The 57,671-nt window shown below is 33.1% G+C and carries 47 protein-coding genes (2 of these 47 only partly in view); 19 read left to right on the top strand and 28 right to left on the bottom strand.

What is annotated here, in order from left to right:
- On the top strand, nucleotides 1–1,287 hold the 3' portion of the coding sequence (locus EV143_RS06485) for a GLUG motif-containing protein (RefSeq protein WP_133507155.1). Its footprint begins 294 nt before the window's first position; the window shows 1,287 of its 1,581 coding nt (coding positions 295–1,581); its start codon lies beyond the left edge, outside the window; the stop codon is at nucleotides 1,285–1,287.
- 305 nt (nucleotides 1,288–1,592) lie between these two features.
- On the opposite strand, the gene EV143_RS06480 is transcribed toward EV143_RS06485, so the two are convergent.
- The 4 genes from EV143_RS06480 to EV143_RS06465 all read right to left on the bottom strand — a co-directional run bounded on the left by EV143_RS06480 (nucleotide 1,593) and on the right by EV143_RS06465 (nucleotide 6,351).
- On the bottom strand, nucleotides 1,593–2,333 hold the full coding sequence (locus tag EV143_RS06480; protein ID WP_133507154.1) for a DUF6882 domain-containing protein: 741 nt from the start codon (nucleotides 2,331–2,333) through the stop codon (nucleotides 1,593–1,595).
- Nucleotides 2,334–2,656: 323 nt separating this feature from the next.
- A complete protein-coding gene (locus EV143_RS06475) occupies nucleotides 2,657–4,090 on the bottom strand; it encodes a hypothetical protein (RefSeq protein ID WP_133507153.1) in 1,434 nt (477 codons plus the stop codon).
- 37 nt (nucleotides 4,091–4,127) lie between these two features.
- Nucleotides 4,128–4,475, bottom strand: a complete 348-nt coding sequence (locus tag EV143_RS06470) for a cyclic-phosphate processing receiver domain-containing protein (protein WP_133507152.1) — start codon at nucleotides 4,473–4,475, stop codon at nucleotides 4,128–4,130.
- A gap of 148 nt (nucleotides 4,476–4,623) precedes the next feature.
- The gene (locus EV143_RS06465) at nucleotides 4,624–6,351 is read right to left on the bottom strand and encodes a M14 family metallopeptidase (RefSeq protein ID WP_133507151.1); all 1,728 of its coding nucleotides are present in this window, start codon (nucleotides 6,349–6,351) and stop codon (nucleotides 4,624–4,626) included.
- 247 nt (nucleotides 6,352–6,598) lie between these two features.
- Between EV143_RS06465 and EV143_RS06460 the strand changes: the two genes are divergently transcribed.
- Nucleotides 6,599–7,948 carry a DEAD/DEAH box helicase gene (locus EV143_RS06460; RefSeq protein ID WP_133507149.1) on the top strand — a complete coding sequence of 450 codons (1,350 nt, stop codon included), beginning with the start codon at nucleotides 6,599–6,601 and terminating at the stop codon, nucleotides 7,946–7,948.
- Nucleotides 7,949–8,298: 350 nt separating this feature from the next.
- Nucleotides 8,299–8,745, top strand: coding sequence for a hypothetical protein (locus EV143_RS06455; RefSeq protein WP_133507147.1), 447 nt, complete (start codon nucleotides 8,299–8,301; stop codon nucleotides 8,743–8,745).
- 204 nt (nucleotides 8,746–8,949) lie between these two features.
- On the opposite strand, the gene EV143_RS06450 is transcribed toward EV143_RS06455, so the two are convergent.
- From EV143_RS06450 to EV143_RS06435, 4 genes are all read right to left on the bottom strand, one after another.
- Nucleotides 8,950–9,528, bottom strand: coding sequence for a PhnA domain-containing protein (locus tag EV143_RS06450; RefSeq protein WP_133507146.1), 579 nt, complete (start codon nucleotides 9,526–9,528; stop codon nucleotides 8,950–8,952).
- 172 nt (nucleotides 9,529–9,700) lie between these two features.
- On the bottom strand, nucleotides 9,701–10,162 hold the full coding sequence (gene coaD / locus EV143_RS06445) for a pantetheine-phosphate adenylyltransferase (RefSeq protein ID WP_133507145.1): 462 nt from the start codon (nucleotides 10,160–10,162) through the stop codon (nucleotides 9,701–9,703).
- Nucleotides 10,163–10,247: 85 nt separating this feature from the next.
- Nucleotides 10,248–10,940, bottom strand: coding sequence for a DUF421 domain-containing protein (locus EV143_RS06440; RefSeq protein ID WP_133507144.1), 693 nt, complete (start codon nucleotides 10,938–10,940; stop codon nucleotides 10,248–10,250).
- A gap of 134 nt (nucleotides 10,941–11,074) precedes the next feature.
- On the bottom strand, nucleotides 11,075–12,046 hold the full coding sequence (locus EV143_RS06435) for a D-alanine--D-alanine ligase (protein ID WP_133507143.1): 972 nt from the start codon (nucleotides 12,044–12,046) through the stop codon (nucleotides 11,075–11,077).
- A 358-nt stretch (nucleotides 12,047–12,404) separates the two neighbouring features.
- Between EV143_RS06435 and EV143_RS06430 the strand changes: the two genes are divergently transcribed.
- A complete protein-coding gene (locus EV143_RS06430) occupies nucleotides 12,405–13,028 on the top strand; it encodes a PASTA domain-containing protein (RefSeq protein WP_133507142.1) in 624 nt (207 codons plus the stop codon).
- The gene (locus tag EV143_RS06425; protein ID WP_133507141.1) at nucleotides 13,018–14,061 is read left to right on the top strand and encodes an RluA family pseudouridine synthase; all 1,044 of its coding nucleotides are present in this window, start codon (nucleotides 13,018–13,020) and stop codon (nucleotides 14,059–14,061) included. Before EV143_RS06430 ends, EV143_RS06425 begins: the two co-directional genes overlap by 11 nt.
- 221 nt (nucleotides 14,062–14,282) lie before the next feature.
- On the opposite strand, the gene EV143_RS06420 is transcribed toward EV143_RS06425, so the two are convergent.
- From EV143_RS06420 to EV143_RS06400, 5 genes are all read right to left on the bottom strand, one after another.
- Nucleotides 14,283–15,524 (bottom strand): ATP-binding cassette domain-containing protein, encoded by a 1,242-nt coding sequence (locus EV143_RS06420; RefSeq protein ID WP_133507140.1) that lies wholly within the window; start codon nucleotides 15,522–15,524, stop codon nucleotides 14,283–14,285.
- A gap of 23 nt (nucleotides 15,525–15,547) precedes the next feature.
- Nucleotides 15,548–16,405 carry a sulfurtransferase gene (locus EV143_RS06415; RefSeq protein ID WP_133507139.1) on the bottom strand — a complete coding sequence of 286 codons (858 nt, stop codon included), beginning with the start codon at nucleotides 16,403–16,405 and terminating at the stop codon, nucleotides 15,548–15,550.
- Nucleotides 16,406–16,433: 28 nt separating this feature from the next.
- Nucleotides 16,434–16,823 carry a DUF1398 domain-containing protein gene (locus EV143_RS06410; protein ID WP_133507138.1) on the bottom strand — a complete coding sequence of 130 codons (390 nt, stop codon included), beginning with the start codon at nucleotides 16,821–16,823 and terminating at the stop codon, nucleotides 16,434–16,436.
- Nucleotides 16,824–16,984: 161 nt separating this feature from the next.
- On the bottom strand, nucleotides 16,985–17,977 hold the full coding sequence (locus EV143_RS06405; protein ID WP_133507137.1) for an alpha/beta fold hydrolase: 993 nt from the start codon (nucleotides 17,975–17,977) through the stop codon (nucleotides 16,985–16,987).
- Nucleotides 17,978–18,073: 96 nt separating this feature from the next.
- Nucleotides 18,074–18,916: a DinB family protein gene (locus EV143_RS06400; protein WP_133507136.1), complete on the bottom strand. Its 843-nt coding sequence runs from the start codon at nucleotides 18,914–18,916 to the stop codon at nucleotides 18,074–18,076.
- A 595-nt stretch (nucleotides 18,917–19,511) separates the two neighbouring features.
- Here EV143_RS06400 and EV143_RS06390 point away from each other — a divergent pair.
- Nucleotides 19,512–22,508: a LamG-like jellyroll fold domain-containing protein gene (locus EV143_RS06390; RefSeq protein WP_243739803.1), complete on the top strand. Its 2,997-nt coding sequence runs from the start codon at nucleotides 19,512–19,514 to the stop codon at nucleotides 22,506–22,508.
- A gap of 73 nt (nucleotides 22,509–22,581) precedes the next feature.
- Here the strand turns inward: EV143_RS06390 and EV143_RS06385 are convergent, their stop codons facing one another.
- The 5 genes from EV143_RS06385 to EV143_RS06365 form a co-directional block, all read right to left on the bottom strand.
- Nucleotides 22,582–23,019 (bottom strand): acyl-CoA thioesterase, encoded by a 438-nt coding sequence (locus EV143_RS06385; RefSeq protein WP_133507135.1) that lies wholly within the window; start codon nucleotides 23,017–23,019, stop codon nucleotides 22,582–22,584.
- A gap of 84 nt (nucleotides 23,020–23,103) precedes the next feature.
- The gene (locus EV143_RS06380; RefSeq protein ID WP_133507134.1) at nucleotides 23,104–23,433 is read right to left on the bottom strand and encodes a saccharopine dehydrogenase family protein; all 330 of its coding nucleotides are present in this window, start codon (nucleotides 23,431–23,433) and stop codon (nucleotides 23,104–23,106) included.
- A gap of 17 nt (nucleotides 23,434–23,450) precedes the next feature.
- Nucleotides 23,451–24,125, bottom strand: coding sequence for a saccharopine dehydrogenase NADP-binding domain-containing protein (locus EV143_RS06375; protein ID WP_133507133.1), 675 nt, complete (start codon nucleotides 24,123–24,125; stop codon nucleotides 23,451–23,453).
- A gap of 11 nt (nucleotides 24,126–24,136) precedes the next feature.
- The gene (locus EV143_RS06370) at nucleotides 24,137–24,844 is read right to left on the bottom strand and encodes an outer membrane beta-barrel protein (protein WP_133507132.1); all 708 of its coding nucleotides are present in this window, start codon (nucleotides 24,842–24,844) and stop codon (nucleotides 24,137–24,139) included.
- A 70-nt stretch (nucleotides 24,845–24,914) separates the two neighbouring features.
- Nucleotides 24,915–26,210 carry a Na+/H+ antiporter gene (locus EV143_RS06365; protein ID WP_133507131.1) on the bottom strand — a complete coding sequence of 432 codons (1,296 nt, stop codon included), beginning with the start codon at nucleotides 26,208–26,210 and terminating at the stop codon, nucleotides 24,915–24,917.
- Nucleotides 26,211–26,582: 372 nt separating this feature from the next.
- Between EV143_RS06365 and dnaK the strand changes: the two genes are divergently transcribed.
- The 13 genes from dnaK (at nucleotide 26,583) to EV143_RS06300 (ending at nucleotide 50,189) form a co-directional block, all read left to right on the top strand.
- Complete coding sequence (gene dnaK, locus EV143_RS06360; RefSeq protein WP_133507130.1) at nucleotides 26,583–28,469, top strand: molecular chaperone DnaK; 1,887 nt, start codon at nucleotides 26,583–26,585, stop codon at nucleotides 28,467–28,469.
- Between the two features lie 256 nt (nucleotides 28,470–28,725).
- Nucleotides 28,726–29,796: a magnesium/cobalt transporter CorA gene (gene corA, locus EV143_RS06355; protein ID WP_133507129.1), complete on the top strand. Its 1,071-nt coding sequence runs from the start codon at nucleotides 28,726–28,728 to the stop codon at nucleotides 29,794–29,796.
- A 61-nt stretch (nucleotides 29,797–29,857) separates the two neighbouring features.
- Nucleotides 29,858–31,951, top strand: a complete 2,094-nt coding sequence (pta, locus tag EV143_RS06350) for a phosphate acetyltransferase (protein WP_133507128.1) — start codon at nucleotides 29,858–29,860, stop codon at nucleotides 31,949–31,951.
- 102 nt (nucleotides 31,952–32,053) lie between these two features.
- Nucleotides 32,054–33,238 carry an acetate/propionate family kinase gene (locus tag EV143_RS06345; protein ID WP_133507127.1) on the top strand — a complete coding sequence of 395 codons (1,185 nt, stop codon included), beginning with the start codon at nucleotides 32,054–32,056 and terminating at the stop codon, nucleotides 33,236–33,238.
- Between the two features lie 103 nt (nucleotides 33,239–33,341).
- A complete protein-coding gene (locus EV143_RS06340; RefSeq protein ID WP_133507126.1) occupies nucleotides 33,342–36,086 on the top strand; it encodes a helix-turn-helix and ligand-binding sensor domain-containing protein in 2,745 nt (914 codons plus the stop codon).
- Between the two features lie 244 nt (nucleotides 36,087–36,330).
- On the top strand, nucleotides 36,331–39,342 hold the full coding sequence (locus tag EV143_RS06335; RefSeq protein WP_133507125.1) for a SusC/RagA family TonB-linked outer membrane protein: 3,012 nt from the start codon (nucleotides 36,331–36,333) through the stop codon (nucleotides 39,340–39,342).
- 4 nt (nucleotides 39,343–39,346) lie between these two features.
- Nucleotides 39,347–40,828 (top strand): RagB/SusD family nutrient uptake outer membrane protein, encoded by a 1,482-nt coding sequence (locus EV143_RS06330; RefSeq protein WP_133507124.1) that lies wholly within the window; start codon nucleotides 39,347–39,349, stop codon nucleotides 40,826–40,828.
- Nucleotides 40,829–40,906: 78 nt separating this feature from the next.
- Nucleotides 40,907–42,211, top strand: a complete 1,305-nt coding sequence (locus EV143_RS06325) for a fibronectin type III domain-containing protein (RefSeq protein ID WP_133507123.1) — start codon at nucleotides 40,907–40,909, stop codon at nucleotides 42,209–42,211.
- 24 nt (nucleotides 42,212–42,235) lie between these two features.
- On the top strand, nucleotides 42,236–43,609 hold the full coding sequence (locus tag EV143_RS06320) for a glucoamylase family protein (protein WP_133507122.1): 1,374 nt from the start codon (nucleotides 42,236–42,238) through the stop codon (nucleotides 43,607–43,609).
- 11 nt (nucleotides 43,610–43,620) lie between these two features.
- Entirely contained in the window at nucleotides 43,621–44,334 is a 714-nt protein-coding gene (locus tag EV143_RS06315) for a carboxylesterase family protein (protein WP_133507121.1), read from the top strand.
- 10 nt (nucleotides 44,335–44,344) lie between these two features.
- Nucleotides 44,345–46,645 carry a beta-glucosidase BglX gene (bglX, locus tag EV143_RS06310; protein ID WP_133507120.1) on the top strand — a complete coding sequence of 767 codons (2,301 nt, stop codon included), beginning with the start codon at nucleotides 44,345–44,347 and terminating at the stop codon, nucleotides 46,643–46,645.
- A 115-nt stretch (nucleotides 46,646–46,760) separates the two neighbouring features.
- Nucleotides 46,761–48,683: a discoidin domain-containing protein gene (locus EV143_RS06305; protein ID WP_133507119.1), complete on the top strand. Its 1,923-nt coding sequence runs from the start codon at nucleotides 46,761–46,763 to the stop codon at nucleotides 48,681–48,683.
- Nucleotides 48,684–48,800: 117 nt separating this feature from the next.
- Nucleotides 48,801–50,189, top strand: coding sequence for a M28 family peptidase (locus tag EV143_RS06300; protein WP_133507118.1), 1,389 nt, complete (start codon nucleotides 48,801–48,803; stop codon nucleotides 50,187–50,189).
- 65 nt (nucleotides 50,190–50,254) lie between these two features.
- On the opposite strand, the gene EV143_RS06295 is transcribed toward EV143_RS06300, so the two are convergent.
- The 10 genes from EV143_RS06295 to EV143_RS06250 all read right to left on the bottom strand — a co-directional run.
- On the bottom strand, nucleotides 50,255–50,713 hold the full coding sequence (locus EV143_RS06295; protein WP_133507117.1) for a hypothetical protein: 459 nt from the start codon (nucleotides 50,711–50,713) through the stop codon (nucleotides 50,255–50,257).
- Between the two features lie 108 nt (nucleotides 50,714–50,821).
- Nucleotides 50,822–51,508, bottom strand: coding sequence for a YiiX family permuted papain-like enzyme (locus EV143_RS06290; RefSeq protein WP_133507116.1), 687 nt, complete (start codon nucleotides 51,506–51,508; stop codon nucleotides 50,822–50,824).
- Nucleotides 51,509–51,673: 165 nt separating this feature from the next.
- On the bottom strand, nucleotides 51,674–52,576 hold the full coding sequence (locus EV143_RS06285) for a hypothetical protein (RefSeq protein ID WP_133507115.1): 903 nt from the start codon (nucleotides 52,574–52,576) through the stop codon (nucleotides 51,674–51,676).
- Nucleotides 52,577–52,594: 18 nt separating this feature from the next.
- A complete protein-coding gene (gene kdsA, locus EV143_RS06280; RefSeq protein WP_133507114.1) occupies nucleotides 52,595–53,413 on the bottom strand; it encodes a 3-deoxy-8-phosphooctulonate synthase in 819 nt (272 codons plus the stop codon).
- A gap of 271 nt (nucleotides 53,414–53,684) precedes the next feature.
- Entirely contained in the window at nucleotides 53,685–54,473 is a 789-nt protein-coding gene (locus EV143_RS06275) for an arylamine N-acetyltransferase family protein (protein ID WP_133507113.1), read from the bottom strand.
- A gap of 226 nt (nucleotides 54,474–54,699) precedes the next feature.
- Nucleotides 54,700–55,023, bottom strand: coding sequence for a hypothetical protein (locus EV143_RS06270; protein ID WP_133507112.1), 324 nt, complete (start codon nucleotides 55,021–55,023; stop codon nucleotides 54,700–54,702).
- 34 nt (nucleotides 55,024–55,057) lie between these two features.
- Nucleotides 55,058–55,510: a 2-dehydro-3-deoxyphosphooctonate aldolase gene (locus tag EV143_RS06265; protein WP_133507111.1), complete on the bottom strand. Its 453-nt coding sequence runs from the start codon at nucleotides 55,508–55,510 to the stop codon at nucleotides 55,058–55,060.
- Nucleotides 55,511–55,630: 120 nt separating this feature from the next.
- Entirely contained in the window at nucleotides 55,631–56,317 is a 687-nt protein-coding gene (locus EV143_RS06260) for a lysoplasmalogenase (protein ID WP_133507110.1), read from the bottom strand.
- A gap of 6 nt (nucleotides 56,318–56,323) precedes the next feature.
- Nucleotides 56,324–57,595: a sterol desaturase family protein gene (locus EV143_RS06255; protein ID WP_133507109.1), complete on the bottom strand. Its 1,272-nt coding sequence runs from the start codon at nucleotides 57,593–57,595 to the stop codon at nucleotides 56,324–56,326.
- Between the two features lie 64 nt (nucleotides 57,596–57,659).
- On the bottom strand, nucleotides 57,660–57,671 hold the final stretch of the coding sequence (locus tag EV143_RS06250) for an ATP-dependent Clp protease adaptor ClpS (RefSeq protein ID WP_095381901.1). It continues 264 nt past the right edge of the window; the window shows 12 of its 276 coding nt (coding positions 265–276); its start codon lies beyond the right edge, outside the window — the gene reads right to left on this strand; the stop codon is at nucleotides 57,660–57,662.

The following is a 57,671-nucleotide window of genomic DNA, read 5'->3' as shown; positions in this document are numbered from 1 at the left end:
CAAGTAAGTGGTACAACTAAAAATGATTTTAGCAAAACTATTACTTACACAGTAACTGCAGAAGATGGCAGCACACAAAATTATACAATAGCACCACCTAATTCAGCAGATATACTAGGCTTTACTTTTGAAGCTTCTAATAATGAAACGTATTGGGAACTAACTTCGCTTAAAGAAGGAACAAATACATTTAACAACGCTCCGGCTGATATTGAGTTTGTTACAGGATATCCAATTTTACCTCCAGGGGCAGAAGTAACAGCTTTTGGAGACAACGAACAGAGTAATTATAATACAACAGGAGTTTCATTTACCGTAACTGCGGCTGATAAAAAGACTAAAAAAACATACGTTATTAAAGTACCAGCTTATAACAAAAGTACAAATCCTTATGGCGTATATACTCCAGAGCATCTCTGGTCAGCAAGTTACCATCTTGAAGATAATTTTAAGCTGATGAACGATATTATTATGCCTGCTGTAGATGGTACTGAATATGCACTTGGTTCTAATTATCAAACTCAGGGATGGAATCCTATTGGAGATTTTGATAGCTTTAACGGAACCATAGACGGAGATGGTCACGTAGTGAAGAATCTAACAATAAAAAGAACTAGTACTGACGATATTGCATTTGTTTCTACTCTTGGATCTAAAGGTGTAGTTAAGAATCTTGGACTTGTCTCAGTAAAAATTGAAGGTGGTGGTAATGTTGGAGCTCTTGTTGCCAATAATGTAGGAGGTACAATTTCTCGTTGTTATGCTACTGGAACTGTTAGCTCTACAGGAAGCCAGATTAATAGGCATGTAGGTGGTTTAGTTGGAATTAACAATGATGCCAACGGAATAGCTGGTAAACTTTTAAACAGCTACAGTACAGTGAATGTAACAGGACCCGCTAATTCCTTTGCAGGTGGTTTAATAGGCTATAATTACCTTTGTGATGTACAAAATTGTTACGCTACAGGTACTGTATCAGGAACATACAAAAATGGAGGAGCACTTATTGGAAAAAATGCTTGCGAAATCAATAATTGCTATGCCACAGGAAATATAAAAGTTGGTGGCGGATTGGTTGGTTTTAATTTCAACTGGAGTGCAGCTCCGGATTGTTTTTGGGATACCCAAACTACGGGACAAACTACTTCAGATGATGGTGGTGATGCAGTTGGAAAAACAACAGCACAGATGAAAACAGCAACTCCTTATAACAGCACCTGGACAGCTGCTAATTGGAAATTTACCGCTGGTCAATATCCTACTTTAGTGGGAGTTGGTGGTCAATAAAAAAGAGACATTTTTCTGCATAGTAAATATAAAACCTCGTAAGTCTAACTTACGAGGTTTTGTTTTAATTATACTTTCTACTTTCGAAATATTTAAACTTAACACTCTAGATTCTCAGAACCTTAGAAGCTTTTATGGCGTGCCACCATTTAAGAAAAGACCCAACAAATTTTGCGTTCATTGGGTCTTTTCTTAAATGCTGTCGGGCTATCCGCGCTACTTCGGTAGCTTGCTTCTATCCCTCACGCAGGCAATCGGCTTTAAAAGATCTTCGCAGGGTTTAGTTGTTTTTTTTAGCGGAAAGCTTAAGAATTAGCATTTAATTTTGTCAAAAGATTATCTTCATTAAAAGCAGCATTAATTACATTTTCATTTTTTTCTGCTTTAATTTCATTTCCATTTGATGTCAGCTCATAACCTTTTTGAGATAGATAATTGGTAAAAGCATTTTTATGATTTTGAATTTCAAATGTTGAAATTAGTTCTGGGAAAACAGTTAAAATTCGCGATAATTCTTCACTTTCAACTTTATCAATTGTATCAGATTTAATTGTAACAACCATTGTTCCCTGTCCATAATTTCCAAGATAATAACCACTTGCATTAAACATTTCAACAGCAATCATACCAATTAGGTGTAAATCATTCTCTACAGCATCAAATTTTCCAACAGTCAATAAATCAATATTATTTTCTTCTCCATATTGCTTTAATAGAAGAGCTTGTTTCATAACAGATTCAGCATAACCACCAGCTTTATTCTCCCAGACCCAAAGCCATGTTTCTGAAGAATGCGAAAAAGAACCCAAAACCTGCATTGGAAATGTAAGATGGTCTCCAAATGTTATTTCTTCTTTACCCATGTCAACATTCCATGAAAGACCACCAGTTACACCAAAAAGATTTCTTTGCTTCTCTAAAGCAACAGCTCCAAATTTTTCTAAAAAATCATTTTCAGATGTAAACTGTTTAGTACCATTTAGCTGATTGAAAGTTAATTTTGTTTTTTCTTCTTTCTTTTTAAAAAGATTATTGAATAGTCCCATTTATTTTTGACTTTTAGAATTATAAAATTAATATTTCAAATATATAACATTAAGATAAGTCACAGTCAAGTCATGATCATTTTTAATCCTCTTTATCGATCATTAAAGATGGTACGAAGTCGAGAGACTTCGCACAGCAGTGATATTTTTACAGAAATCCATAAAGTACTCTAAAATTGGTAATCTATCTTGTCAAAGTTCAAAAATTTGACTAAAATTTCCCCCGCTAGCGCGAGCGTCCCGCTTGTCACTATTTTTAATTTAGATATTTTGTGTTTATTTTGATTTTGTTCACGAGCGGGACGGTTTTCTATGGTTCTTAATTACTCTCTTATCTGTCCTTGCAATTGAAACATTCCTGTTAATTTCATTCCAATTGTTAAGTTTTCAAACCTCATATTTTCCTTATTCACAAACATTTTAATTGTAAAAAAATCTTTCAAATCTTCATTGGTAATTAATTTAACTTTTAGAATATATCCTTTTACACTTTTGTCTTCAGAGACGCTTATTTCTCTAAAAGATTCTAATTTTCCAACAAAATCGAAACAGCCAAATTCAGCCATTTCTTTATTTGGCATATACATTGTAAAATCATCACTAAACTTTGGTTCTTGTTCCGTTTTCGTCTGGTGTATTTCGCTGATATCTAGTACATAAATTATCCCGCTTAATTCAATATTTAGTTTTTTACTGGTTTTGTATATATCTTTATTAATTGCATAATCTGTAGCAAAATAGGTGATGCCAAACGTATCTCTTCCGCTTCCGGAAATTACTCCTTCAACGTTGTCAACATTCTCCCATTCATTTATTTGCTTATTTTCTACTTCAATAAAATAGTCTGTTTTTACCACAGGAAAAATAGTATGAGTATTATCATCAGCAGTTTTAACTCCTCTAAAAATTATAGAATCATAATTTATTTCAGAAATGGAAACCTCACTATTTGATTTTATTTCTTCTCTGCTCAGGGCATATGCAGAATTCTCTATTAATAATTGCTTTCCAGCTGGATTACTTAATTTTTCAAATCCAAAAATACCACCCCACATATCACCTACAGTTCCATCGTTTACTTTTTTTATTTTTAAACCAATTTCATTTTCAGTTATCTGCGCTTCTATCACCACTCTTTCTTGAAAATAATCTTTATCTTCTATTAATTGTGTATTTAAAATCAAATTATTTTGTTCTATTGAAAACCCAGAAATACCTTTAAATGTAATTTCATCCTCATTAAAAGAATAGGGCAAACCTAAAAAGCCACTAAAATCTGCAGCCTTATATTTAATAGAAATTGCATTAAATTCATCACTGTTTTTCGCAACAGAATGGTTATTGTCATTATTGAATTTAGAATGGTAAAAAATGGTATAAGATTTTATTAAGTTTTGGCTAAGTCTTTTTTCAAATTCAATTTCCATGTTTGAAATTACTTCTTCAATAGAAAGATTATAACTCATATCTTTCGCAATATACAAATAGCCTATTATTTCGCCATTTGCTTTTTCATAAGCCGCAATTGGAGAATAGTTATTCTGAATTTGCATTCCGATAAACCGAACGATATATTCATTATAAATTTTGATAAAATCAAATAGTTTATCCTGGTTTTCAGGCTTTGTAAAATTTTGTTTCTCAGCATATATTTCATTCAATGATTTTCCACTATGTTTAATCGTTGAAACTGAATTTTCTTCACTTCGAATTATTTCGTTTTTTTTATTTTTCTTCAAAAAGTCAAAAAGTCCCATTTTTTTATAATGTTATTTAGTTATTGTTTAATATAAATCAATTTTTATTTTCTCTTTTTAAATGCTTGATATAATTGTCAAGTAAACTTTGAATTTGTTGAGCAGCAACAGGATTAGCAGAATGAACATTAAATTTTAAATTGAGTAAATCAAGTCCAGATTCATAAACTAACCATTTGGCTGCAGCATAACCATCTTCGGCAATAATATCATTTTCATCTAATCCTAAATCATTGTCAAAACTAATTAATTCTGGAAGTCCTTTTTCAAGTATTACTTTTTTAAAGTCATTAAAGTTTCTTACAATAACAAAATCATCATCTGTTAAGTTCTTATAAACCATTTTTACATCTCTTATGTCGTCAAGAAAAAGTTTGTATTCCATTTTGTTAGTTTATTAAATAGTATTTGAATTCAATTCATCTTTGTCAAAATCAAAACTTTGACAAAGATTTTTACAAAAGCTTTGCGATCTTAGCGTTTTCAACTCGATCAAAATCAAAAAAAACTTTGCGAACTCTGCGGTTAAAAAATCAAAGCAATCGATAAACCGGATATTGCAAATGCGCTTTCTCATAATAAACAGAATGCTTGTAAATCCAGTCTAATTGCGCTTCAGAGCTTTTAGCAAATTCAGCATCAGTTTGTTTTTTAGATTCTAATTCAGCTTTTAGAGTTGGATTTTCTTTTAAAATTTTCGCGGTTGTATCTTCAAAAATATATTCAGAATAATGTTCTTTTTGCTGTAAAATTGGGTCGAAGAAATTCCAGTTAAAAAACGAATCAACACATTCAGGTTCAAAAGCTTCAACTACATATTTTACACCTTTTTGACTTGTCGGAACTAAGTAATCGCCTTTAGCAAAAGCCATTTTTACGGTTTTAGCATTTACAGTTGTGTTGTAGTGTAAATAGTGACCTTCATACGCATTCGGAACCGTTTTAAAATTGGCAATTTTATAACTTTCAACTTCTATAATCGTGTCGTTTTTAAGTTGAGAATAAGTGATATTATTATTTTTCAGCAGCTCAATTATATTCCAATAACCACGCGGAATAATATAAGCTGTTGGAATCACAACATCTTTAACTGATTTGAATTCTTTAATATACGGAACTTCTTTTTTATAAGGTTTGCTTCGGTCATAATACAAACGATTTCCGGTTGTAGCTTCGCTTTTTTTGTATCCCGCTTCATATCCTAAAAACGAAAATGTGGTAGCTTTTGTGCTGTCCAATTCCCATTTCAAAGTATATTGTTTTTTAGGTTTGTATTGCTCCAGATTTTTAACTCGAAGTTCCTTGATTTTTAGGTAATTTGCATCCGTAAAATCCAAAGTCGATTTGGTGTATTCGTACGTCATTTTTACACGTTCGGCATATTTTTTCAACATATGCGTTTCAACCACAAACCCAATTGTATTAAATAGGGAAGTATAACCAGTTGTATATCTCGGACTATCCACAAACTGCCCAAAACCTTTGTCCGGAGTATCTTTAAAAGAATCTACATAAGGCGTTGTTTCAATTTTCTTTTGTTGTAAATCTTTAACCAAAGCAGGCATCATTTCATTATTCATAAAATCGCCCAAAACAGTTCCTAATTTGTTATGCTGTGTCATAATATAAGTCAGTTTATATTGATAATCAGAGCCGTTACTTACGTGATTATCAATAAAAACATCGGCATTTATTTTTTGGAAAATCTCAACAAAACTTTTTGTGTTTCTGGTGTCAGATTTCATTAGATCCCGATTCAAATCGTAGTTTCTGGCATTTCCTCTAAAACCATAAATTTCAGGTCCATCCTGATTGGCGCGCGTAGTCGAATTTCTATTTAAAGCACCGCCAATATTATAAACCGGAATGGTAACCAAAACTGTATTTTTTGGCGCTTTCAGTTTTCCAATCGCTAAATCTCGATACAATTGCATTGTCGCATCGATTCCGTCAGGTTCGCCGGCGTGGATTCCGTTATTGATGAAAAGCACGGCTTTGTTTTTTTGGATTTTCTCAAAATCAAATTCCTTTTCAGGATTGTAAATCACCATATGCAAAGGTTCTCCAGAATCTGTTAATCCCATTTCTTTAATCTGAATTGTTGGAAAATCATTCGCTAAAAGTTTATAATAAGCAATAGTTTCGGAATAAGAAGCAGATTGATTTCCGTTTCCTTTCTCAAAAAAAGTATCGTATTTTTTATTATTTTGAGCGAAAATCGCGATTGTGAAAAGTAAAATGGGTAATGTGAAAAGTTTCATGATTTTGGTTTTAATAGAAAAGTCAAATATAAAGTTTTATTTGTTTCAGGTTTCATGTTTCAGTTTATTGGTTTCACGCAGATTTTGCAGATTTAAGCAGATTTTTATTTTAGATTAAAAAAATCTTTTTTAATCTGCTTAAATCTGCAAAATCTGCGTGAAACAAAATCTTTGTGAACTTTGCGCTATTCTTTGTGACTTTGAGGTTAATAAACCTGAAACAACTTTTTTTGACTACTTTTGCAAAATGAATAAAAATCACCATTCCAACAATATACTTTCGAACTTAGGAATTGAAAGCCTAAACGAAATGCAGGAAGTTGCTCAGGGCGCAATTTTAAATGATAACAATGTTTTGCTGCTTTCTCCAACAGGATCAGGAAAAACATTGGCTTTTTTGTTGCCTGTTTTAGAATTATTACAACCTGAAATTCTTTCGGTTCAATGTTTAATTTTAGTGCCTTCGCGTGAATTAGGTTTGCAAATTGAGCAGGTTTGGAAAAAAATGGGAACTCAGTACAAAGTAAACATTTGTTACGGAGGTCATTCAATTGATACGGAAATCAAAAATTTAAGCAATCCGCCAGCTGTTTTAATAGGAACTCCGGGAAGAATTGCAGATCATATTGACAGAGATACTTTTCGAACTGATAAAATTCAGACTTTAATTCTTGATGAATTTGACAAATCATTGCAATTGGGTTTTCATGAGCAAATGTCTTATATCATTGGGAAATTGACAAAACTAAACAAACGTGTTTTGGTTTCGGCAACATCAGATATTGAAATTCCGAGATATACCAGAGTTATAAATCCAACGGTTTTAGATTTTATTCCTGAGGAAGAAGAAAAAGCGAATCTTTCGATGAAAATGGTTGTTTCGCCAGCAAAAGATAAATTGACAAGTTTATTCAATTTGATTTGTTCTTTAAAGTCGGAGTCGGCTATTATATTTTGTAACCATCGTGATGCGGCAGAACGTATTAGTGACACGCTAAACGAAAAAGGAATTTACTCCACATATTATCATGGCGGGATGGATCAGGAAGAACGCGAACGTGCTTTGATTCAGTTTAGAAACGGAAGTATGAGCTATCTAATCACAACCGATTTAGCGGCACGTGGATTGGATATTCCTGAAATGAAACACGTAATTCATTATCATTTGCCATTAAAAGAAGATGAATTTACACATCGTAACGGTCGTACAGCGCGTATGCAGGCTTCAGGAACGGCTTATATTATCATCCACGAAAGTGAAAAGCAACTCGATTATATAGATTACAAAATGGATGTTTTGAATGTAGAGAACACGACAACTTTACCAAAACCACCAGAATATCAAACCATTTATATTAGTGGCGGAAAGAAAACAAAACTGAATAAAATTGATATTGTTGGTTTCTTTTCTCAAAAAGGGAAATTAGAAAAAGGTGATTTAGGTTTGATTGAGGTAAAGGATTTCATTTCGTTTGCAGCTGTAAAATACAACAAGGTAAAAGACTTGCTTCAGAATATAAAAGAAGAGAAAATGAAAGGCAAAAAATTCAAAATTGAAGTTGCCCGTAAGGTTGTTAAAAAAGAAGAAGAGAAATAAAATTTTCAGTTTCAGCTCTGTAGGTTTAATGTTTCTCGTTTTTACAAACCTTTGCCAAAGTTAATACGTTTAAAAAGATTATTTTTTTAAGTAAATTCTTAAAAATAACTATGATATGAGCATCGAAAACACTTTTGATTACCAATAAAATTGTTAAAAAATAATAGCATTAAATAGTTGTTATTAGATGTAATTTACTGATTTTTAAAAAGTTGCGATGCTTGTGTTGGTGATTGAAATAATTTTAAACAAAAATCACAATTTAATGTTAATAAAACAGTAGTTTTAGAAGTAATTTTTCATAATTTCGGCGTTTATATATTAGTAAAAAAATTAACCCCAAATCCTCTATGAAAAAGATTATTACCCTTGCCGCGTTGTTCTTTAGTTTTGCTTCGTTTGCACAAATTAAAGTTCTTGAAACTGTACCAGTTGAAAAATTAGGAAAAGTAAATAACAATTATATTCAAAAAATTGGAGATGAATATACTGTTTATTATACTAGTATTCAAAACGATGATGATTCTTCTACTTTAAGAAAATTTTCATTTAAAAATGTTAATAATGATTACGCAAGCCTTTACAATATTATTATGGGTGGTTTTGGTGCAAATCCTTTGTATGATATCAAATTAGAATTACCTAATAACTATATTTGGTTGCACTACACAGGAAGTGTTATTCCTGAAAAAGCTACAGTACAATTTATGGTTTCATCAAAAGAAGCTACTTCTGCAACAAGCAGCGTTTCTGAGCCATTCGTAAAAGAGCAAATCAACAGATTATTTCAAAAATAATCTTTGAGAGATATAAATAAAAAAAGGCTATTCAATTTGAATGGCCTTTTTTATTGTTTAATGTTTTTTTTTAGTTTCAGGTTTAAAGTTTTCTTTGTTTAAGTCAGCTTTCAAAAACTTTTAGACACAATTACTCAGTTACTCAGAACCTCAAAAGAAATCTTTGTGCCTTTGTGTCTCTGAACCTTTGCACCTCAAAAAAAACTATATCTTCTTAACGTATTGCGTAATAATTACAATTTGCTGACCATCAACTTTTCCTTCAATATATTCAGCATTTTCATGGTCTAATCGAATGTTACGCACAGCAGTTCCTTGTTTGGCAACCATGCTGGATCCTTTTACTTTTAAATCTTTGATTAAAACTACAGAATCTCCGTGTTCTAAAATTACGCCATTACTATCACGGTGAACAATTTTGTTTTCATCTTCTTCACCTTCTCCTGTTGCTTTTGCCCAAGCCAAAGTGTCTTCATCTAAATACATCATGTCGAGCAATTCCTGAGGCCATCCTGCACTACGCAATCGGCTTAACATTCTCCAGGCTACAACTTGTACAGCAACGTTTTCATTCCACATACTGTCATTAAGAGATCTCCAGTGATTTAAATCTACGTTATCAGGATTTTCAATTTGGTCAATACACGTATTACACGCCAGAATACTTTCATCAAGTCCACCTTTTTGAGTTGGTAATACCTGATAAACTTTTAAATTTTCTTCCGCGCCACAAAGCTCACATTTAGATCCGCTACGTTTGTTTAATTCTCTTTCGATGCTCATTATTGTTGTTTATTTAAAAATGCGAAATTACTTATAATTTGCTTCGCTTGCAAGTTTGTATTGTTGGTTTTTGTATGTCATTGCGAGGTACGAAGCAATCTCATTTGCTAAATTTTATCATAAAGAAAAGCGTCGTGTGTTTGCTTCGTTTCTCGCAATGACTTTGCGGGTGTTATATTTTTGCCGCTCTAACCGCATCCGGAACTAACATTTCATATTCACCGCCATTTCGCAATACATCACGAACAATGCTCGAACTTATATATGACGTTTTTGCTGCAGTTAATAAAAATACTGTTTCAATTTTAGAAAGGCGACGATTAGTATGTGCGATGGCTTTTTCAAATTCGAAATCGGCCGGATTACGCAGACCTCTTAAAATGAAATTTGCTTTTAATTTTTTGGCTAAATCAATTGTCAATCCTTCATAAGTAATAACCGAAATTTTTGGTTCATCTTTAAAAGTTTCTTCAATAAAACGTTTTCTTTCTTCGAGTGAAAACATGTATTTTTTTTCGGCATTAACACCAATCGCGATTACGATTTCATCAAAAAGTGAAATTCCTCTTTTGATAATATCTTCGTGACCCAATGTAATAGGATCAAATGATCCTGGAAATATGGCTTTTCTCATTTGTTTTAAGGTTCTGAGTTAATTAAAACTTGTTGAAGCTTTGTTGATTTTTATGGAATTTGGAATTAAAAAAAATCGAAAATTATTATGTAATTCTCTTTGTATTGATGGCTGGAACCCATTCTTCTTTTTGGCATACTTCGCATTTTGCGGTTCCTTTTTCAATTTCTTTGGTGTTACCGCAAAAAGAACATGAATATATACCGTTTTCAGGAATTGTTTTGTTTTTTTTATTGAATAAGGCTGGCAAAATAGGAAGTCCATATCCCACTTCTTCATCTTCATAAAAAAAGACACTTACTTCTCCGCTTGGTTCAATAAAAGCGTGTTTAATCTGGCCTAAATGTTCAATCGATTTTACACGAAGTTCAGAGAAAAATTCATCCTGAGCCAGAGTTTCTTTTCTAAAACTGGTTACAGAAAATTTCCCGTCATTTATAAGACATTCGGTTTTACCTTCTATAAATTCTTCAAATTTTTTGCTTTTTCCAGTAAGCCAGGTTACGGCACGATACAAAATTATAATGACCATAAAAACAATGATAGCAGGAACTATTCCCACATCTTCATAAAACATAGGATCCCCAGCCGCAGATCCTAACGCAATTACAATTACGGTTTCAAAAATCGATAATTGTTTTACGCCTCTTTTACCGGCTAGTTTTAGCGTTAATAGCAAAACTATAAACATTACTGTTGAACGAAATATTACTTCCAGAAGAAAAATCTCTGGTAATTCATTAAAAAACAGTCTATTCCATTCGAATATTTCTTTCATTTTTTTTGAGTTGCTAATGTTCTGAGGTACTAAGTTGCTAAGTTTTTTTTTTTCGTTAGACTTCGCTCAGTCTGACAATATTTTGTATAAAAAATTAAGGTTCTGAGATCTTAAAATCTCAGAACCTTAGTAGCTTAAACTAAAGCCAGCTCAATAGAATTGGTGAACAAATCTTCGAGAGAAATTCCAGCTGCTTTGGCTTGTTGCGGAATCAAACTTTCTGTTGTCAGACCCGGAATCGTGTTCATTTCTAACATGTATGGTTCGTTGTCTACGATAATGAATTCGCTTCTTGAAAAGCCTTTCATTTTTAAAACTTCGTAGGCGCGTTTTGCTGTTTCACCTACTTTTTGCGTTAACTCATCTGAGATTCTGGCAGGTGTTATTTCTTGTGATTTTCCTTCGTATTTGGCTTCATAATCGAAGAAATCATTATCAGAAACAATTTCTGTAATTGGCAAAACTTTGATTTCTCCTTTATAATTGATAACTCCAACAGAAACTTCAGTTCCGTCAAGGAAACTTTCGATGATGATTTCGTTGTCTTCTTTGTAAGCTACTTCAATAGCAATTGGCAATTCAGCCTCGGTTTTTACTTTTGAAATTCCGAAACTTGATCCGGCTTTGTTTGGTTTTACAAAACATGGCAGACCCACTTTTTTAACGATTTCTGCTGTGTCAATAACATCTCCTTTATTCAAATAATAAGAAATAGCTGTTTTAATTCCGTATGGTTTTAAAACAGACAATAAATCACGTTTGTTGAAGGTAAGTGCCGATTGGTAATAATCGCAAGATGATTGCGGAATTCCTAACAATTCAAAATAAGCCTGCATTAATCCGTCTTCTCCCGGAGTTCCGTGAATGGCATTGAAAACACAGTCAAATTTGATTTTTTCTCCGTTTACCGTTACAGAAAAATCATTTCTATCAATCGGAAATTCAGCATCATTTGCATCTACATAAACCCATTTTTCTTTAAAAATATGAATACGGAATCCGTTGTATTTTGTTTTATCTAAATATTGATGTACAACGTTTCCTGAGATGAGTGAGATTTTATATTCGCTAGAATATCCGCCCATGATAATGGCTATGTTTTTCATTGATTTGATGTTTATTTGTTTAATCGTTTGATGTGTTTAATCGTTTGTTTTCTTGTTTTAGTTTTTTGCAACTTATTTTTTCTCATTTTTTATCAGGCGGAGATTCCTAGTTCCTCGGAATGATAAATAATACCAAAAATAATCTTATGAAACCTAAAGTCCTAGCCCTGATGGAAACGGCATCCTTTTGTGGCGGGGTTCGCCATAAAAGATACAGTGTACAGCAGGAAACAGCTCCTTAAAATTATCCTTTGACTTCGCTAAGGATGACAATCGAGACACTTTCTTGTTTTAAACAAAATTATCATTTTTTTTGAAACGAAATAGCTTTATCTTTGCCACAACTAAAAATAAATTTATGAGTTTACGTAAGTATTTAACAAGCCGAGTATTTTTTATACAAATATTAATTGCCATTGGAATTGTTGTCGTTTTAGTATATTTATTTATGCATTGGTTGACGTTTACAACTGATCACGGACATGAAATTACAGTTCCGAATTTGTCTAAATTAACGGAGGAGCAAGTAGAGTCTAAATTAGACGAATTAGATCTTGATTATGTGCTTTTGGATAGTGTTGATTACCGAAGTGGATTTCCTAAATATAGTGTTGTTGAGCAAGATCCGTTGCCGGGAACTAAAGTAAAAGAAGGAAGAAAAATATATATTAAAATTAATGCATCAGGATTTTCATCTGTTAAAATCCCTGATTTAATTGAAAAAACATATCGCGAAGCAGTTCCAACATTGAAAGCTTTAGGGCTTGAAGAAGGAACGATTACTTATATCCCAAACTTAGGAAAAGATATGGTATTGGAAATGCGTTATAAAGGCAGAAACTTAAAAGTAGGTGACCGCGTGCTAAAAGCTTCTAAAATTGATTTGGTTTTAGGAGACGGAAAAGCAACTTATGTAGATGAAAGTCAGGCAAATGACAGTTTAGCTGCGCCAGCTACTGAAACCCCACAAGATGAACAATAATAATGAAAATTTAGATCTGGAAGACGAATTATTCGAACATTTTAGATTTGAAGTACCTAAAGGTCAGGCGCTTTTGCGTATTGACAAATATTTAATGAATTTGATTCAGAATGCGACGAGAAATAAAATTCAGAACGCAGCTACTGAAGGAAACATTTTTGTAAATGATATTCCTGTAAAGTCAAATTATAAAGTAAAACCGTTTGATGTAGTGACGGTTATGTTAACACATCCACCGTTTGAAAACCATATTCTTCCGGAAGATCTTCCGTTGAATATTGTTTATGAAGATGATGCACTTTTATTAATTAACAAAGAGCCGGGAATGGTTGTACATCCTGGTCACGGAAATTATACGGGAACGCTTGTGAATGCTTTGGCACATCATTTTGATAATTTGCCAATGAACAGCAGTGAACGCCCAGGTTTGGTTCATAGAATTGATAAAGATACGTCTGGACTTTTGGTTGTTGCCAAAACTGAAGCGGCTATGACGCATTTGGCAAAACAATTTGAAGCTAAAACTTCTGAACGTGAATATATTGCCCTTGTTTGGGGAAATGTTGCCGAAGAGGAAGGAACAATTGAAGGTAATCTTGCCCGACACTTGAAAGACCGTATGCAAATGGCCGTATTTGCAGATCCTGAAATAGGAAAACCTGCAATTACGCATTATAAGGTTTTGGAACGTTTTGGATATGTAACTTTGATTTCTTGCAAATTAGAAACCGGAAGAACACACCAAATTCGTGCACACATGAAACACATCGGACATCCGTTGTTTAATGACGAACGCTACGGTGGACATTTGATTTTGAAGGGAACTACTTTTACGAAATACAAACAGTTTATCGAAAACTGTTTTAAAGCGTTGCCACGTCAGGCGCTGCATGCTAAAACACTTGGTTTTGTTCACCCGACAACTGGCGAAATGATGCGTTTTGACACAGAATTGCCTCAGGATTTTCAGGATTGCATCGAAAAATGGCGCAATTATGGAAAGACACATGCTATGGAAGAAGAAGAAAATTAATTTTGACTTAAGATTTTAGATTCAGAAGAAAGAAAATAGAATAAAGAAAATAGATTTTCCGATTATTAAAAAAAGCTCCAAATTGGAGCTTTTTTTATTTCACCATTAAGATATTAAGTTAATTAAGTGCAGTCAGTTCTTAACAAACTTAATATTCTAAGAAAGAAAAATTAAGCGCACTTCTTAATTAACTTAATATCTTAATGGTAAAATATTATTTTTTAATTCAATTCTGAATGATATTTTATTTTACCGATTGAGCCTGTTTCAGTTGGTAATAATTCAAAAACCGAAGTAGGAGCAAGGCCTTGTTCTATGCGATGTGAAACGTACAAAATACTGACGTTAGTTTCTTGTTTAATGGTATTGATAAGCTGAATTACCAAATCGACATTTTCGTCGTCTAGACCTTCTACAGGTTCATCAAGAATTAATAATGGCGGATGTTTTAAAACCGCACGCACAATTAAAGCTACTCTTTGCTGACCGATTGAAAGATCAATAAAACGTTTTTTTCTTAAATGTGTCATTTCGATTACTTCAAGCCATTGCGAAACAATTTGTTTTTGATGCGTGGTTGGTTCAATATAAAGCCCGATTGAATCGAAAAATCCGGACAGAATCATTTCTTCTAAAGTGTGGCTTTTTTGAAATAAATCGGTCATTGAAGTCGTGAAAATTCCGATTTGTTTTTTGATGTCCCAAACGCTTTCGCCGCTTCCTTTTTTTCTTCCGAATAAAAATAAATCCTGTCCAAAACCTTTTGAGTTGTCACCTGTAATTAGAGACAAAATAGTACTTTTTCCTGAACCGTTCGGGCCAATTAATTGCCAGAATTCACCTTGTTTAATTGTCCATGAAATGTTGTCGAGAATCTTTCGATCATCATAACTGACAGAAATATTTTCCATTTTAATTAATACACTTTCGTGGAAGGGATGCGGCTCAATTGCTTTTGGAATTGCCGATGTATTTAAGGTTTTAAAATGACTTTCGGTTTGTGCAATCGGATGTAATTCGAATGTGTTGTCTTTAATTTGTGCTTTATTCGGAACAAAATGAAGTACATCAGTAACACGATTTACGATTTGAATAATAGCTGTAACTTCAACTAAATCTTTTAGAGATTCTGCTAAAATTACTCTCGAAGCCTGATCTAAATGATCAAACGGATTATCAAAAATGATAAAATCAGGTTTTTGATTGATGCAGTATTTTAAAAATTCTTTCTTACGCTCTCCAGATGAAAAAGTGCGTAACTGTCGGTGCGATTCCGGTGAAGCTTCAACAATGTCATATTGATATTCTCTTTCGATGAATTTCTCGATCGCAATATCAGAAAACAGGATTCCTTTTTGATTATTAAAATCAGCTAATTCGCCTTTTGCTTCTCCGGAAAGCAAGCTTTCAATAAATGCTTTTTTATTTACCTGATTTGATAAAAGTATATCCCAATGCTGCATTTTTGGTACTTTGTATTTTATAATTAATTCGATTCTTTAGTTGCCATTTCACGATCATTTCTTGACCATTCGCTCCAGGAACCTACATACAGTTTTGGAATTTCTATTCCGGCATAATCTAAAGCCAATAAAGTGTGGCAAGCTGTTACACCCGATCCGCAATGTACAATTATATCTTCGGGGTTTTTATTGCCTAAAATTGCAGTATATTTTTCTTTTAAATCTACTGCAGATTTATAAAAACCATCTTCATTTAAGTTTTCGCTAAAAGGAACGTTTACGGCGCCCGGAATATGCCCTGCAATTAAATCCAGTGGTTCTGTTAAGCCATCAAAACGGTTTTTATCTCTTACGTCAATTACAATATTTTGATTGTTATTTCTGGCTCTTTCGACTTCGTCAATATTGGCTGTGGCTAATTTCCAGTCTGAAATAGGATAATTTTCTGTTGCATCAAAAGTTTCAATTTCTGAACTTACCGGAAAACCTATTTTTATAGCTTCTTGCAAACCTCCGTTTAAAACCTGAACTTTTTCATGTCTGATTGATCTTAACATCCACCAAAATCTGGCTGCGGCATTCGATCCGTTTTTATCATCGTAAATAATCACATGAATTTTAGGTGAGATTCCAAGTCTAGAAAGTACTTCTGAAAATTTTTCAAATGAAGGTAAAGGATGTCTTCCTCCATTTGCTGGATCAGTTTCAACAGTTGCCAAATCCCGATTTAAATCAACATAACGCGCACCTTTTAGATGTTCGTTTTTATAATTTTCTTCGGCATTGATTCCTGCTCGGGCATCAATTAAAATAATTTCAGATGAATCCTGAAGGTGAAGTAAATCTTCTGGATTTATAATAGGTGATAACAATTGTGACATATCAAATAAGAATTGAATTGTTTATAAATTAACCCGGAATTTTCTCGATCAATATTTCATTTTCTGCTTTATCATAGTAGGTGCAGGTCATTTCTAAAATATCAACTCTCCATTTTGCTATTCCGCATTGTGCTGAATGATTGCAAAAAGTCAAATAATCCGTTTGACCATCCTGATGCATTACCAAATATTCGATAAAGCGTTCTTTATTGGCAGTATCAGCGACTTTAATTTTCGCATATTTTTCGTCAGCAGTAACGTTATAATTATTAACTCCGTAATATTCAACATGTCCGTCATTCACGAAAGTGTCGTAACCCTTTACGCCCAAAATAATTAGGTCCTGAATATAATTTGGAAAATCAGCACCGCTTTTTACTTTAGAATGTGCATCTTTTATTTGTTCGATTGTAAACATGATATTTTAGTTTTTAAGTTAAGTCGCCACGAATTACACAAATTTACACGAAATAATATTTTCAATCTTTATAAAAAATTAGTGAAAATTTGTGTAATTAGTGGCAAACAAAAAATGTAATTGCTTTGCCTGTTCGCTGTCGCTCGAGTGGTGACAAAAAATTATTGTTTCAAAAATACGATTAATGGTTTTATAAATTGATCAAAAGATTCAATATGCGGTAAATGTCCGGTATTAGGTACTTCAACTAATTTAGAATTCGGAATCGCCTTTTGTGTTTTTTTACCCAATTCAGCATAATTACCCAATGTTTTTTTGACTTCTTCAGAGGCCCATTGTTTTCCAATTGCCGTTTTGTCTCTTGTTCCTATGATTAAAAGTGTTGGACTTTTGATGTTTTTGAATTCATATACAACAGGTTGTGTAAAAATCATATCATACATCAAAGCTGAATTCCACGCTACAATATTATAATCAGGAGCTGATGTCCAGCCAGCGCTTAATTCTGCCCATTTTTGAAAATCGGCATTCCATTTTCCATCATAATAATTCGCCATTTGGTATTTTTTTATGGCTTCGTAGTTTTGTTTTAGTTCACCTTCGTACCACCAATCAATTGTTTTATAAGGAACAACCAACTTCCAGTCTTCTAAACCAATTGGGTTTTCTAAAACTAATTTTTCGGTCGTTTCAGGATACATAAGCGCAAATCTTGTCGCTAACATTCCACCCATTGAATGCCCTAAAATAGTAGTTTTTTGAATTCCTAAATGGTCTAATAATTTTTTGGTATTCTCAGCAAATTGCTGAAAAGTATATTGAAAATTATCCGGTTTAGATGATTTTCCAAAACCTATCTGGTCAGGAACAATAACTCTGAAACCTTCTTTTGTTAAGGCTTTGATTGTCGTTTCCCAATAAGCGCCATTGAAGTTTTTACCGTGAAGTAAAACGATATTTTTATTGTTGTAATTATCAGGTTTAATGTCCATATAAGCCATTTTTAAAGACTGACGCTGATTGCTCAATTCTAAAAAATGAACCGGAAACGGATATTCGTAATTACTTAAATTAATATCAAGTGCTTTTACGTTTTCCTGCTGTGAAAAGCATAGAAAAGGAAGCAGGATTAGAAGGAATCTTATATTTTTCATGTTGAATTTATTGAATGGCTACTTATAAAAGTAAAACTAACCATTTTAAAATGCAAAATAAGAGTCTTAAAATTATCAGAAAATATGTATTATTAATTAAGCCATTACTGCGACAATGTTTAATGCTATTTCTGCAAGCTTTTGATCACCGATAATTTTTACCTTTTCTTTAGCATCATTTGGGGTCATTCCTTTCGAAAACAGCAACCACGCATCATCAGGATTTATTTTTATAATTGCGCTTGGTTCTGTATCAAAAGATTCAATAAATTTCCAGTTGTCTTTTTCTTTAATAATAGTCCATTGTCCTCCAATTTCAGTATTTACAATCAGCGTAACAATAGTTCCTTCTTTTGCTGATGTGTTTTTATAGACGTTTGGCAAAGCCTGCATAAAAGTGTGAATGAACGGATAAAATAACGCTTTTGTAAACAAAGCTTGTTTGCCAACGGCATTTCTAATTTGTTGCTGATGCAGAAATTTTTCAGTGTATTCACGGGCAATATGAAACCAGTTTAGTGAAGTTTCTTCTCCAGCCCAGGCGACTGAAAATATAGCATTTTCAAAAGGATGTAATGTCTGTAAATGGTCAGAATATTGTTTGCCTGTAATTTCCAGCAAGTTTGTTATAACTGCCGGACTTACTCGTTTTGTTGCATTTGTCCAACTCATATTTAACTGATTAAGAAAATCAACTAAATCTTCATATGAATTAATATTTTCGGGTTTTTCTCCAAAAAAATGATCTCTGGAAATCGATAAACCTCTCAAATTTCCATCTAATAAATGAGAAGCAATGTCTTTTACTTTCCATTTTTTAGCAACGGTTTGTGCGTTCCATTCTTCATCAATTAATGACGTTAAAAGTTCAATTAACAAGTCATCAAGAACAGGAAAGAGATGTAATGTTTGGATGGGTATAATTTGTATAGATTTCATAGAGATGTATTATTTTTCTTTTGATGTATTTATTTCGCTGTTTTTAAAAGTCATAATTCGCTGCGGATAAGTAATACTAATTGCAGTTTCATCAAAGCGTTTTTTAATGCTTTGCAATAAAATCACAATGCATCACAAATCCATCTGTAGATTTTTTTGCCTATGCCCAGACTTTCAATGTTCAACAGTGCCGACAAAATTGTTTATGTTGATTTTATCATTAATTCTGAATCTTTTACAAAGTCAAATATACCCTTAGTTTTAAAATTTTAAAGTATAACAAAGTTATAGTTATTAGGTTAAATACTCAATTAATCACTAAAATTTGTAATAAAATGATTTGCTTAAAAGCTATAATTAAAATTATCATGCTGTTTTTATTATAGCTTTTATTGTGTTAAAAAAATAAAACAAATGCAAACAAAGGAGCGATTATACCTATTTGATTATTCGAATTAAACAAAAGTTTCAATTTAGCTGTTGAAAATATAAAATACTGATAATTAGTGTTGTAAAACAGGATTGGACAGGACGGTCTCTTTTTGACATATAACTAATTTGGTTATACTATTTAACTGATTATAACCAAATCACTATGAAAAAAAACATTTTTACATTTAAGTATGTACTCAAATCCTGTATGATTTTCGGATTAATTTCCATGTTTGGAACTTTAAATGCTCAAACATTAGCCTTTCCGGAAGCTACCGGTTTTGGAAGATTTACAACAGGAGCGCGTGGTGCAGCAAATCCTCAAATTTATTTAGTTACGAATTTAAATGACAGCGGTCCGGGTTCTTTTCGGGACGCCGTTAGTCAGGAAGGCAGATTTGTGATATTTAGAGTAGGAGGTATCGTTAATTTGCTAACTCCGGTTGTGGTTGCAAGTAATACCACTATTGCAGGGCAAACCGCAACAGGTGAGGGAATTATATTTTTAGGTCCAAGAGTAACTTTTACAGGATCAAATAATACTATTGCCAGATATCTACGCATTCGTTATGGTGGAACTGCTCAAAATCAAGACGCATCCGGACTTGCAAATGGCGCCAATATGATTTTTGATCACATGACTTTTACCTGGGGAACTGATGAAGTTTTTTCTATCAATTGGGATAATAAAGGTATAAGTCCGGACAATATCACTATTCAGAATTCGATTATTGGTCAGGCATTGCACCGTCATAATCATTCGGCCGGAGGTTTGATTCAGCCTTCAGGAGGAAAAATAAGTTTAATTGGAAATTTATATATCTGCAATAAAACGCGAAACAATAAAATAAAAGGAATTAACGAGTTTGTAAATAACGTTGTTTATAATTGGGGAAATTACGGAAATACTTATGGACATACAGAATCTGGTGATGCCTATATTATGGGTGGAGATTCTGCCGGAAGTTCTGATGTTAATATTATAAACAATTATTTTATTGGAGGCCCAAATACGAGCACTACAATTACAACGCCTTTTAACAGAGGAAACGATAATTTCCTTTTGTACGGTTCAGGGAATTATTTTGATAATAATAAGGATGGAGCCTTAAATGGGACTTTAGTTCCTGCAGATTTAACGGGATATCCTACCGGAGATGCGGCTACTATTTTAGCAACTCCATATGATTATCCGATGAAAAATACCACGTTGAGTGCTGTCGATGCTTATAATAAAATCGTATTAAATGTTGGTGCATCTTATCCGAGACGCGATCAGGTTGATAATTTAATGATTTCTGATTTAATGTCTAAAGGAACTACGGCAACTTATGTATATGTTCAAACTGATCTGACAACGCAATTTGGTTTTACAAACGGCGGTGCAGGACATGTTTATGGCGCACCAGCTTCTATAGACACAGATAACGACGGAATGCCTGACGCGTGGGAAGATGCCAATGGCTTAAATAAAAATAGTGCCGATGCATTAGCGGTAAGTACATCGCATTCGCCTTATTTGAATATTGAGGTTTACATTAACGGATTGACTAATGTAACGCCCCCCGATTTTATTATTCCGCCATCCAATTTGAATTTTACTAATGTGGTTTCAACAGAAATTCCCGCAGCAAGTTCTTTCACGATTAATTGGAGCGATAATGCAGCAAATGAAGAGAGTTATGTTTTAGAACGTTCTGTAAACGGAACTGATTTTACAGTTTTGAGTACATTAGGAGCTAATATTTCCAGTTATAATGAAACCAACTTAATTCCAAACACACAATATTATTATCGAATTAAAGCAGTAAACACTACAGAATCATCTGCTTATAGTGAAGTTGTTTCGATAACAACACCACCAATTCCGTCAGCGCCAACTAAAGCAACGAATCCAACTCCTGTATCAGCTTCAAATAATGCGGAGTTGACAAATGGAAGTTTAACTTTAAAATGGAGTGGAAGTTCAAACACAATTATGTATGCTGTTTATTTTGGTACAGATGCTTCCAACTTGAACAAATTAACAAATTTGGTTTATGTTGCCAGTCCTTCTTATCAAATTCCAGGCTTAACTCCGGCAACCAATTATTACTGGAGAATTGATGCTGTAAACGCAAAAGGCACTGCAACGGGAGATGTTTGGAGTTTTCGTGCATTAACACCAAGCCTTGTTGGTCATTGGCCTTTTAAAGAAGCTGCTTCACAGGGAGAAGAAATAGCGGATATTACCAATTATGCCAATAACGGTATTTTAAACTCAGCTTATGATAACGCGAATGTGAGAGTTCCCGGAAAAGCAAATAATGCCATAGATTTTTCAACTTCTCCAACTAATAAATCGATGGTAAATATCCCAAATCAGGATCATTTATTGTTTGATAAAAATTCGTTTACCGTTTCATTTTGGATGAAGGCTGCTCCGCCTTTATTGCCCACTTCTTCGGCAACTAGTATTTATTTGTTGTGCAAAGGCTCTTTTACCAAAAATGCCACAACTGGTGCAACGGGCAGAAGATATAATATAGAAATCAAAGGCGGACTTTTGCGTTTTGCCATTGATGATGATAAAACGAAAAAAGAAGTTACGACAGCCGCTCCCAAATATTTTACAGACAATTGGGTCAACGTTGTTATAATGAGAGATATTCAGGCGCATAAAATCAGAATTTACACGGATGGTGTTTTTTCGGCAGAATTAGATGAAACCGCAGTTACAGGAATTTCTGAAGAAACAGATCTTATAATTGGAAATATTGGAGAACTTGAATTGTCATCAGGAACTGCTCCCGCACCCTATAAAGGTCAATTTGATGAGCTTCAGATATTTAATTATCCCTTAAACGCAACAGAAGTTTTAGGATTGTTTACGCAGGAATTTTTGAGCACAGATAAATTCAGTCAAAACAAAAATAATATTATTGTATATCCTAATCCGGTTAAGGATAAAATTTTCATAAATATCCCTAATCAAACCCTTACTTCTGCAACGGCTTCGTTGATTGATAGTTCGGGAAGAACTATTCTTAAAGAAAAAATTGTTTCTGACGGAAATGGAACTTTTGCTTTAAACCTTGGAAATAAAAAGATAAACGGACTTTATATTTTGAATGTCTCGGGAGAAAATTTCAATGGTAATTTTAAAGTTGTGGCAGAATAGCTGAAACAAAAAAATCCAAAAACATAATTTTAGTTATGTTTTTGGATTTTATATTTTAAAAAATGAACGTTAGTTAGAGTCCAACAAAATCATCTGATTTTGGGAAAATACTTAATGCTTCAATTGCAATTTCAGGAGTTGGAGAAGCTAATTTTCTAAGTTTAGTGTCCATCCATGCGCCATCAACTGTAATTACGGCACAAAGTGTATCATCTTCTCTTCTAAATTCGTGAATAATAGACCAGCGCGAAGCATCGGCCTTCATTTTTGAAGTTTTAGTATGAATAAATATTTTGTCTGAAAGTTTTAATTCTTTTCTGAAAACGCATTCTTCTCTAAATAAAACAGGTCCAAAACCCTGCGTTTGCATCACTCTTAAAGTTAAACCAAGTTCTTCAAGAATTTCGATACGGTGTTGTGCGCCAAAATCGTAGTAAGCACTATGTCGAACGTGAAAATTAGGGTCAAGATCTGACCAGCGAAAAGATATTTCTTTAATAAATGAAGCCATTTTATATTTGTAATTTTAATGAAAAATCGAAATTACAAATAAAAACCCAAACTGGGTATTAGAAAATTGTTATTACAGAAAATCTTAATTCAGTTCAGATTCAGTTATAGCAGATATTACAATGTCATCTTTATCTAACGATTGTAAAAAATCTGCAGCATCAAATGCTTCTCCCATAGTAGTTACACCAATCTTTTTTATTTTTCCCGATAATATTCTATTTATAGTTTCTACGACCAAAGGCGCTGTAACGGCATAAATATCCTGCCCAAAAGCTGTAATTGCTCTTCGGGTTTTTCCTTTTATTGCTACAACTTCTACACAAAATTGCTGAGACGATCTGTTCTTTTGGTCCGTTGGTAAAGGTTCTGGTGTGTCTGCATTTCGTAAATCATCTAAAGAATTTTGACTCAAATACGTATTAATGTTATTTACATTAAATGACGGGAAATGGTAATAATTTCTGAAAGAGGTAAAGTAACGACTTCCTTAATTCCTATAGAATTTTTAAAATCCCATTGTATTGGAGGATTTGATTCGAGTTCTTGTAATTTTTTGTTTTTGAAAGTCAATCTTTTATAATGATTTCGATCTCCTGTTAATCGCGTTCCTTTGGTTGGATGCCAGGAATCGAGCCCGATGTAAATGTTTATTTCGTCGATTTCTTTCCAGTCCTGAGTTAGCGAAGTGCTTAACAAATCGCCTAATCCGCCGTAAAATGCAGCAGCAGGAATTATTACTATTTTATCTTTTGCCTGTTCAGAAAATTGTTCAAATACATCTAAAACAGCTTTTTGTTCGGCGCTTAAATCAATATAATGAATTCCTAATCGCAAAGCCGACTGAATGATAGGTTCTGCAGTATCTAAAAATGGACCGGCACAATTAATAATAATCGTAGCTTCGGAAAATGCATTGTCTAACGTTTTCGAATCGTTAATATCGGCTGCTTTTACAATTGACTCAGGATATTGCTCTTTTAAAAGCTGTAATTTTTCTTCGTCTCTTCCAGAAAGAATTAATTTATATCCTTGTCTGGAAAGTTCGGCAACAATGAATTTTCCTGTGTGTCCGTAAGCGCCGTATATTGCAATGCTGTTTTCCATATTAAATTATTTTATAATATCTGATACGTGATTCCAAATCTTAAAATCTTTGAATATACTTCGTTTGTCCCGCCAACATATCCTTCTTTATAATTTTTTAATCCGAAAGAATAGCCTAAATAAACCCCGAATTTTTTATAATCTGTTGAAATTTGAATTCTTGGACGAAAATCTGTACTTATTGTTTTCCTATCGCGTGATGTAGTATATTTAATTCCATTTGTGTCCGTAGCATCTCCCTTTTCTTTGGTATTTAGAATATTTGCAAAATCAAAACCTGCCACTACATCAATTGGAAGTTTGTCTGCATTAAAACGATATCCTGCAAATGGATTTATATTTATTGATTTTACATCCATAAAAGTTTCACCAGAAACGGGCACCATAACATCTTCTTCATATTTGAATACATCTGTTAACGAAGTCTTACTTCGCAGATCTTCGTAACCGACTCCTACACCATATATAAAATTTACTTTGGTTATTCTTTTCAGGTTTAGCGAAACTCCGTATGATAATGCATTTTTTGATCCATAAGGATTATTAGTGTATCCATAGCCTACAGTTTCAGAAAGAAGTATAAACGAAGATGATTCTGCGCTTTCTCCACTAAAAGAGGAAAGTCCGGAATCTAAAGATACTCGCAACTCTGTTTTTTGAGCGTAAGAGTTTGAAAAGAAAATAAAGGCAACCGTAAATAGTACTATTTTTTTTATCAAAAATTTTGGTTAAGTTAATGATGCTAATGTAGGTAAAATAGTATCGTATTTTTTAATTGCTATTTTATTTTTATTTTAAATTTTGATCTAATTTGTGTACTTTTTCATCTTTAGCATTCAATTTTTTAACTATCCACGGAAGTGTAAGTCCCTGTCCAATAAGGGTAAAAAGCACAACAGCAACAGAAATAAAAATAATTGCATTTCTTTCAGGAAACGGAGTGCCGTCTTCAAGGAATTTTGGGAGTCCGATCGCAATTGCAAGCGATACAATACCGCGCATCCCTGACCATCCTAAAATAACACTGTTGTTAAAATCTAAAAGTGCATCTTCGCTAATATTTCTTTTCCTCTTTCCTTCTCCATTTTTTTGAAATGCTTTTTGAAGATTAATTTTTTGAAGAAATATTCTAACCATTCTAATTAGCAAAGCCACAATGGTAATGATAAACGCGTAGCCGATATAAGGCAGGATCATGTCGTTATCGATATCCTTTAATAAATATCTAAAATTAAGTCCGATTAGGATAAAGATTAATCCGTTTAATAAAAAGATGATAATATCCCAAAGGCTTTTGGAACTGTTTTTTAAGTTTTCGGGAAATATTTTTTTGCTAAAACGAGCAATTGTCAATCCTGAAATGACGACTGCAATAACTCCTGAAACATGTAATAGTTCTGCAACCAAATAAGCTACAAAAGGCATTAATAGCATAAAACTAATGGTAACATTTAAATTTTTATGGACTTTGCTTAATATAAAAGCCAGAATTTTTGCCATTATAAAACCTACCAAAAAACCACCTCCTAATAAAAAAACAAAGTCGAGTGCTGCTTTCCAGATTATAAACGCAGATCCCATTGCGGCAGCAACGGCAAAACGATAGGCAACAAGTGCAGAGGCATCGTTTATAAGACTTTCGCCTTCAAGAATTGTAATGGTTTTATGAGATATTCCGAGTCCTTTGGTAATACTGACTGCTGCAACGGCATCGGTTGCTGAAAGTATAGCGCCGAGTACAAATGCCAGCGGCCAGGTTATATTCGGAATCATATAATACGCCACGACTGCAATCCAAAAGGTTGTAAGGAAAACTAAAGTTATAGCCAGTGTGCTGATTGTATTGATATTGGTTTTGAAATCTTTTGGCGAAATATTAAACGAAGCATCGTATAATAAAGGAGGCAGAAATATCAGAAAAATGATTTCGGGATTGATTTCAATTTCTTTTATTGTGGGAATAAATCCAATTGCGATTCCAACAATAACGAGAAGAATAGGGTAAGGTAATTTTGCTTTATCGGCAAAGGCTGATAGTCCTATGACGATTGCCAGAATAAATATAATGATGCTGTAGTTTTCCATTCTTATAATTTAGAAAAATGCTAATGTATATATTTCAAACTTTAATTGAAAGTATGGAAAGACATTAAAATTGAGGATTAAGATAATTTTCTAATGAAACCGATTATCCTAGCCCTGCTATCCGCTTGTATCTTTTTATTTTTCCTTTAAAAATAAAAAGATACAAGCGGATAGCAGGAAACAGCTCCTGATAATGACACGTAAAGTGCTGATATGCCACGGTTGTCAGGTTTAAAAAATGTCATGTTGTCAGATGATTATTAGTGTGCCAATATTAAAACTGACAATTTACTTTGGTTTTTTATATTGGCATAAAGATTGACTTATGCCACCTGAGTTATAAAATGTATATCAAAATTAAATATATAAAAAATGGGTAAAATAATCGGAATTGACTTAGGTACGACGAACTCTTGTGTTTCTGTAATGGAAGGTAACGAAGCAGTTGTTATTCCTAACGCAGAAGGAAAAAGAACAACGCCATCTATCATCGCTTTTGTTGAAGGTGGAGAAATTAAAGTAGGTGATCCTGCAAAAAGACAAGCGGTAACGAATCCTACAAAAACGATTGCTTCTATTAAACGTTTTATGGGACACACTTTTGCTGAGACTACAAACGAAGCAAAAAGAGTTTCTTATTCAGTTGTAAAAGGTGACAACAATACACCACGTGTGGATATTGATGGTCGTTTATATACTGCACAGGAATTGTCAGCAATGACTCTTCAAAAAATGAAAAAAACTGCTGAAGACTATTTAGGTCAAACTGTAACTGAAGCGGTTATTACTGTTCCTGCTTACTTTAACGATGCACAACGTCAGGCTACTAAGGAAGCTGGAGAAATTGCAGGTCTTAAAGTTATGCGTATCATCAATGAGCCAACTGCTGCGGCACTTGCTTACGGATTAGATAAAAAAGGAACTGATCAAAAAATTGCTGTTTACGATTTAGGTGGAGGTACTTTTGATATCTCTGTTCTTGAATTAGGAGACGGAGTTTTTGAAGTATTGTCTACAAACGGTGATACTCACTTAGGTGGAGATGATTTTGACCACGAAATTATTGACTGGTTAGCAAATGAATTCTTAGCTGAAGAAGGTATCGATTTACGTCTTGACCCAATGTCATTGCAACGTTTGAAAGAAGCTGCAGAGAAAGCAAAAATTGAATTGTCTTCTTCTTCAGAAACTGAAATCAACTTGCCATACGTAACGGCTACTGCTTCAGGACCTAAACACTTAGTAAAAAAATTATCAAGAGCTAAATTTGAGCAATTAACTGATTCATTAGTTAAACGTTCTATGGAGCCAGTTGCAAAAGCATTAAAAGATGCAGGTTTATCTACATCTGATATCGACGAAGTTATTCTTGTTGGAGGTTCTACTCGTATGCCAAGAATTGCTGACGAAGTGGAGAAATTCTTTGGTAAAAAAGCATCTAAAGGAGTTAATCCTGATGAAGTTGTTGCTATTGGAGCTGCTATTCAAGGTGGAGTTTTATCTGGAGATGTAAAAGATGTATTGTTACTTGACGTAACACCTCTTTCTTTAGGTATCGAAACTATGGGTGGTGTATTGACTAAATTAATTGAGTCTAACACAACTATTCCAACTAAAAAATCTCAAGTTTTCTCTACTGCTGCTGATTCTCAACCATCTGTTGAAATTCACGTATTACAAGGAGAAAGAGCGATGGCAGTTGATAACAAAACTATCGGTCGTTTCCACTTAGATGGTATTCCACCAGCACCAAGAGGAGTTCCTCAAATCGAGGTTACTTTTGATATTGATGCAAATGGTATCATCAAAGTTTCTGCAACTGATAAAGGAACAGGAAAATCTCACGATATCCGTATCGAAGCTTCTTCTGGATTAACAGCTGAAGAAATCGAAAAAATGAAAAAAGATGCTGAAGCTAACGCTGACGCTGACAAAATAGCTAAAGAAAGAGCTGAGAAATTAAACGAAGCTGACAGCATGATTTTCCAAACAGAAAGTCAATTGAAAGAGTTAGGAAGCAAATTAGCTGACGACCACAAAGTTGCTGTAGAATACGCTTTAACTGAATTGAGAATGGCTCACCAATCTCAAGATATTCCAGCTATTCAAACAGCTCTTGACAACATCAATGCAGCTTGGAAAACAGCTACAGAAGCTATGTATGCTCAAGGTGGTGATCAAGGTCAACAAGCAGCTCCACAACAAGAGCAATCGCAAGGTGACAATGTTGAAGACGTTGAATTCGAAGAAGTAAAATAATTCTTTAGTATTAAGTAATTAGTACAAAGTATTAAGATAGAAAACCGAGTCAGAAATGACTCGGTTTTTTTATGGATTTGTGTTAACAGTTAGTATTTCATATCGGAAAGGTTTTTAGATGTTTGTATTAGCGTTGTTTAATTTTTAAAAGTAATAAAAAGATTATATTTTTTAACGGTTAATATTTTTACAAAATGACAATTGTCATTTCCCATTCAGATTCTTTTTTGTAATATTACTATATAAATCATTTTTGATGAGAAAGATAAAATACAAGAAAGGGCGCAAGCTGCAACACATTAGTTTAGAGTATACAGGAGCACATAAAGGACACCAAACCGAAATGCAGCTTTTCGTATACAATGATGCAGATGTTATTGAATATGAAAAATTTACGGTGGCAGCATTAAATTCTTGTTTTGATTTTACAAAGAATAACTGGCTTAATGTTCATGGTTTAAATGATATTGATTTACTTAAAACTATAGGGCATAATTTTAAGTTTGATGACTTTTTATTAGCAGATATTTTAAATACAACCAAACGAACTAAATTAGAAGAACAGCAAGATGTTTTATTCTTTAATATAAAATCACTTTTGCCTTCTGAATATTCAGATAATATAAGCGTAGAGCAAATTAGTTTTATTTTGAAAGACGGAATTCTAATTTCATTTCAGGAAAAACGAAGTGACTTTTTTGCCCATATTCGCGAGCGCATTCGCACACATGCGGGAATTGTAAGGACTAAAAAAGTAGATTATTTGCTGTATTTACTGTTAGATGCTGTAATGGAAAATTTTTATATTACAATTGAAGATGAAGAAGATAAGATAGAAGAACTGATCAATTTGACAAAAAAAGGAGCAGACCCAATTATTTTAGAAAAAATTGAAAATCATCGGGATAACTTTAATTTCTTAAAACGTTCTATTGTTCCACTTCGCGATTCACTGTATTATTTGAAAACTATAAAAGATGACAATGACAACAATCTAATTCAAAAAGATACTTTTAATTTTTTCATTCGACTGCATCAAAAAAGCTTAGAACTTTTAGAGCAAATTGAATCAGATATGAGTTCATTAGAAAGCGCTTCAAACTTTTATTTTTCGGAACAAAGTCGGAAAATGAATGAAATTATGAAAACGCTTACCATTATTTCGGCCGTATTTATTCCGCTTACCTTTATTGTTGGAGTATACGGAATGAATTTTGAAAATATGCCGGAACTAAAAACGGAAAATGGTTATTTTGTAGTTATGGGCATTATGTTTTTGCTCGTAATAGCCTTAATCATTTATTTCAAAAAAAGACGTTGGTTTTAATATTTATTACACCTTAAAAATCACGATTTACAGTACATTTGTCAGATTGAAAATATAAATTATGAGTAAAGCAATATATATAGCCACAAGCGATCAAAACAGCGGAAAATCGATTATCACACTCGGTTTGATGAGTATTTTGATTGGAAAAACAGCTAAAGTTGGATATTTCCGACCAATAGTTGAGGATTTTGTTGATGGAGAATTAGACAATCATATCGAGACTGTTCTTTCGCATTTTAACCTTGATATTAAGTTTGAAGAAGCCTATGCGATTACAAAAAGTAAACTAATCAAAAAAAAGAATAAAGGCAAAATAGGAGAGGTTTTAGATTTAATTATCGAAAAATATAAAAAACTCGAAGAACGCTTTGATTTTGTTTTAGTTGAAGGAACAAGTTTTACCGGAGAAGGAACTTCAATAGAACTGGATTTGAATGTTTTAATCGCTAAAAACCTCGGAATTCCAACAGTAATTATTGGCTCAGGAGTTGGAAAAACCCTGGAAGAATTAGTTGATAGTTTATATTTGGTTTATGACTCTTTCAAAATAAAAGAAGTTGAAGTTTTAGCCGTTTTTGCCAATAAAGTGCAACCGGAAAATATAGAATTGGTTACTAAAGGATTGCAAAAAAGTTTGCCTGCAAATGTTTTGGTAAATACCATTCCGTTAATCTCGACTTTAAACAATCCTACAATGCAGGAAATTGTTAACGAACTTGATGCGAAAATTTTATTTGGAGAAACCTATTTAAACAACGAAATAGGGCATTTTAGCGTAGGAGCAATGCAATTGCATAATTATTTGGTTCATCTAAATGATAACGCCCTTGTAATTACGCCCGGAGATCGTTCAGACATTATTTTAGGAGCTTTGCAAGCGAATGAATCGGCTAATTATCCAACAATTTCTGGGATTATTCTAACAGGAAATATTCTTCCCGAAGAAAGTATTTTAAAACTTATTGAAGGACTTTCAGCCATTGTTCCGATTATTGCTGTAGATGGCGGAACTTATCACATTACAAATAGAATTGGTGCTATCAAATCAAAAATTTACGCCAATAACACGCATAAAATTGAAACATCAATTAATACTTTCGAAAAGTATGTAGAAGTTGAAGCTCTGTCTGAAAAATTAATCACATTTCAGGCCGAAGGAATGACGCCAAAAATGTTTCAGTACAACATGGTCAAAAGAGCCAAACAACATCGAAAACATATTGTGCTTCCGGAAGGTACCGATGAAAGGATTATTATAGCAGCTTCAAGATTATTAGCTATGGATGTTGTTGATATATCAATTATTGGCGACAAAAAACAAATTGAAAGCAAAGTAACAGAGTTAGGAATTTCATTTGATTTTTCACAGGTAAATATCATTAATCCAATAGAATCAAAATATTATGAAGATTATGCTAATACTTATTACGAGCTTAGAAAAGCAAAGAATGTTAGCATAACAATGGCGAGGGATTTAATGGAAGATGTTTCGTATTTTGGAACCATGATGGTATATAAAGGTCACGCAGACGGAATGGTTTCCGGAGCTGCACACACAACGCAACATACCATTTTACCGGCATTACAATTCATCAAAACAAAACCAAATTCATCCGTAGTTTCATCGGTGTTTTTTATGTGTTTAGAAGATCGTGTTTCGGTTTTTGGCGATTGTGCTATTAATCCAAACCCAACGGCAGAGCAATTGGCAGAAATCGCTATTTCATCAGCAGATTCAAGTGCCGCTTTCGGAATTGAACCAAAAATTGCAATGCTTTCGTATTCTTCGGGTTCATCAGGAAAAGGTGATGAAGTTGAGAAAGTTAGAACTGCAACCGAAATTGTAAAACAAAAACGTCCGGATTTAAAAATCGAAGGTCCAATTCAGTACGATGCCGCAGTCGACCGTGCTGTCGGAAAAAGCAAAATGCCTGATTCTGAAGTTGCAGGTCAGGCGAGTGTGCTTATTTTCCCCGATTTAAATACAGGAAATAATACGTACAAAGCCGTTCAAAGAGAAACCGGAGCTTTGGCCATTGGTCCAATGTTACAAGGCTTAAACAAACCCGTAAACGATTTGAGTCGCGGCTGTACCGTAGACGATATTATTAATACGGTTGTCATTACAGCGATTCAGGCGCAAGGATTATAATTAATTATTAATTGTGAATTATTAATTATGAGTTTTGTGTCTTTTAACTTTAAAAAAAACTTAGCAACTTAGATACTTAGAATCTTAGCAACTTTAAAAAAAATGAAAATATTAATTATAAATTCAGGAAGTTCTTCAATTAAATATCAATTAATGGTTATGCCTGCAAATGAAGTAATTTGTACAGGAATGATCGATCGAATTGGTTTAGAAACTTCTAATGTTACATTCAAAACTTCATCAAATTCTATTGAAGAAATAATACCAATTACAACGCATAAAGTAGGATTAGAGAAAGTAGCCGAAATGCTTTTAGATCCTGAAAAAGGAGTCATAAAATCGACTTCTGAAATTACCGCTGTTGGTCATCGCGTGGTGCATGGAGGAAGTTATTTTTCAGACACAACAATTATAAATGACGAAGTTAAAGAAAAAATAAAAGAACTTTCAGAACTGGCTCCGCTTCATAATCCTGCGCATTTGGTTGGAATAAATGTTGCCGAAGAAATTTTTTCTAACGCTAAACAAGTAGCCGTTTTTGATACTGCTTTTCATCAGACTATTCCGGTTGAAGCGTATAAATATGCGATACCAAATTATCTTTTAACCGAAAATAAAGTTCGTGTTTATGGTTTTCATGGAACAAGTCATAAATATGTTTCAGAAAAAGCAATTGAGTTTTTAGAAAAGAATTCAAAAATAATCACGATTCACTTAGGAAATGGCTGCAGCATGACTGCGATTAAAGACGGAAAAAGCATCGATACTACAATGGGATTTTCGCCTTCAAATGGTTTGATAATGGGAACTCGTGCCGGAGATATTGACCAATCGGTTATATTTTATCTGATAAAAAATCTTGGCTACACGGCAGATGATGTAAATTCCATTTTACTGAAACAAAGCGGAATGCTTGGCCTTACAGGTTACAGTGATTTACGTGATATTGAATCTGAAGCTGAAAAAGGAAACAAAGATTGTCAGTTGGCTTTACTAATGAATGCGTATCGAATCAGAAAAACTATTGGTGCCTACACAGCGGCTTTAAATGGTTTAGATGCCATTGTTTTTACAGCGGGAATTGGCGAAAACTCTTCGTACATGCGTAAATTGGTTTGTACGGATATGGATTATTTTGGAATCGAAATAGACGACGAAAAGAATCAGATTCGTTCTAAAACCATTAGAGAAATTAATACACCAAATTCTAAAGCAAAGATTTTAGTAGTACCAACAGATGAAGAATATGAGATTGCAAATCAGGTGTATCAATTGCTTGAAAATTAAATAAAACATTATAGTTTCTTTAAAAAGCTTCTCACCTGAGAAGCTTTTTTTACGCCCTAAAATTCAATATTTGTCATTATCTTTGAATATAAATCTCAATATCTTGAAATCGATACTTTTAAAAACATTATTCTTCTTTTTCATTGCTTTTCAAGCGCACGCACAAGAATTACTTCCTTTCGTAGAAAACTATAATAAATCAGATTATCAGGGTGATAATCAAATCTGGAATGCAGCACAGGGAAATGATAAAGCCATGTATTTTGCCAATAATCATTATTTATTGCGATACGATGGCGTTATTTGGGAGAAATATTCTTTGCCCAACAAAACTATTATTCGTTCAATTTTAATTGAAGGTGATAAAATATATTCTGGTTCTTATAAAGAATTTGGCTATTGGTATAGAGAAAATGGAAAGATGAAATATGTATCCATTACCAAAAACCTTCGCTTGTTTGCTGAAAAAGATAATGAAGAAATTTGGAAAATTTTCAGATACAATGGTTCCTTATATTTTCAGTCTTTTAATGACGTTTTTATTTACGACGGAAAGCATATTTCAAAAATCAAATTTCCATTTTTAATATCTTATTGTTTCGTAGTAGATAAAAATCTTTATGTCGCATCTGTCGATAAAGGTCTTTTTAGAATGAATGGTTCAAAAATTTCAAATCCAAAAGGTTGGAATATTTTAAAAAACACCGTTGTTCACGCTATCGAAAAATACAAAAATACAATCTACATATTTACGCAAAAGAAAGGTATTTTTATTGTTGAAGAATCGGGTTTAAAACCCTGGAATAATCCATTAAATGAAACTTTAAAAGCAAACGGAATTAACGTAGCAAAGTTTATTAAAAACAATAAACTAGTTGTTGGTACGGGAAATAAAGGCGTTTATATTTATGACTTTATTACGCAGACCTATAAGAATATAGATCGAAATAATGTTTTGATGAACAATTCGGTCTTATGTATTGGTTTTGATAAAGAGGAAGATTTATGGCTTGGTCTCGATAACGGAATTGCCCACGTTGAAGTAAATTCGCCAATTTCATTTTTTTATGATAATTCAGGAATTTTAGGTTCTGTTTATTCTGTTGCAACAACGAATAGCGGATATTTAATTGCCTCAAATCACGGAATTTTTGAGTTTAATTCCGGGAATTTTAATATGTTGCCCAACACGCAAGGTCAGGGTTGGAATATTACTAAAATTGGAAGCAAATACATTATAGGTCATAACGATGGAACTTTTTGTTATGAAAACGGTGCATTAAACAAAATTAATCAGGTAAGCGGTGGTTGGAATTTATCTAAAAGTATGATTAACGATACTTATTTTCAATCTACTTACAGCGGAATTTTGGTTTATAAAGATGCTTCAAAACTTACAGAAAATAAATTAATTAGCGGTCTTTCAAAACCTATAAAATATGTAGCCCAAAATAAAAAAAATGAAATATGGGCAGCAGATAATTATCGCGGATTATATAGAGTTTTATTTGATGATAATTTTAAAACCAGGAAAATTGAAAATATTACACAGCAAAGTAAAATTAAAAATGATTTTGGAGTTAAGATTTTCGAATTTAGAAACGAAATACTTTTTCTGATTAATAATGTTTGGTACACGTTTAATTCTATTTCAAATAAATTAGAAGAGAATGAATTGTTCAATACTAATTTTAAGAATATTGCTGATGTTGTAGCCATAGATAAAGACCATTTTATAGTACTTCAGGAAAATATTTTATATCATATATATGCAAATGGAAACAAGTTTGTGTGGAATATGATTCAGGAGAAATATTATAAAGGAAAATTGATCAATGAAAACTTAAGAATTTTCAGAAGTCAAAACCATTATTTAATGAATCTTGATGATGGTTTTATTTCCCTTCAATTAGAATATCAGAATAAACAAAATAAAGGCGTTAAGGTTGAAGCTTATAATAATAATAAACTTTTGCCAAATGACAGTAAAATAAAATATAATACCGAGCTTAGAGTAAACGTAATATCTGGAATTTACGGAGCTGGCAGACCTAATTTATTTTATCAGATTAATAAAGGAAAAAACTATATTCCAATTTCAAACGGAGTAATAGTTTTAAATAATCTTAGCAGTGGTTCTCATTCAGTTGTAATTTTTAAACATGATGGTGCAAATTATGACACTGTTTCCAGTTTTGATTTCAAAGTTGCACAACCTTGGTACTTTTCATTTTGGATGATTTTACTTTATTTATTGATAATCGCTGCGGTATTGTTTTTCTATTATAAATGGAATAAACTTCGCTATACGCAAAAATTAAAATTGCAGGCTGAAGAATTAAAACATCAGAGAGAAATTCTTGAGATGGAATTGAAAACAGAAAACGAATTAAATATTCAGGAATATGAAAAACATATTTTAGAACTTGAATTACAAACCAAATCATCAGAAGTTGCCGGAAAATCGTTGTCGATTGCCAAGCAAAGTGAAATGATTGACAATATCCAAACCATTCTTGATTCTGAAAAAGATTTTAATAAACTAAAAAGCGAAATTAAAAAAACCATTAAAATAAATGAAGTAAATAAACACGAATGGGAGATTTTTGAAACGAATCTGAATCAAATTCATAATGAGTTTATTATTAACCTTTCTAAGAAATTTCCAAACCTGACTCCCAAAGATATAAAACTTTGTGTTTATCTTAAAATGAACCTTTCTTCGAAGGAAATTGCACCCATGATGAACATATCATTTAGAGGTGTAGAATTGCACAGATATCGACTAAGAAAGAAATTAAACCTCACTCAAGAAGAAAACCTGTCAAAATTTTTATTAAGTGTGTAAGATTCGTATCTGTTATTTGTAGATTTTATATTTTTACACATCATTTTTTATAGAATTCCAATACATCATTACTACATCATAATGTTATGTTAAGAAATTATTATTAACATTTATTATGTTGATTATCATTAGTATACAATGGTATTTTAACATAATGATGTAGCTGTGTAGTAGTGGTGTTTGATGTACTACAACGTTGTAATTGTTTAATTTGGCTCTACTAACTTAAACGATTACGAACTGTATGAAAAATTTTATTTTTAGCTTATTAGCGCTCTTATTGCTTCCGGCGTACATGTCTGGGCAAACACAAGCAATTAAAGGAAAAGTAGTAGACAGTAGCGGAATGGGAGTTCCGGGGGCAGTTATTAGTGCTCCAAGTTCCAGAGCCACTGCTGATGCTGATTTCGACGGAAATTTTACGATAAATGCCAAAGAAGGCGAGATGATAAAAATCTCAATGCTGGGTTTTGACCCTGTTTCATTGCCAGCAACTTCGGCTCCAATGACAATTACATTAAAAGAATCAGGTGATACTGCTTTAAAAGAAGTAGTTGTAATTGGTTATGGTACAAGAAAGAAAATTGATAATACTACCGCAATTTCTTCAATAAAAGGAGAAGAGGTCGCGAAAACAAAAGTTTTAAATGCTTCTCAAGCCATCCAAGGTAAAGCTGCCGGGGTTCAGGTTACATCATCCGATGTTCCTGGAAGTACGCCTTCTGTAGTTATTAGAGGAGTTGGTACAGCATTAGGAGGAAGAACTCCTTTATATGTTGTTGATGGTATGCCAACAGAAAACATCAATAATATTAATACAAATGATATCGTTTCGTATGAAATTCTTAAAGATGCATCATCATTAGCTATTTATGGTACCAGAGGTGCAAATGGTGTAATTATGATTACTACAAAAAGCGGTAAAGGAAACAAAGTTACTGTAGAAGTTGAAAGTTTTGGTGGGGTTAGGTCTCCACTGAAAAAAGTAAAAATGGCTAACGCAAATCAATTTGCTGCTTACTCTAATGCAGCCTTGGGAGCCAATACATTTGCTGCAAATCAACCTGTAAATACAGATTGGTTTGATGAGATTACAAGAACTGGAAGCTATACTCAAAATAACGTTTCGGTTTCAGGATCATCTGAAAATATAAAATACTTTTTTAGTGTAGGTAATTATGAAGAAAAAGGTATTTTAAATGGACTGGATTACGGTCGTACAACGTTTAGAAATAACAATGAATATAAAATTTCTAAGAAATTAACTTTAAGTCAGAACTTTAGTTTTAGTTCTGTAAAATCTTCTCCACAGCCTCTTAGTGCATTTACAAATGCTTACAGACAATCTCCAATTGTTCCGGTTTATTTTCCTGATGGCAAATATGGAGTTCCATTTGTAGCTAACGGTGTTGCAAGCGAAACAGGATCTGCTTTTAATACAGTGGAAAATCCGGTTTCTCAATTGAATTTTTATGACGAACAACAACGTAGCGTAATGTTTCAAGGAGGTTTAAAATTAGATTATACAATTATAGACGGGTTAAAATTCACATCTCAATTTAATGGTGAATATTATAATTGGAAACAATACAATTATGTTGATACTAAAGGTAAATGGTTAGCTGCTGATCCAACACGTGTTGCAAGTGCTTATCCAATTTCAGGAAATACAAATGTATTGACAAAAGGCAGAGAACAATATTTCAACTGGAACTTGTCTAATTATTTGACTTATAATAAAGTATTTGCAGAAATTCATGATGTTGAAGTAACTGCCGGTATTGAAACAAATGTAAAAGGACATAAAGAAAAATTAACAATTGACAGAAAAAATGTAACTCCAGATTCTAACTACTGGGCACCAGTAGGTGATCAATATAATTTTGCTGCTGATATACTTAAATATCAAGATGAAAATTATAATGAATTAAAATTAGCATCTTACTTTGCTCGTTTCCAATATAAGTTATTAGACAGATATTTGGTTACAGGTACAATTAGACGTGATGGATCTTCTAATTATGCGAATGATTATCGTTGGGGAACTTTTCCTTCTTTTGGTTTAGGATGGATTATGACTAAAGAAAAATTCTTGTCTGATATCAAAGGAGTTGATTTAATTAAACTTAGAGGTGGTTGGGGTAAATTAGGTAACCAAAATGTGCCTCTTAATGCACAAACTTTTTCATCAGGTTACGGTTATTATTTCCCGGGATTAGATGCAAATGGAAATACAATTAATATTCAGGTAGATCCAACTTTATCTTGGGAAATTGTAGAAGAAGCTTCTGCAGGAATAGATTTCGAACTTTTAAATAACAGATTAAAAGGATCTTTTGATGTGTATGATAAAGAAACTAAAAATACCATTTTATATACTAAACCTTTAATGACTTCAGGAATTGATCAACAAGCTGCAAGGCACGTTGGTGAAGTTTCTAATAAAGGATATGAGATTTCTTTACGTTGGGATGATAAAATCAATGATAATTTAAGTTATTGGATTGGTGGTAATTATGCTTACAATAAAAATGAATTAGCTAAAATAACTGATCCGCAAATCGTACCAACAATTGGAGGTGGATTAGGAAATGGTCAGGATACTAAGATATTAGATTATTCATCTGTTGGAAAACCATTGGGTAGCTTTTATTTATATGAATATGCAGGAGTAGATCCCGCAAATGGAAGTATGCTATATTATAATTCAGTTGGTCAAAAAGTAACTCAAAATCTTTTAGACGGTAACAAGGATAAGAAATATTTTGGTTCTGTTTTACCAACGTCTACTTACGGGGTAACTTTAGGATTAGTTTATAAAAATATTGATTTCTCTGTTGATGGTTACGGTACTGGCGGTGCTAAAGTTTATAATGGTAAAAAAGCACAACGTTTTTCTGGTGAAAATGTAGAAGCCTCTGTAGCAACAGATTTCTGGACACCAACCAATACAACAGCGACAAATCCTGCGCCATTTAATCAAGTTCCTGTAGCTTCGACTTATTATATGGAATCTGGAGATTTCTTCAGAATTAATAATATTACTCTAGGTTATAAATTACCACTTCAGGAAGATCAATTTATTACTTCTTGCAGAATTTACATCAATGCAATTAATCCATTTATTACTCAAAAATTCTCAGGTTTTACTCCTGAATTAAATGGTGACGGAGATCCAACAAAAAGTCAGGGTGTAGAGTTAGATGCTTATCCGGCATTAAGATCATTTGTAATTGGTGCTAATTTTAAATTTTAAAAACATGAAAAATATATATATAGCGATGTCGGTCTTCTCAGCCCTCATCTTTGCAGGTTGTTCTGATGATTATTTAGATGTTAAACCAAGTCAGTCTATTCCTGTAGAAGATTTAGAGCTTTACAATAATGACATTGGAGCAAAATCATTTGTAACTTCTGTTTACAATGAATTCCTAAGCTGGGAAATGTCTTCTTTTGCCTGGAACGGAATTTCTAGTATTGCTTCTGATGATGCAGATAAAGGCTCTATACCGGGTGATACAGGTGCAGATAAAGACATTCTGGACGCACTTACTTATGAAGGATCAAATCCATCTGTAGAAACTATTTTTAAAGCAAATTATGTTGGTATCAACAGAGCAAATCAAGCCATAGTAATAGTTCCAAAATTAGATAAGGCAAACAGTGATTTAAGATCAAGATTAGTAGGAGAAGCTAAGTTTTTAAGAGCTTTTATGTACTTTACTTTAGTTAAATGTTACGGAGGAGTTCCACTTATCGATCATATACCAGTTCCTGGAGTTGAATCGGATAGAATTATGCAATTAACGCGTAAAACTCCAGCAGAAATATATGCTTTTATTGAACAAGATTTGAATGAAGCAGCAGCTGCATTACCAGAAAAATCTGCTTATTCAGATGCTGACAAAGCAAGAGCTTCAAAAGGAGCTGCTTATGCTTTACTAGCTAAAGTTAGTTTATACCAAAAGAAATGGCAACAAGTAGTAGATAATTGTAATAAAGTTACGGGTTACTCTATTGTTGGTGATTATGCTTCGATGTATAAAGTTACTGGAGAATTTGGACCTGAATCAATTTTTGAAATTAATTCAGTAGGAACAGCTCCTGCGTTAGGTATCGATAACTATTCTGTATCTCAAGGTATTCGTAGCAACGGAGGTTGGGGTTGGGGTTTCAATGCTCCGTCTCAAAGTTTAATAAATGCTTATGAGCCAGGAGATGTAAGAAAGGCTGCAACAATTATATTCCCAGGTTCAACATTATATGACGGACGTATAGTTCCATCGCTAACTCAAGAAGAAATAACGGCTGGTTTCCCTAAAGCAGCTAATTATAAAGCATATTCTTCTAATTTTACGGATCAAGGTAAAGCTGATGCCAATATCAGATATTTAAGATATGCAGAAGTTTTATTGATGAAAGCTGAAGCTTTTAATGAATTAGGTCAAACTGGTGATGCAATTCCTTTGTTAAATCAAATCAGAAATAGAGCAAATTTAGGCGTTACTCCTGCCGTATCTCAAGCTGATGTTAGAATTGCAATATGGAAAGAAAGAAGAGTAGAGCTTGCATTTGAGCACGACAGATTCTTCGACTTAGTAAGAACCGGACAAGCCAAAGCTGCTTTTGCAATAGATGGTAAGACTTTTACTGAAGGTAAAAACGAAGTATTCCCTTTACCAGCTTCATTTTTAAGAGAAGCAAGCGGATTATCTCAGCAAAATCCTCTTTACGTAAATTAAAATACTACATCACTTCCTTCAACATTCTGAAGGAAGTGATGTATATTATGTATTTCTATAAATCAAATTATGAAAAGTATGAAAATAGTAATTTTATTTTTTTTGTTGTTTTCGACAGAAATTATTTTATCTCAAAATGTGGTGACCTACTCTAATCTTTCACAGACTGTTACAGCTGAGTCTGGTCAAGAAGTATTAGTAAAAGTTATGGCTTCATGCACAGGAAGTTCTTCGACCTCAGTATTAATAAATCCCACTTATTGCGTCTTTGACAATGGATTAACAGGTGTTAATTTTAGTAATGGTACTTATTTACTACCGGGGCAACAATCTGAAATAACGTTTAAGTTTAGAAAAGCTACTCCTCTAGATCATTCATTTACATATAAGTTTTCAACAAATTCTAGTTGTTCGCAAGAGGATTCTAAAATGATCAGTATAACAGTTAATTATAAAAAAGGAGCCACTCAAGAGACAGGTCTAGCAAAAACAACTAATATAAATTTTGTTTCATATGACAATAAAATTATTGTAAAATGGAGCAAGGTGCCAGGTGCATTATCTTATACTCTGGAGTATAGAAAAACAGGAACACCAGTCACTTATGGACGAACTACTTCAACAGAAACTACTAAAACGATACCAGATTTATTACCCAATTCATTATATCAATTTTGGATTAGAGCAGAACCTTATTCAGAGTCATTAGATTTTCCTCCTTATGTATCCAATAATTGGGAACTTGCAGAAGTATATACAGAGTCAGCAACACCGCCGTCATTAGATGGAAGTGATAAATTTTGTTCAACAGCAACCAGTGGTTATACACAAAGATATGCCATTTTTTATATGCCTAAATATTATAATTCAATAAATTGGACAGTTGAGCCATCTTACGCTGTTTTAGCGAGACCTGGTACAGGAAATGATCTTGTGATAAGCAGAGCATCAACAGTTCCATTCACTATCAAAGCAGTAATAAAAATTGCAGGTAAAGAGGATTTAACTTTTATAAAAAATGTTTCTAATTCATGTCAACTGTCAGCTTTAAAAAACACTGATTTTGTATATCCTCCTTCTGATTTGATAGTTAATAGTGCTTGTAGCACATCTGGAGGTGTATGTGGAACAGCTAATTTTCAATGGAAATCAGATAATAATACAATTCTACACGAGGTTGAATATATGATTTTAAATTATGCTTCAAACCCTGCTAGTCCTGTAAACGGAAGTTTTCAAACAATGGAGTCTTCTCATGTAGCTTACAATATGTATGTCAATAAAGATTTACAACCTTGGAGAATAAAATTTAGAGTAAGATCTAAATCACAAAATGGTACTTGGAGTGATTTTAGCCAATGGTCTGCAAATTTTGCTTGGTAAATAATTAATTTTAAAAAATAAATAATGGTTAGAATTTCAGTTTTATTATTAGCTTTTACTTTTTTTAGTTGTGGTTCAAATGATAAACCAAAAGAAGAAAAGGAAGAAAATGCTACAACTGTTGCATTAACAGACGAACAACTTTTAGAAACTGTTCAAAAACAAACCTTTAAATATTTTTGGGATTATGCAGAACCAAATTCAGGATTAGCCAGAGAACGCTACCATCCGGATGGAATTTATCCTGAAAATGATGCAAACATCGTAACAACAGGTGGTTCAGGTTTTGGATTAATGGCGATTGTTTCCGGAATGTCTCAAGGATATATTTCTAAAGAACAAGGAGTTGAAAGATTAAACAAAATTGCTGATTTTTTAGGCAAAGCCGATCGTTTTCACGGAGCATGGTCACACTGGATAGACGGAAATACCGGAAAAGTAAAACCTTTTGGAACCAAGGATAATGGTGGAGATTTAGTCGAAACGTCATTTTTGGTTGCAGGGATGATTACTGTTCGCGAATATCTAAAAGAAGGCTCTGAAAAAGAGAAAGCCGTAGCGCAAAAATATGATGCACTTTGGAAAGGTGTAGAGTGGAATTGGTTTACAAACAATAAAAATGTACTGTATTGGCACTGGTCACCAACTTACGACTGGCAAATGAATTTTCCACTGCAAGGCTATAACGAATGTTTAATTACCTATGTAATGGCAGCATCTTCGCCAACGCATTCAATTGATGCAAAAGCATATCACGAAGGCTGGGCCAGAAATGGTGACATTGTTTCATCAGATAAAAAATATAATGTTCCATTGGTTTTAAAACATAATGGTGCTGCAGAATTTGGTGGACCTTTATTCTGGGCGCATTATTCGTATGTTGGCTTAGATCCAAATCAATTGAGCGATAAATATGCTAACTATTGGGATTTGAATGTAAATCAGACTAAAATCAATTATGAATATTGCGTTGAAAATCCAAAGAAAGTAAAAGGTTATGGACCTGATTATTGGGGATTAAGTGCTTCATATTCAAGAAATTCTGACGGATCAATAGGATATAATGCCCATATGCCAAGTAACGATCAGGAAGTAATCTCTCCAACAGCAGCAATTAGTTCAATTGTATATATGCCAAAAGAATCAATGGCATTCATAAGAAATCTATATGAAAATCATAAAGAACAAACTTGGGGAAATGCTGGTTTTTACGATGCACTAAGCTTAGGGAATAATAATTGGGTTGCAAAACGTTATTTAGCAATTGATCAGGGCCCGGAAGTAGTAATGATTGAAAATTACAGAACTGGTTTATTATGGAAATTATTTATGAATGCCCCGGAAGTAAAACAAGGTTTAACAAAACTTGGTTTCAAATCTGGAAAATATGGGATTTAAGATAATTTAATATGAAGTACAAATTAGCAGTATTAGTGCTCTTATTTTCTGTATTAGGTTTTGCACAAAAAGAAACAAATGGAAAAATAAAAACAGTTGTGGTAACCAATTATGAATTAGGCTACGTTTTGCACAAACCAGCAAATACAAAAGATAAAAAGCCATTAATCGTTTTTATTTCAGGTGATGGAGAAAAGGGAACAGATCTCGAAAAAGTAAAAATTCATGGACCTTTAAAGTATTTAAAAACACATGAATTAGATGCTTATGTTGTTGCACCACAATGCAAAGAAGATGAAAATTGGAACATAGAATCTATTTATGAATTGATTTTAAAAATTCAAAAAGAGAACAAAATTGATCCTGAAAGAATATATGTTACAGGATTAAGTTCGGGAGGCTGGGCAGCATGGAATTTAGCACTTTCATATCCTGAAAAATTTGCGGCAATTGTACCAATTTCTGGTTTTGTTGATTTAATTGAGTTAGAAAGCGCATGTAAGATTGCAAATATTCCAACTAGGATTTTTCACGGATTATTAGATGATGTGGTAAAGGTAGATTATGCCATAACCATTTACAAAGAGTTAAAAAAGTGCAATGCACCAGATGTTCAACTCACCATTTTTGATGATGCAGGTCACGACAGTTGGACAAGAGTTTATGATAATCCGGAAATTTACAACTGGATGTTGAAACAGGTTAAAAAGAATACAAACAAATAAAAACGATAGAATGAAAAACAAATTAGTCTTACTTTTTTTAGGATGTGCTGTTTTGGGTTACGCCCAGAAAAAGAACACTAAGAATGCAGTAACAATTAAGCCGAAATCAGAGTTTGTAGCTGAATTAATTTCTAAAATGACATTAGATGAAAAATTAGGACAGCTAAATTTACCAACTTCTGGCGATATTACTACAGGACAAGCTAATAGTTCGAATGTTGCAAAAAATATTGCTGAAGGCAAAGTAGGAGGTCTATTCAATATAAAATCAGTACAAAAAATTAAAGAAGTACAAAAGATCGCTGTTGAAAAAAGCCGTTTAAAAATTCCGTTGCTTTTTGGTATGGATGTAATTCATGGTTACGAAACAACATTTCCAATTCCACTTGGTCTGTCATGTACGTGGGATATGAATTTGATTGAAAGAAGTGCTCAAATTGCAGCTCAGGAAGCAAGTGCTGACGGAATCAACTGGACATTTTCGCCAATGGTTGATATTTCTCGTGATCCTCGTTGGGGAAGAGTTTCTGAAGGTTCAGGTGAAGATCCGTACTTAGGAAGCCAGATTGCAAAAGCAATGGTAAACGGATACCAACAACATGATCTTTCCAAAAACAACTCTATTTTGGCGTGTGTAAAACATTTTGCTTTATACGGTGCACCAGAAGGAGGACGTGATTACAATACAGTTGATATGAGTCATATCAGAATGTTCAACGATTATTTTCCGCCATACAAAGCAGCGGTTGATGCCGGAGTAGGTTCAGTTATGGCTTCTTTCAATGAAATTGATGGAATTCCTGCAACCGGAAACAGATGGTTAATGACTGATGTTTTAAGAAAAAAATGGGGTTTTAAAGGTTTTGTAGTTACAGATTTTACTGGAATTCCTGAGATGATAGAACACGGAATGGGTAATTTGCAAGACGTGTCTGCTTTATCATTAAACGCAGGTGTTGAAATGGATATGGTTGGAGAAGGTTTTTTGACAACTTTAAAGAAATCTTTAGAAGAAAAAAGAGTAACGATTGCTCAAATTGATAATGCTGTTAAACTTATTTTAGAAGCAAAATACGATTTAGGATTGTTCCAGGATCCGTATAAATATTGTAATGAAAACAGAGCAAAAACGGAAATCTTTACCGCAAGCAGCAGAAAAGAAGCACGTCAGATTGCAGCACAATCATTGGTTTTATTAAAAAATCAAAATCAGGCATTACCGCTTAAAAAATCAGGAACTATTGCACTTATCGGACCGTTGGCAGATGCTAAAGAAAATATGCCGGGAACCTGGAGCGTAGCGACAAAAATGGAAAATGCTATTTCATTATTGGCAGGAATTAAAGAAGTTGCAGGAACTTCCACGAAAGTGTTATATGCTAAAGGAAGTAACTTAGATTATGATGAAACTTTTGAAACTAACGCGACAATGTTTGGAAAAACATTGCACCGTGATGCTCGTTCTAAAGAAGAATTATTGGCAGAAGCCTTAAAAGTAGCCAATCAATCAGACGTTATTGTGGCGGCTTTAGGAGAATCCGCAGAAATGAGCGGAGAGTCCAGCAGTAGAACAAATTTAGAAATTCCACAAGCACAAAAAGATTTATTGAATGCATTACTAAAAACTGGAAAGCCAGTTGTTTTAGTTTTATTCGACGGACGTCCGCTAGTTTTAACTGATGAAGAGAAATCAGTTCCGGCAATCTTAAACGTTTGGTTTGCAGGTACAGAAGCAGGTTATGCTATAGCTGATGTTTTATTTGGAGATGTTAACCCATCAGGAAAATTGACAACAACTTTTCCAAGAAGCGTTGGTCAGTTGCCAATTTATTATGCACATAAAAACACAGGAAGACCACTTTCTAATACAGAAGGAAAATTCGAAAAATTCAGATCAAATTATATTGACGAAAGAAACGAGCCATTATTTCCATTTGGTTTTGGTTTAAGTTATACCACATTTGAGTATTCAAACGTAAAAATTTCATCTGATAAAATGAATTTCAGCGGAAAATTAAAAGTAACAGTTGATGTTGCCAATACAGGAAATTATGACGGAAAAGAAACCGTTCAGTTATACATCAGAGATTTAGTTGGTTCAGTAACAAGACCAGTTAGAGAACTGAAAAACTTCCAAAAAATAACACTTAAAAAAGGTGAAAAACAAACGGTGACTTTTGATATCACGGTTGAAGATTTAAAATTTTATAATTCTGATTTACAATTCGTAGCAGAACCTGGACAGTTTGATGTTTTCGTTGGAGGAAATTCAAATGCCGATAAGAAAGTTAGTTTTGAGTTAACTAAATAATTGGTTTGTTAATTAGTAATGCCCTTCGTACTGGTTATACGAAGGGCTTTTTTATAGATTTAATAATTTATTAAATAAGAATTTACATATAAAATTAGTGTTTAAATTAATACAGATGAAAAAGATATTTTTAATTCCGCTTTTACTGATTTTGATTGGATTTCCAATCACTACATCAGCACAAAATTCACCTATTCCAGGAAAAACAGAATGGTTTGATCCTAATAAACCTGCGTCAACTTATTGTAATCCAATTAATATCGGATATAATTATACAACATTTAATCATAACGGAATTCCAGAATCGCGTCGTTCAAGTGCAGATCCTGTAATTATTACTTTTAAAGGCGAATATTATTTATTTGCAACCAATCAGGCTGGTTTCTTTTGGAGTAAAGATATGTCTGACTGGAAATTTGTTTACGGAAGTTTTCAAAGAAAACCTGGGGACGACGATCAATGTGCGCCTGCTGCGTGGGTTGTAAACGATACCTTATTTTACGTTGGTTCTACCTGGCAAAAAGATCATCCGGTTTGGAAAACTGCTGATCCAAAATCAGGTAAATGGTTAAGACATGTTGATAAAGCAATGTTGCCAACTTGGGATCCTGCTATTTTTCAGGATGACGATAAAAAAGTATACATGTACTACGGTTCAAGCGGAAAATTGCCACTTGTAGGTGTTGAAGTTGATTACAAAACCTGGTTGCCAAAAGGGAATCAGGCCGATTATGCAAAGCTTTATGCTGCAACCGAAGTCGAAGATATTCAAAAACCTTATGGTCAGGCAAAAGCGGTTGTTGGTCTTGATCCTGCAGCTCACGGCTGGGAACGTTTTGGTCCAAATAATGATATGGAACCAGCACCTTGGGGAAATTTCATAGAAGGTGCCTGGATGACAAAACACAACGGAAAATATTATATGCAATATGGTGCTCCTGCAACGGAGTTTAAAGGTTATGCAAACGGAGTACATGTTGGAGATAATCCGTTAGGGCCATTCGTTTATCAAAAACACAATCCGATGTCATACAAGCCAGGCGGATTTGTAATTGGAGCAGGGCACGGAAATACTTTTGCTGATAATTACGGCAATTACTGGAATACCGGAACTTGCAAAATCTCGATAAAAGATCGTTTTGAACGTCGTATCGATATGTTTCCTGCAGGTTTTGATAAAGATGATATAATGTATTCGAATACCTCTTACGGAGATTTTCCAATAAAACTTCCGACAGAACTGCGCAATCATGAAAATGGCGCTTCATCGGGCTGGATGCTGCTTTCGTATAAAAAACCGGTAACAGTTTCCTCTTCTGAAGATTGTATGGAAGTTGAGACACACAGAGTAGATAATGGCGGTAAAAAAGTTTATGAGAAATTCTGTTACGGAGCTGCAAATTTAACTGATGAAAATATTCAAACGTATTGGTCTGCAAAAACCAGTAACCCCGGTGAATGGTTGCAGCTTGATTTGGGAAGAAAAATGCAAATAAACGCTTTGCAAATAAATTATGCCGATCATAAAGCGACACAATACAATAAGGCAATGGATATTTATTATCAGTACAAAATATTCATGTCTGATGATGCTGTAAATTGGAAATTAGTTATCGATAAATCTCAGAATGATAAAGACGTTCCACACGATTATGTAGAATTATCAAAACCAATTGAAGCGCGCTACATTAAAATGGAAAATATTCATAATGCTTCGGGCTTATTTGCCATATCAGATTTCAGGGTTTTTGGAAACGGCTTATCCGTAAAACCAAAACCGGTTTCTGATTTTAAAGTGAAAAGAAATGCAGCCGACTCCCGTAGTGCAATGATTACCTGGAAAAAGCAAACCGATGCCATTGGATATAACATTTATTATGGAATTTCTCCTGATAAATTGTACAACACCATAATGGTCTATGATGAAAGCTCTTATGATTTTAGAGGTTTAGACAAAGGAACGAAGTATTATTTTACAATTGAGGCGTTTAATGAAAATGGTATCAGCACAAAAAATAAGATTAACGAAGTAAAGTAAATTTGTTTTATTTTTTAGAAAATGGGTTATTAAAATCCACCTGATTTGCAAAAGAATTTTGTTCCTTTGTCAAGCCAATTAACAAGTGAATTAATTAACCCAAAATGCGAATAACCTATGAAAAAAACGATTCTTTTAACTGTTTTAGTTTTAAACGGATTGACATCTTTTGCACAGTCAAATGATGAAAAAAATATTAAATTATTTTACAAAAAAGCTTTAACAGAGTCTAAATGCTATACTTGGTTAGAGTATTTGTCTAATGATATCGGAGCTCGTTTATCAGGATCTCAAAATGCCCAACTAGCTGTAAATTATACAAAAGCACAATTAGAAAGTTTAGGACTTGACAAAGTGTACTTACAGGAAGTTATGGTTCCGCATTGGGTTCGTGGCGAAAAAGAAACCGCTTACATTCTTGACGGAAAAGCAAAAACAGTAGTGCCAATTTGTGCTTTAGGTGGTTCTGTTGCAACTGCAAAAACCGGACTTACTGCAGAAGTAATCGAAGTTCAGGGAATTAAAGAATTAGCAGAACTTGGTGATAAAGTAAAAGGAAAAATTGTGTTTTTTAACAGACCAATGAACCCTGAAAATATTGAAACCTTTATATCATACGGAGCATGTGTAGATCAGAGATTTGCCGGAGCAAAAGAAGCGGCTAAACTTGGAGCTGTAGGAACAATTGTTCGTTCTATGAATTTGCGTTTAGATGATTTTCCTCATACAGGCGCTCAGAGTTATGGCGATTTACCAAAGGAAAAATATATTCCAACAGCGGCAATTAGTACAAACGGAGCTGAGTTATTAAGTGCAACTTTGAAAAGCAATCCGGCCTTGAAATTTTATTTCAAACAATCATGCGAAACACTACCGGATGTATTGTCATACAATGTAATTGGAGAATTAACAGGAACAGTTACTCCAGAAAATATTATGGTTGTAGGCGGTCACCTTGATTCTTGGGATTTAGCAGATGGTTCTCACGATGATGGAGCAGGAGTAGTGCAAAGTATGGAAGTAATTCGTATACTTAAAAACTTAAACTACAAACCAAAAAATACCATTCGTGCAGTATTGTTTATGAACGAAGAAAACGGCGGAAAAGGTGGTGCTAAGTACGAAGAAGTTTCAAAGCAAAAGAACGAAAATCATATTTTTGCTTTAGAAAGTGATTCAGGCGGATTTAGTCCAAGAGGGTTTTCTGTTCAGGCAGATGATACGAACTTCAAAAAAATACAAGGTTTCAAAGACCTTTTTGAGCCTTATTTGATACACAGTTTCACAATTGGACACGCTGGGTCAGATATTGATCATTTAACGTCTAAAGCGATCGTAAAAGCAGGTTTAAAACCAGATTCTCAACGTTACTTTGATTATCACCATGCAGCAAACGATAAATTTGATGCCATTAATAAAAGAGAGTTAGAACTTGGAGCCGCGACAATGGCAAGTTTGGTTTATTTAATTGACCAAACCGGAATTGTTCTTCCAGCTTCAAACTAATTTTCACAAAAAGATTTTTAAAAGCTACAAGTTTTACTTGTAGCTTTTTTTATGCTCTTTAGTTTTCATGATAATATTTTAAAAGTATTTTGAATAGAAGAAATAGGCATTAATAGCATTTTCGAAAAATCAAGATAATAAAAAGGAAGTGCCGTTTTTCCTTTTTTATATTCACCAAAAAAGTAATTAATTTTCGTTGGATAAAAGATGGTGCCTGATAATGTTACCAAGTATAAATACAAACTTCTTTTTCCATTACCCAGCAGATAATACTGCATCCCGATTTCTTCTAATACAGAAGTTCCTGTATTCGTTAAAACATGAATAATATCATGATCTTCCAATTTTGGCTGAATATCAAAATGATTTTTATAAAGAAAATTACCTAAACCAAGTCCTAAAGAACCTTCCGGATAATCCAGTAATTTCGTCTTATCAATTTGCCACGGATCATTTTTCTTAAAATATTTTTGATAAGGTGCGCGCGACAGCTCATACATTTTTTCGATAATAGTGTCTTTCATATTTTGTTTTATTTTTTTTAAAAGTTCTTTGAAATTCAAAGTAAAATAGTAAATAAAAAAGCTAATTAAGTTTTGAATTAGCTTTAAGATTTTATTGTTATAAATTGCTTAATAATTATCAATTATAGTTTTTAATAAATCCGAATCAACAAGGTTAGAAGGAGCCACTACTTTTTCGTCAAGCGGAATGTCATTGCCGTATCTTTCTTTTAGTATTTTTTGTACTCTTTCATCACTTAAATTAAAGTCTTTCAATTCCTTTAGTTTGCATAATTCAATTCCAGCCGCATTTTTATAGATTTTCCAAACCAATTCAGAACAATAAATTTTATTATCAGTCCATTCAAAATAAGCATCATATTCTTTTCCATCAAACTGCTGACTGTAATTTTGCATCTTTTGTACAACGACAGGTGTCAAAACCTGATCGGCATTTTTTAATCTTTTTATAACATATTTATTGTCTTTTCCATGCTGAATCCATTCGTCAAACGGAGTTAGTTTTACGGGCTGAACAGCTTCAAAAACAAACCATTTTCCGTCAAGATCATAGATTATTCCACAATGCGAAAATTTTGAATTAGTAGCAATTCGCACCGCTTCACATTGAGGAGATTGCGAGGTTTGAAAAATAATATCTCCATTTTTAAGCTTACTTTGTATCGCGCTTTCAGTCTTTGCTGCTTTTGTTTTCGAAAATGGATTATTAGGAAAAACAGACATTGCGACAAACAATGCAAGACCAAAACTTAGCAGAAACGTAATTCCAAGAAACAGATATTTTTGTTTTTTCATCTTTGTATTTTTAAACGCTAAAAGTACATTATTACACTTTAGGCTAATTATCTTTTTTAAATACTTTAACACATTTAAAAGAACTTTGAATCGCAAAGTAAAACATAAAAAATATAGCTGCCAAATAAATGACAGCTATTTTTAAAAATATTTTTTATGAAATAATTAGATTCTAAAAATTCCTCCAACAGCAATAATTCTCTGAACGAATGTAAAATGTTGCGAAGCTTTATCATCATTACTTTGTGTAGTTCTAATATCCTGCATATTGATATAACCAGTTTTTAGTTCACCTTGTAGATAAAAATACTTGAAAAAGGTAAAGTTAATTCCAGCTTTTGCAGATACTCCGTAACCCGAAATGTGAAAATCATCATGACGATCCTTTCCTAATACAGTTGCATTAGTTTTAGGATATAAAACTCCGGCACCTAAACCTTCAGTTAAGTTAATCTGAATCTTATCTGTATTTGGCAAACCAAGCCATTTCGAAATATCGTCATGTCTTGAAACTTCCGTATTAATATAGTTCAAACCATCTGTATGTTCGTACATTAAAAAAGCAGTACCATTTTGAATTTCACCTTTCTCAAAGCCACCTTCCTGAGCACCACCTTGAGACATATCTACAGGTGTATTATTATAAACTCCGTTGTAAATAGACCCGGCCTGATCAGCAGGTAAATTAATATTACCAGTAACATTAGCTATCTGGTTTTGGCTCATTACATACTTCATGTGGTCCCAACCAATAGAAACGCTGTAGTGGTCGCTAAAGAAATATCCCATTCTAAAGTTAGTTTGCGGAATTGTCATGTTAGCCGGATTCACGTAATCAAGATGCCATCCTTTTGGTTTATCATGAGCTACCATATTATCAACCGTAAAATTGTAATCTTTACCTCTGAAAGTCACATCAGATTGACTGTAACTATCTCTGTTTCCTCCCCAGGAAACGAAGAATTTCCCTTTATTATGTGCTGTGTATCTTTCTACTGCGATTTCTTCCTGTGCAAATGTGTGCATAGAAAAACACACTAAAAAGAAAAATAAAATTTTTGTTTTCAATGAAATAATATTAAAAATTTAAAATGAATTAACTGTTTTTCTAATGGCAACCAATTTGGTCATTAAACCTTCAAAATAGTCTAAATGAAGCATGTTGGCGCCATCACTTTTCGCATTAGCAGGGTCAAAGTGCGTTTCGATAAAAATACCGTCAACACCAACAGCAATACCCGCTTTAGCAACAGTTTCAATCATATCAGGTCTTCCGCCCGTAACACCAGCAGTTTGGTTAGGTTGTTGTAATGAATGTGTAACATCCAAAACCGTAGAAGCATATTGCTGCATAGTAGGAATTCCTCTAAAATCAACAATCATGTCCTGGTAACCAAACATAGAACCACGGTCTGTAACCATAACATTCTCATTATGACAATCTAACACTTTTTGTACAGCGTGTTTCATGCTTTCCGGACTCATAAATTGTCCTTTTTTCAGGTTTACTACTTTTCCGGTATTAGCAGCAGCCACAACAAGATCTGTCTGACGTACTAAGAAAGCCGGAATTTGTAAAACATCAACATATTGTGCAGCCATATCAGCATCTTCATTGGTATGAATATCTGTTACAGTTGGAACATGAAATGTTTCTGAAACTTTTCTTAAAATTTTTAATGCTTTTTCGTCACCAATTCCAGAAAAACTATCAATTCTAGAACGGTTTGCTTTTTTAAATGATCCTTTAAATACATAAGGAATCTGAAGTTTGTCGGTAATACCAACTAATTTTTCAGCAATTCTGAGAGCCATTTCTTCTCCTTCAATGGCGCAAGGCCCCGCCAATAAAAAGAAATTCCCACTATCAGTATGCTTAATTTGTGGAATATGTTGTATGTTCATAATATGATTTTTTGACAGTGCAAAGGTAGTTATGATTTATGAATAGCACATGAAGATTTAAGTTTTTTTTAAGAAGCCAATCCTGCTATTCACTTCAATCTTTTTCTCTAAACCCTTTTTTTCTTGGTCTTTGCAGGAGCTTCCTCCGGTCGCTCTGCAAAAACCAGAAAAAATAGGGTTTCTCAAAAAAGGATTTCCGCTGCTATCAGGGCTAAAAATGTAGTGGAATTCTTGAATTAATGGGGAATATTTCCTCAAAACAACTTTTAAATTAGACCTTCAAATTAAATTCTGTTTCCAGAATACTATTCAATTGATTGTCCTCAAAAGAAATAATTTCAGTAACTCCGTTTTTCACAGATTTTACAGCATTTTTAAGTAATATTTTTTTACCCAATGGGTTTTGTAAAACAACAATTAGTTTTTGAGTAAAAGGAGAATCAGGATGTGAATAATTATAATGATTGGCAGGTTTAAAATCAATCCATCTTTGGGGATTTAAATCAAACGAATATAAATTAGACCATTCCTTTTCGATAAGTATTTGCAGTAAATATTCATTTTCCTCCGATTTAACTAAGGTAAAAGTATCAAAATTCTGCTTAATTTCAGTTCCAATTTCGCTTAGTTTCAAAGGTTCTCTAATGCTGTTACCGCCAAATCCCAAATCGATCAGATAATCTTCGTTTTCTATCGTAGCAATGATTGCTAAATGTGTTTTAGCATTCTGACCGGGATTAACTAAAGGACGAACTGCAATATAATAATGCGGAATTCCGATTTCCTGAAGCATTAACGAAAATATACCATTAATTTGATAACAATAGCCGCCACGATTTTTGTCCACAATTTGGGTTACAATATCATCACCAATTAACGATATAATTTTGCCGGCCTGAACATCGATATTTTCAAAAGGCACACTAAATATCTGGCTTTGCATCAGCTTTTTAATACCGTCTAAATTCAATTTAATTTCTCCCGAAAAATTGATTCTCTTTAAATATTGCTGTAAATCGAAACTTGGAGCTTCAATTTTATGATTGTTTGATTGTTTCATTTTATTAAAATTTATTCGTTTCTACATGAAACCTGAGAGTTACAAGCACTAACAATATGCCTAATTGTAAAGTTACAAATTCGCCAAGTTTGAATTCGATTTTTTCTCTACTTTTAAAAGAATTTTATGACTTTAAATGCTAAAAATGATGTCTAATCAAAGCAGTTAAAAACGCAAAAAATATAAAAGCTATTTTTGATTTAATCATGATATTTCAAGTATTTCCTCAACTACTTTTTCTATATCTATTTATAAAATATTGAACAATTATAACAATTATTAGAGCAATAGTAAAAAATCCAGCAAGTCCAATAAGACCTAAAAATCCCATTCCACATTTCGTTACATTTGGATGCTGCTCAAAATATTGATTAAAATTATATAAGGCAATCTTATAAGATACGATTGATAAAACGACTTGTGAAATTAAAGTTATAAAAGCTAAATTACTAAGTGTTATTGAAAACTTATCGCGAATAGTTTTGTTACCAAATATTAGTTGAAAGAGTAGTGGTAATGCAAGTAGAATTAAAGGAGTTATTCCGAACATTTATGTATTCTGTATTTAAATTAGTTATTAGAAATTACTCCTTCTTCAAACTCAATCCCAGCGGAACCATCAAAATTCCTTTTTCATAAATGTTCAAATAAAGTTTAACAGGCTTTTTTTGTCCTTCCCATTTTAACTCATAAACATTCAGAAATCCGGCTCCCATATCGCTTCTTTTAGTCGGGAAAGGACAGCAGGTTTCTAATCTTGTATAAGTAATTTTTTCACCATTTGGACCTGCTAAAGCATTTAGAAAACGAGTTTCGTTTAAAGCTTCATCTCTGGTATTTCGGTAAAAAATATTGACAGGATAATCTGGATCGTAGCCGTATTTTTTGTCTTTACTGAAAAGTGTAATAGCAAAAGTATTGTCTTTTTTTAATACTAAATCAGGAGCATTATCGTCTACATTTTTCAAAGTAGACTTTGTGCTTACGCAAGAAGTTGCAGTAATTAGTAAAACGAGAATTAAAGCTATTTTTTTCATGGTTGTTAGTTATTGGTGGTACAAATATAAAAGCAAAATTGCTTCTGCGACAGATTAAAAGAATTAAATTATCTTAAATTTTTATCTGCGCTAATCTTAAAATCTGTAACAAAGTTCAAACTAATTTTGAATCAATTCAACCTTCGAATTCAATTTTAAGACACCAATTACAAGCAGATATTGTGCCACAAGATAAGTAAGCATAATAAAAAAGGCACTTTTTTCGATTGGCGAATAAAATTTATTGATTGCCAGAATAGTATCTGAAACAACAAATACAATCGCGCCAATAAATACCAATTTACTTCCCGATTTTTTCCAGACTAAAAAGCCATTAAACGCAAATAAAAGCATAGTCGAAATAACAGTCGCATAAACCATTACAGGAATTTTTAGATCGCCCAGGCTTGGATATAAAACGGAGAGAATTCCAACTAAGTAAAGCATAATTACAAGACTTCCTATTGCAAAAAGAAATTTATTAGTTTTGGTTTCCGCCTTAATTTGTTTGCTAAAAACAACGCAATACATAATATGCGAAATCAGGAACGAAACTAATCCCAGAATAAAATAGATTTCGTCAATGTCCGCAAAAAGTAAAATAATATCACCAATCCAGGAAAATAGTAAAGCAATTAAAAGCGTTTTTTTAAGGGGAAATCTTTCATGAAGATAAACGACAAATCCCAAAAGAGGAATTAAAATAGGTTTTAGATACAAATCTAAATTTTCATAGCCTAAAAATAAAAATAATAAATAAAACAGGCTAATGACAAAATAAAGTTTAATAAATAAAGTATGTTTCATAATGTGTCAGGGATTGATTAATGGGCTGGGGGTAGTTTTAAAATCTATAGTTACAAAATAAACTGAAGTTATAAATGACAAGCTCAAATAGCTTAAAATGATATAATTAGAAATAGATAAAACCTCGTTTAAACCAAACCAGTCGCCATAATAAGATATGATTGCAATGGCAATTACGAAACGAAATCCTTCCCAAAAAACGGCATATTTACTTTTATCCATCAATTCAGAATAACTGTAGATCGTTATTAAAATAAAAAAGCCGTAAACGAATATATTAGGCAAACCAATTTTAGCAATATTATCAAATAAATAAGTCACAAACAAAAGCGTAATCAGCATTTGTGCTACAGACCAATAAACTAATTTTTGTGAATTTTGAGTGCCGTATTTTTCAAAATTATAAACGTTTTCAATTTTGTGTACAGGATATTTTTCTTCAAAATTCTCGGGACGCCAGCCTGTTGGTTTAAACCAAATTGTCAATTTATCTTTCCAGTTATCAGCGCGCCAGGCATCTGAAATTAGTAAACTTAAATGCTGAAAATTAATCTTAATCGGATTCCAGGTATTTGCCGGTCTTGTGATTCCAAAAACAGGAGGAACATCGTCTAATTCTGCTTGAAAAGTACCAAATAACTTATCCCAAAAAATAAATATTTGCGAATGATTTTTATCCAGATATTCCGGGTTAATCGCATGATGCACACGATGATGCGAAGGTGTAACCAGAATATTTTCTACAAAGCCCATTTTTTTAATGTGTTTGGTATGATACCAAAATTGAAGAAATAAATGAAGAGGCAAAGTAATGGCGATTACCGTAGCGGGAACGCCCAGTAATGCGGCAGGAATCAATAAAAAAGTAAATAAATTAACCAAACTTGCTATAGGTTGCCGCAGTCCGCAAGCGAGATTAAACTCTTCGCTGCTGTGGTGAATCGCATGTTTGTTCCAAAGAAAATTAATTTGATGCGCTAATCTATGGCTCCAATAGCCGTAAAAATCAATTACGAAAAAGCCAATAAAATAGGAAAGAACATTAGCTTCAAGATGAAAAAAAGCAATTTTAGAAACCAGCCATTCGTAGGAAATAAAAGTCAGGCTTAATCCTAAAACATCTTTTACAGAATTGGTAATTCCGGAGCTAATGCTTGAAACGCTATCTATTAGAGGTGCAGTGTCTTCTTTTTTATAGATGCCGTAAATTTTTTCTATTATAATTAAAACTAAAAAAATAGGCGTAGCGATAATTAATATCTTTCCATATTCTTCCATAAAAAAAACGTTATAAATTATTCAAATATAGAATAATTTATAACGTTTTTTACATTATTGATAATTAAACAATTTC

It is taken from the genome of Flavobacterium chryseum (assembly GCF_004362015.1).
In the GTDB taxonomy this organism is placed as follows: Bacteria; Bacteroidota; Bacteroidia; order Flavobacteriales; family Flavobacteriaceae; genus Flavobacterium.
Note: the sequence above shows the minus strand (reverse complement) of the source record. Positions and strands in the feature narration are given on the sequence as shown.

Coding starts and splice junctions, on each gene's coding strand:
- bglX (WP_133507120.1), top strand. CDS start 44,345: ATGAAAAACAAATTAGTCTTACTTTTTTTAGGATGTGCTGTTTTGGGT.
- EV143_RS06435 (WP_133507143.1), bottom strand. CDS start 12,046: ATGAAAAACATAGCCATTATCATGGGCGGATATTCTAGCGAATATAAA.
- EV143_RS06255 (WP_133507109.1), bottom strand. CDS start 57,595: ATGGAAGAATATGGAAAGATATTAATTATCGCTACGCCTATTTTTTTA.
- EV143_RS06420 (WP_133507140.1), bottom strand. CDS start 15,524: ATGCAGCATTGGGATATACTTTTATCAAATCAGGTAAATAAAAAAGCA.
- pta (WP_133507128.1), top strand. CDS start 29,858: ATGAGTAAAGCAATATATATAGCCACAAGCGATCAAAACAGCGGAAAA.
- EV143_RS06470 (WP_133507152.1), bottom strand. CDS start 4,475: ATGGAATACAAACTTTTTCTTGACGACATAAGAGATGTAAAAATGGTT.
- kdsA (WP_133507114.1), bottom strand. CDS start 53,413: ATGAACATACAACATATTCCACAAATTAAGCATACTGATAGTGGGAAT.
- EV143_RS06455 (WP_133507147.1), top strand. CDS start 8,299: ATGAAAAAGATTATTACCCTTGCCGCGTTGTTCTTTAGTTTTGCTTCG.
- EV143_RS06365 (WP_133507131.1), bottom strand. CDS start 26,210: ATGGAAAACTACAGCATCATTATATTTATTCTGGCAATCGTCATAGGA.
- EV143_RS06275 (WP_133507113.1), bottom strand. CDS start 54,473: ATGAAACAATCAAACAATCATAAAATTGAAGCTCCAAGTTTCGATTTA.
- EV143_RS06415 (WP_133507139.1), bottom strand. CDS start 16,405: ATGTCACAATTGTTATCACCTATTATAAATCCAGAAGATTTACTTCAC.
- EV143_RS06300 (WP_133507118.1), top strand. CDS start 48,801: ATGAAAAAAACGATTCTTTTAACTGTTTTAGTTTTAAACGGATTGACA.
- EV143_RS06450 (WP_133507146.1), bottom strand. CDS start 9,528: ATGAGCATCGAAAGAGAATTAAACAAACGTAGCGGATCTAAATGTGAG.
- EV143_RS06290 (WP_133507116.1), bottom strand. CDS start 51,508: ATGAAAAAACAAAAATATCTGTTTCTTGGAATTACGTTTCTGCTAAGT.
- EV143_RS06335 (WP_133507125.1), top strand. CDS start 36,331: ATGAAAAATTTTATTTTTAGCTTATTAGCGCTCTTATTGCTTCCGGCG.
- EV143_RS06270 (WP_133507112.1), bottom strand. CDS start 55,023: ATGTTCGGAATAACTCCTTTAATTCTACTTGCATTACCACTACTCTTT.
- EV143_RS06430 (WP_133507142.1), top strand. CDS start 12,405: ATGAGTTTACGTAAGTATTTAACAAGCCGAGTATTTTTTATACAAATA.
- EV143_RS06390 (WP_243739803.1), top strand. CDS start 19,512: ATGAAAAAAAACATTTTTACATTTAAGTATGTACTCAAATCCTGTATG.
- dnaK (WP_133507130.1), top strand. CDS start 26,583: ATGGGTAAAATAATCGGAATTGACTTAGGTACGACGAACTCTTGTGTT.
- EV143_RS06475 (WP_133507153.1), bottom strand. CDS start 4,090: ATGGGACTTTTTGACTTTTTGAAGAAAAATAAAAAAAACGAAATAATT.
- EV143_RS06260 (WP_133507110.1), bottom strand. CDS start 56,317: ATGAAACATACTTTATTTATTAAACTTTATTTTGTCATTAGCCTGTTT.
- EV143_RS06375 (WP_133507133.1), bottom strand. CDS start 24,125: ATGGAAAACAGCATTGCAATATACGGCGCTTACGGACACACAGGAAAA.
- EV143_RS06315 (WP_133507121.1), top strand. CDS start 43,621: ATGAAGTACAAATTAGCAGTATTAGTGCTCTTATTTTCTGTATTAGGT.
- corA (WP_133507129.1), top strand. CDS start 28,726: ATGAGAAAGATAAAATACAAGAAAGGGCGCAAGCTGCAACACATTAGT.
- EV143_RS06410 (WP_133507138.1), bottom strand. CDS start 16,823: ATGTTTACAATCGAACAAATAAAAGATGCACATTCTAAAGTAAAAAGC.
- EV143_RS06345 (WP_133507127.1), top strand. CDS start 32,054: ATGAAAATATTAATTATAAATTCAGGAAGTTCTTCAATTAAATATCAA.
- EV143_RS06480 (WP_133507154.1), bottom strand. CDS start 2,333: ATGGGACTATTCAATAATCTTTTTAAAAAGAAAGAAGAAAAAACAAAA.
- EV143_RS06320 (WP_133507122.1), top strand. CDS start 42,236: ATGGTTAGAATTTCAGTTTTATTATTAGCTTTTACTTTTTTTAGTTGT.
- EV143_RS06295 (WP_133507117.1), bottom strand. CDS start 50,713: ATGAAAGACACTATTATCGAAAAAATGTATGAGCTGTCGCGCGCACCT.
- EV143_RS06325 (WP_133507123.1), top strand. CDS start 40,907: ATGAAAATAGTAATTTTATTTTTTTTGTTGTTTTCGACAGAAATTATT.
- EV143_RS06330 (WP_133507124.1), top strand. CDS start 39,347: ATGAAAAATATATATATAGCGATGTCGGTCTTCTCAGCCCTCATCTTT.
- EV143_RS06405 (WP_133507137.1), bottom strand. CDS start 17,977: ATGAAAAATATAAGATTCCTTCTAATCCTGCTTCCTTTTCTATGCTTT.
- EV143_RS06460 (WP_133507149.1), top strand. CDS start 6,599: ATGAATAAAAATCACCATTCCAACAATATACTTTCGAACTTAGGAATT.
- EV143_RS06385 (WP_133507135.1), bottom strand. CDS start 23,019: ATGGCTTCATTTATTAAAGAAATATCTTTTCGCTGGTCAGATCTTGAC.
- EV143_RS06400 (WP_133507136.1), bottom strand. CDS start 18,916: ATGAAATCTATACAAATTATACCCATCCAAACATTACATCTCTTTCCT.
- EV143_RS06305 (WP_133507119.1), top strand. CDS start 46,761: ATGAAAAAGATATTTTTAATTCCGCTTTTACTGATTTTGATTGGATTT.
- EV143_RS06425 (WP_133507141.1), top strand. CDS start 13,018: ATGAACAATAATAATGAAAATTTAGATCTGGAAGACGAATTATTCGAA.
- EV143_RS06265 (WP_133507111.1), bottom strand. CDS start 55,510: ATGAAAAAAATAGCTTTAATTCTCGTTTTACTAATTACTGCAACTTCT.
- EV143_RS06440 (WP_133507144.1), bottom strand. CDS start 10,940: ATGAAAGAAATATTCGAATGGAATAGACTGTTTTTTAATGAATTACCA.
- coaD (WP_133507145.1), bottom strand. CDS start 10,162: ATGAGAAAAGCCATATTTCCAGGATCATTTGATCCTATTACATTGGGT.
- EV143_RS06465 (WP_133507151.1), bottom strand. CDS start 6,351: ATGAAACTTTTCACATTACCCATTTTACTTTTCACAATCGCGATTTTC.